The sequence below is a fragment of the Anabaena sp. TISTR 8404 genome (assembly GCF_056847745.1).
In genome coordinates this window covers 4,209,781-4,267,451 of sequence record NZ_CP180578.1, presented here as the reverse complement: position 1 = coordinate 4,267,451, position 57,671 = coordinate 4,209,781, and the positions used below count along the sequence as shown (strand labels likewise).

General features: G+C 41.4%; 49 protein-coding genes and 1 tRNA gene (2 of these 50 only partly in view). 20 read left to right on the top strand and 30 right to left on the bottom strand.

All coding sequences use genetic code 11. The annotated features are described in order from the left end of the window. From ACMX3D_RS18465 to ACMX3D_RS18445, 5 genes are all read right to left on the bottom strand, one after another. A protein-coding gene (locus ACMX3D_RS18465) for a hybrid sensor histidine kinase/response regulator (RefSeq protein ID WP_482747329.1) crosses the window boundary here: on the bottom strand, positions 1 to 4,379 show its 5' portion. Its footprint begins 889 nt before the window's first position; 4,379 of the gene's 5,268 nt are visible here — the first part of the coding sequence; it begins with the start codon at positions 4,377 to 4,379; its stop codon lies beyond the left edge, outside the window. Between the two features lie 117 nt (positions 4,380 to 4,496). Further along, the gene (locus ACMX3D_RS18460) at positions 4,497 to 7,376 is read right to left on the bottom strand and encodes a methyl-accepting chemotaxis protein (RefSeq protein ID WP_482747328.1); all 2,880 of its coding nucleotides are present in this window, start codon (positions 7,374 to 7,376) and stop codon (positions 4,497 to 4,499) included. A 16-nt stretch (positions 7,377 to 7,392) separates the two neighbouring features. Next, on the bottom strand, positions 7,393 to 7,923 hold the full coding sequence (locus tag ACMX3D_RS18455; protein WP_482747327.1) for a chemotaxis protein CheW: 531 nt from the start codon (positions 7,921 to 7,923) through the stop codon (positions 7,393 to 7,395). Between the two features lie 13 nt (positions 7,924 to 7,936). Further along, positions 7,937 to 8,302: a response regulator transcription factor gene (locus tag ACMX3D_RS18450; RefSeq protein ID WP_015112466.1), complete on the bottom strand. Its 366-nt coding sequence runs from the start codon at positions 8,300 to 8,302 to the stop codon at positions 7,937 to 7,939. Positions 8,303 to 8,487: 185 nt separating this feature from the next. Continuing rightward, entirely contained in the window at positions 8,488 to 9,696 is a 1,209-nt protein-coding gene (locus ACMX3D_RS18445; RefSeq protein ID WP_482747326.1) for a response regulator, read from the bottom strand. Positions 9,697 to 10,101: 405 nt separating this feature from the next. Between ACMX3D_RS18445 and hmpF the strand changes: the two genes are divergently transcribed. After that, the gene (gene hmpF, locus ACMX3D_RS18440; protein WP_482747325.1) at positions 10,102 to 11,859 is read left to right on the top strand and encodes a pilus motility taxis protein HmpF; all 1,758 of its coding nucleotides are present in this window, start codon (positions 10,102 to 10,104) and stop codon (positions 11,857 to 11,859) included. 38 nt (positions 11,860 to 11,897) lie between these two features. Here the strand turns inward: hmpF and tilS are convergent, their stop codons facing one another. From tilS to ACMX3D_RS18415, 5 genes are all read right to left on the bottom strand, one after another. Beyond that, positions 11,898 to 12,878 (bottom strand): tRNA lysidine(34) synthetase TilS, encoded by a 981-nt coding sequence (tilS, locus tag ACMX3D_RS18435; RefSeq protein ID WP_482747324.1) that lies wholly within the window; start codon positions 12,876 to 12,878, stop codon positions 11,898 to 11,900. A gap of 88 nt (positions 12,879 to 12,966) precedes the next feature. Further along, positions 12,967 to 14,022 (bottom strand): c-type cytochrome biogenesis protein CcsB, encoded by a 1,056-nt coding sequence (gene ccsB, locus ACMX3D_RS18430; protein WP_482747323.1) that lies wholly within the window; start codon positions 14,020 to 14,022, stop codon positions 12,967 to 12,969. A 193-nt stretch (positions 14,023 to 14,215) separates the two neighbouring features. Continuing rightward, complete coding sequence (locus ACMX3D_RS18425; RefSeq protein ID WP_482747322.1) at positions 14,216 to 15,967, bottom strand: DUF3352 domain-containing protein; 1,752 nt, start codon at positions 15,965 to 15,967, stop codon at positions 14,216 to 14,218. Between the two features lie 758 nt (positions 15,968 to 16,725). After that, on the bottom strand, positions 16,726 to 17,355 hold the full coding sequence (locus tag ACMX3D_RS18420; protein WP_482747321.1) for a chorismate lyase: 630 nt from the start codon (positions 17,353 to 17,355) through the stop codon (positions 16,726 to 16,728). 126 nt (positions 17,356 to 17,481) lie between these two features. Beyond that, a tRNA-Leu gene (locus tag ACMX3D_RS18415) sits at positions 17,482 to 17,562 on the bottom strand. A gap of 430 nt (positions 17,563 to 17,992) precedes the next feature. Here ACMX3D_RS18415 and accC point away from each other — a divergent pair. After that, positions 17,993 to 19,336, top strand: a complete 1,344-nt coding sequence (accC, locus tag ACMX3D_RS18410) for an acetyl-CoA carboxylase biotin carboxylase subunit (RefSeq protein WP_482747320.1) — start codon at positions 17,993 to 17,995, stop codon at positions 19,334 to 19,336. Between the two features lie 983 nt (positions 19,337 to 20,319). Here the strand turns inward: accC and ACMX3D_RS18405 are convergent. Continuing rightward, positions 20,320 to 20,613 carry a YggT family protein gene (locus ACMX3D_RS18405; protein WP_482747319.1) on the bottom strand — a complete coding sequence of 98 codons (294 nt, stop codon included), beginning with the start codon at positions 20,611 to 20,613 and terminating at the stop codon, positions 20,320 to 20,322. Between the two features lie 399 nt (positions 20,614 to 21,012). Between ACMX3D_RS18405 and psbX the strand changes: the two genes are divergently transcribed. The 4 genes from psbX to ACMX3D_RS18385 all read left to right on the top strand — a co-directional run bounded on the left by psbX (position 21,013) and on the right by ACMX3D_RS18385 (position 23,562). After that, the gene (gene psbX, locus ACMX3D_RS18400; RefSeq protein WP_482747318.1) at positions 21,013 to 21,132 is read left to right on the top strand and encodes a photosystem II reaction center protein PsbX; all 120 of its coding nucleotides are present in this window, start codon (positions 21,013 to 21,015) and stop codon (positions 21,130 to 21,132) included. A 255-nt stretch (positions 21,133 to 21,387) separates the two neighbouring features. After that, on the top strand, positions 21,388 to 22,305 hold the full coding sequence (locus ACMX3D_RS18395; RefSeq protein ID WP_482747317.1) for a Ycf66 family protein: 918 nt from the start codon (positions 21,388 to 21,390) through the stop codon (positions 22,303 to 22,305). Between the two features lie 51 nt (positions 22,306 to 22,356). Then, positions 22,357 to 22,917: a TolB family protein gene (locus ACMX3D_RS18390; protein WP_482747316.1), complete on the top strand. Its 561-nt coding sequence runs from the start codon at positions 22,357 to 22,359 to the stop codon at positions 22,915 to 22,917. A gap of 117 nt (positions 22,918 to 23,034) precedes the next feature. Further along, on the top strand, positions 23,035 to 23,562 hold the full coding sequence (locus ACMX3D_RS18385) for a TolB family protein (RefSeq protein ID WP_482747315.1): 528 nt from the start codon (positions 23,035 to 23,037) through the stop codon (positions 23,560 to 23,562). Between the two features lie 53 nt (positions 23,563 to 23,615). Here the strand turns inward: ACMX3D_RS18385 and ACMX3D_RS18380 are convergent, their stop codons facing one another. Beyond that, positions 23,616 to 24,617 (bottom strand): succinate dehydrogenase/fumarate reductase iron-sulfur subunit, encoded by a 1,002-nt coding sequence (locus tag ACMX3D_RS18380; protein WP_482752377.1) that lies wholly within the window; start codon positions 24,615 to 24,617, stop codon positions 23,616 to 23,618. A 1,423-nt stretch (positions 24,618 to 26,040) separates the two neighbouring features. On the opposite strand from ACMX3D_RS18380, the gene ACMX3D_RS18375 reads away from it, so the two are divergent. The 4 genes from ACMX3D_RS18375 (at position 26,041) to ACMX3D_RS18360 (ending at position 28,396) form a co-directional block, all read left to right on the top strand. After that, positions 26,041 to 26,475, top strand: a complete 435-nt coding sequence (locus tag ACMX3D_RS18375) for an AbrB family transcriptional regulator (protein WP_096583771.1) — start codon at positions 26,041 to 26,043, stop codon at positions 26,473 to 26,475. A gap of 185 nt (positions 26,476 to 26,660) precedes the next feature. Continuing rightward, positions 26,661 to 27,536, top strand: a complete 876-nt coding sequence (locus ACMX3D_RS18370) for a CPBP family intramembrane glutamic endopeptidase (protein ID WP_482747314.1) — start codon at positions 26,661 to 26,663, stop codon at positions 27,534 to 27,536. Positions 27,537 to 27,789: 253 nt separating this feature from the next. Next, complete coding sequence (locus ACMX3D_RS18365) at positions 27,790 to 28,077, top strand: type II toxin-antitoxin system Phd/YefM family antitoxin (RefSeq protein ID WP_482747313.1); 288 nt, start codon at positions 27,790 to 27,792, stop codon at positions 28,075 to 28,077. Further along, on the top strand, positions 28,061 to 28,396 hold the full coding sequence (locus ACMX3D_RS18360) for a type II toxin-antitoxin system RelE/ParE family toxin (RefSeq protein WP_482747312.1): 336 nt from the start codon (positions 28,061 to 28,063) through the stop codon (positions 28,394 to 28,396). The genes ACMX3D_RS18365 and ACMX3D_RS18360 overlap by 17 nt, the downstream gene beginning before the upstream one ends. Before the next feature lie 88 nt (positions 28,397 to 28,484). On the opposite strand, the gene ACMX3D_RS18355 is transcribed toward ACMX3D_RS18360, so the two are convergent. Together ACMX3D_RS18355 and ACMX3D_RS18350 are read right to left on the bottom strand one after the other, a co-directional pair. After that, positions 28,485 to 29,438, bottom strand: coding sequence for a heme o synthase (locus ACMX3D_RS18355; protein WP_482747311.1), 954 nt, complete (start codon positions 29,436 to 29,438; stop codon positions 28,485 to 28,487). Positions 29,439 to 29,729: 291 nt separating this feature from the next. Further along, a complete protein-coding gene (locus ACMX3D_RS18350) occupies positions 29,730 to 30,704 on the bottom strand; it encodes a COX15/CtaA family protein (protein WP_482747310.1) in 975 nt (324 codons plus the stop codon). Positions 30,705 to 31,110: 406 nt separating this feature from the next. On the opposite strand from ACMX3D_RS18350, the gene ACMX3D_RS18345 reads away from it, so the two are divergent. From ACMX3D_RS18345 to ACMX3D_RS18335, 3 genes are all read left to right on the top strand, one after another. After that, on the top strand, positions 31,111 to 32,193 hold the full coding sequence (locus tag ACMX3D_RS18345; RefSeq protein ID WP_482747309.1) for a cytochrome c oxidase subunit II: 1,083 nt from the start codon (positions 31,111 to 31,113) through the stop codon (positions 32,191 to 32,193). 122 nt (positions 32,194 to 32,315) lie between these two features. Next, positions 32,316 to 34,076: a cytochrome c oxidase subunit I gene (gene ctaD / locus ACMX3D_RS18340; protein ID WP_482747308.1), complete on the top strand. Its 1,761-nt coding sequence runs from the start codon at positions 32,316 to 32,318 to the stop codon at positions 34,074 to 34,076. Positions 34,077 to 34,147: 71 nt separating this feature from the next. Continuing rightward, the gene (locus ACMX3D_RS18335) at positions 34,148 to 34,771 is read left to right on the top strand and encodes a cytochrome c oxidase subunit 3 (protein WP_482747307.1); all 624 of its coding nucleotides are present in this window, start codon (positions 34,148 to 34,150) and stop codon (positions 34,769 to 34,771) included. Positions 34,772 to 35,114: 343 nt separating this feature from the next. Here ACMX3D_RS18335 and ACMX3D_RS18330 read toward each other — a convergent pair whose 3' ends face one another. From ACMX3D_RS18330 to ACMX3D_RS18320, 3 genes are all read right to left on the bottom strand, one after another. Beyond that, positions 35,115 to 35,354 (bottom strand): 2Fe-2S iron-sulfur cluster-binding protein, encoded by a 240-nt coding sequence (locus ACMX3D_RS18330; protein WP_482747306.1) that lies wholly within the window; start codon positions 35,352 to 35,354, stop codon positions 35,115 to 35,117. A 15-nt stretch (positions 35,355 to 35,369) separates the two neighbouring features. Next, positions 35,370 to 36,845 (bottom strand): cobyric acid synthase CobQ, encoded by a 1,476-nt coding sequence (gene cobQ / locus ACMX3D_RS18325; protein ID WP_482747305.1) that lies wholly within the window; start codon positions 36,843 to 36,845, stop codon positions 35,370 to 35,372. A gap of 274 nt (positions 36,846 to 37,119) precedes the next feature. Further along, entirely contained in the window at positions 37,120 to 37,524 is a 405-nt protein-coding gene (locus tag ACMX3D_RS18320) for an Npun_F0494 family protein (protein ID WP_482747304.1), read from the bottom strand. A 138-nt stretch (positions 37,525 to 37,662) separates the two neighbouring features. Between ACMX3D_RS18320 and ACMX3D_RS18315 the strand changes: the two genes are divergently transcribed. Further along, positions 37,663 to 38,100 carry a peroxiredoxin gene (locus tag ACMX3D_RS18315; protein WP_482747303.1) on the top strand — a complete coding sequence of 146 codons (438 nt, stop codon included), beginning with the start codon at positions 37,663 to 37,665 and terminating at the stop codon, positions 38,098 to 38,100. A 120-nt stretch (positions 38,101 to 38,220) separates the two neighbouring features. Here ACMX3D_RS18315 and ACMX3D_RS18310 read toward each other — a convergent pair whose 3' ends face one another. The 4 genes from ACMX3D_RS18310 to ACMX3D_RS18295 form a co-directional block, all read right to left on the bottom strand. After that, positions 38,221 to 38,628 (bottom strand): hypothetical protein, encoded by a 408-nt coding sequence (locus tag ACMX3D_RS18310; protein WP_482747302.1) that lies wholly within the window; start codon positions 38,626 to 38,628, stop codon positions 38,221 to 38,223. Positions 38,629 to 38,669: 41 nt separating this feature from the next. Continuing rightward, on the bottom strand, positions 38,670 to 39,548 hold the full coding sequence (locus ACMX3D_RS18305) for an ABC transporter permease (protein ID WP_482747301.1): 879 nt from the start codon (positions 39,546 to 39,548) through the stop codon (positions 38,670 to 38,672). 93 nt (positions 39,549 to 39,641) lie between these two features. Further along, entirely contained in the window at positions 39,642 to 40,661 is a 1,020-nt protein-coding gene (locus ACMX3D_RS18300; protein WP_482747300.1) for an ABC transporter ATP-binding protein, read from the bottom strand. 163 nt (positions 40,662 to 40,824) lie between these two features. Further along, the gene (locus tag ACMX3D_RS18295; protein ID WP_482747299.1) at positions 40,825 to 41,670 is read right to left on the bottom strand and encodes an Rpn family recombination-promoting nuclease/putative transposase; all 846 of its coding nucleotides are present in this window, start codon (positions 41,668 to 41,670) and stop codon (positions 40,825 to 40,827) included. Positions 41,671 to 41,777: 107 nt separating this feature from the next. Here ACMX3D_RS18295 and ACMX3D_RS18290 point away from each other — a divergent pair, with 107 nt between their 5' ends. Beyond that, the gene (locus tag ACMX3D_RS18290) at positions 41,778 to 41,987 is read left to right on the top strand and encodes a hypothetical protein (protein ID WP_482747298.1); all 210 of its coding nucleotides are present in this window, start codon (positions 41,778 to 41,780) and stop codon (positions 41,985 to 41,987) included. 13 nt (positions 41,988 to 42,000) lie between these two features. Here ACMX3D_RS18290 and cydB read toward each other — a convergent pair whose 3' ends face one another. From cydB to ACMX3D_RS18275, 3 genes are all read right to left on the bottom strand, one after another. Beyond that, entirely contained in the window at positions 42,001 to 43,014 is a 1,014-nt protein-coding gene (gene cydB, locus ACMX3D_RS18285; RefSeq protein ID WP_482747297.1) for a cytochrome d ubiquinol oxidase subunit II, read from the bottom strand. 100 nt (positions 43,015 to 43,114) lie between these two features. Next, a complete protein-coding gene (locus tag ACMX3D_RS18280; RefSeq protein ID WP_482747296.1) occupies positions 43,115 to 44,560 on the bottom strand; it encodes a cytochrome ubiquinol oxidase subunit I in 1,446 nt (481 codons plus the stop codon). 363 nt (positions 44,561 to 44,923) lie between these two features. After that, positions 44,924 to 45,991, bottom strand: coding sequence for a D-alanine--D-alanine ligase family protein (locus ACMX3D_RS18275; RefSeq protein ID WP_482747295.1), 1,068 nt, complete (start codon positions 45,989 to 45,991; stop codon positions 44,924 to 44,926). Positions 45,992 to 46,415: 424 nt separating this feature from the next. On the opposite strand from ACMX3D_RS18275, the gene ACMX3D_RS18270 reads away from it, so the two are divergent. Further along, complete coding sequence (locus tag ACMX3D_RS18270) at positions 46,416 to 47,219, top strand: phytanoyl-CoA dioxygenase family protein (protein ID WP_482747294.1); 804 nt, start codon at positions 46,416 to 46,418, stop codon at positions 47,217 to 47,219. A 115-nt stretch (positions 47,220 to 47,334) separates the two neighbouring features. Here ACMX3D_RS18270 and ACMX3D_RS18265 read toward each other — a convergent pair whose 3' ends face one another. From ACMX3D_RS18265 to ACMX3D_RS18255, 3 genes are read right to left on the bottom strand one after another with little or no spacing between them, the layout of a single operon-like run. Beyond that, the gene (locus tag ACMX3D_RS18265; protein WP_482747293.1) at positions 47,335 to 48,732 is read right to left on the bottom strand and encodes an ATP-grasp domain-containing protein; all 1,398 of its coding nucleotides are present in this window, start codon (positions 48,730 to 48,732) and stop codon (positions 47,335 to 47,337) included. A 55-nt stretch (positions 48,733 to 48,787) separates the two neighbouring features. After that, the gene (locus tag ACMX3D_RS18260; protein ID WP_482747292.1) at positions 48,788 to 49,621 is read right to left on the bottom strand and encodes an O-methyltransferase; all 834 of its coding nucleotides are present in this window, start codon (positions 49,619 to 49,621) and stop codon (positions 48,788 to 48,790) included. A gap of 4 nt (positions 49,622 to 49,625) precedes the next feature. Next, positions 49,626 to 50,855, bottom strand: coding sequence for a sedoheptulose 7-phosphate cyclase (locus ACMX3D_RS18255; RefSeq protein ID WP_482747291.1), 1,230 nt, complete (start codon positions 50,853 to 50,855; stop codon positions 49,626 to 49,628). Positions 50,856 to 52,268: 1,413 nt separating this feature from the next. Between ACMX3D_RS18255 and ACMX3D_RS18250 the strand changes: the two genes are divergently transcribed. Then, entirely contained in the window at positions 52,269 to 52,733 is a 465-nt protein-coding gene (locus ACMX3D_RS18250) for a cupin domain-containing protein (protein ID WP_482747290.1), read from the top strand. 128 nt (positions 52,734 to 52,861) lie between these two features. Here the strand turns inward: ACMX3D_RS18250 and ACMX3D_RS18245 are convergent, their stop codons facing one another. Both ACMX3D_RS18245 and ald read right to left on the bottom strand, forming a co-directional pair. Continuing rightward, a complete protein-coding gene (locus ACMX3D_RS18245) occupies positions 52,862 to 53,419 on the bottom strand; it encodes a hypothetical protein (RefSeq protein WP_482747289.1) in 558 nt (185 codons plus the stop codon). Between the two features lie 510 nt (positions 53,420 to 53,929). Next, positions 53,930 to 55,021, bottom strand: coding sequence for an alanine dehydrogenase (ald, locus tag ACMX3D_RS18240; protein WP_482747288.1), 1,092 nt, complete (start codon positions 55,019 to 55,021; stop codon positions 53,930 to 53,932). 337 nt (positions 55,022 to 55,358) lie between these two features. Between ald and ACMX3D_RS18235 the strand changes: the two genes are divergently transcribed. From ACMX3D_RS18235 to ACMX3D_RS18225, 3 genes are all read left to right on the top strand, one after another. After that, the gene (locus ACMX3D_RS18235; RefSeq protein ID WP_482747287.1) at positions 55,359 to 55,529 is read left to right on the top strand and encodes a hypothetical protein; all 171 of its coding nucleotides are present in this window, start codon (positions 55,359 to 55,361) and stop codon (positions 55,527 to 55,529) included. A gap of 283 nt (positions 55,530 to 55,812) precedes the next feature. Then, positions 55,813 to 56,106: a hypothetical protein gene (locus ACMX3D_RS18230; protein ID WP_482747286.1), complete on the top strand. Its 294-nt coding sequence runs from the start codon at positions 55,813 to 55,815 to the stop codon at positions 56,104 to 56,106. A 232-nt stretch (positions 56,107 to 56,338) separates the two neighbouring features. Further along, the gene (locus ACMX3D_RS18225; protein WP_482747285.1) at positions 56,339 to 57,409 is read left to right on the top strand and encodes a WD40 repeat domain-containing protein; all 1,071 of its coding nucleotides are present in this window, start codon (positions 56,339 to 56,341) and stop codon (positions 57,407 to 57,409) included. Between the two features lie 234 nt (positions 57,410 to 57,643). On the opposite strand, the gene ACMX3D_RS18220 is transcribed toward ACMX3D_RS18225, so the two are convergent. Then, on the bottom strand, positions 57,644 to 57,671 hold the 3' end of the coding sequence (locus ACMX3D_RS18220; protein ID WP_482747284.1) for an SRPBCC family protein. 416 nt of this gene lie beyond the right edge of the window; the window shows 28 of its 444 coding nt (coding positions 417-444); its start codon lies off the right edge, out of view; it ends in the stop codon at positions 57,644 to 57,646.

The window sequence follows — 57,671 nt, the reverse complement described above, 5'->3', positions numbered from 1 at the left end:
CAACAGAGTGCTTTACAAATACTTAAAGTCAGTGGTAAACGAATAGTGAATGTTGTTCCCTTACCAATTGCCGAATCTGTGTTCACCGTACCGCGAATTTCACTAATCTCGGAACGAACAACATCCATCCCCACACCACGACCAGAAATTTCATCGGCTTTATCTTTAATACTAAAACCAGGCTGGAACAGCAAATCATAAACTTCCATCCGCGAGATGCTTCTTGCCTGTTCTGGGGTAATCATCCCGACCTTCACAGCCTTAGCTTTGACTTTTTCTGGGTCGATACCTGCACCATCATCACCCACAGAAATTACTGTTTGGTTTCCTTGGTGGAAGGCACGAATTGTAATTTCTCCTACAGGTGGTTTACCCGCAGTTTGGCGTTCTTCTGGGGTTTCGATCCCATGAGCGATCGCATTATTTAGCATGTGCGTCAGCGGATCGGTGAGATGATCTAAAATCATCTTGTCAATTAAGGTATCGCCACCTTCAATTACCAACTCTACTTGTTTGCCGCATTTAATAGCGTTATCTCGGACACCACGCCGCAAACGGTCAATTGCTTGCGAAAACGGCACCATGCGAGCGCGTGTCAGTCCTTCTTGGAGTTGAGTTGTTACCTGACGGAATTGCCTGGCGACGCGTTCAGTTTCTTCTGTTACAAAGTCGATGTCACTCGCTGATTCCCGCACTCGGACAATCAATTCAATCATTTCTTGAGACAATGTGTGGAACGGTGTAAACCGATCCATTTCCAGTTCGCTAAAACCTCTATCTGTATCATATTCTGGAGATGGAACATGGGTTTCTTTTTTGTTGCGACTGGCAAGCAGAGAAGCTTCCAAAAGCGATCGCTCATATAATTCTTGCATTCTCGCGCCCACATCCGACAGCTGTTGCACCTGAATTAACAAGTTATCTAATGACTGTCGTAGCCGTTCATGATCTTGCTCTAAGGTATTGCGATTAACAACCAATTCCCCAACTAAATTGCTCATATCGTCCAGTTGCTTGACTGGCACTTTCATCGTTTCTTCAAATCTGGCGTTACGACGAGCTGTTGGACGAGGAGTTTTACTGGTGTTTGGTTTGATTGGCGATGCGTGAGATATTGTGTTATCTGCTTCTGCCAGCAATTTTTCTAAATCACTAAATTCATCTTCTAGTTTTGGTGATGAAGGTGCTTCGCTAACAGAATGATTACTCGCTGTTGCTGGAAATTCTTGAATATAAGTGTTGTGAATTGCTGGAGCAGGCGGGTTATTATTACCGCCTAATAATGCTTCTAACGCCGCAAAATCTTCAGATGCGATCGCACCAGTATTATTTGGTATTTCCTCACCTAGTAATGCTTCTAAATCAGCAAATTCATCATGATTTTCTTGCTCATCTTCTGTTTGATTTACCTCTAATTTGGGAATATCAATACTAATATTTTCTTCTGCAATTATTGGTACATCTGATGAGATTTCACTGCTTTCTAATAATAATTCCGCAGAATCGGCTGTTTCTCTTAATACATCAACCGCAATAGTTTCATTGATATTTTCATAAACCTCTAATCTTAATGCTTCTTCATTACCAGTATCTGCCATTAATGCTTCTAAGCTGGCATCTGTTGATAAAGGAAATTCTGTTAGAAATAAATCAAAATTATCAGTAACTGTCGGTTCTATATTTTCAGCAATATCACCGTTTTCTATATTTAATAAATCATCAAATAAACCTGGTACATTATCTTCAGGAATTGGCAGTTGCGAAAAGTCAATAATTTCTGTTTCTGCGATTAACTGGTCTAAGTCCGCATCTGGTTGGCTAATATCTGTAGCTAATAACTCATCCAATAAACCTAAGTCTGCATCTTCCTGAACTGTGGATTCACTAACAGATTCATGATTTTCATGATTTTGCGGAAAATTGATATTTGCAAATAAATCCAAGGATGGATTATCTGAACTGTCTAGCTGAATATATGTGCCATGAATTTTTGGCTCTAAATCGGCCAAGGAAAGTAATTCATTTTCTTCAGTTTCTGTATTTAGATCATCAAAAAGATTTAAATCTAATTCGCCAAAAGCTGGTGCAGCATCAACTGCCGAGGCTTCTGGCGACTGTTCAGTAAATTCTGGAGTAAAATCTAAAGTTTCTGGCGCTTGGGCAAAATTGTGGATTTCTGGTAAAGACTCATGGCGATCGCTAAAAACGGGAGCTGTTAATTCCCCAAACAAATCGTCTTGATTATCGTCGGCTTGTAGGAAAGTTAGCTCAAAATCGTCTCGATAATCTTCTATAACAGAGGAATTAGACTCTGGGATATCACCAAAAATTTCGCCAGAAGCCGCCGCCGCAAATAAACTTTCTTCTAAAGCTTTGGCGACATCTTCTTCCAAAATAGCATCAAATTCTGGCTGTGCTTCTGCTTCTACTGGTGAATTCCAGAAGCTACTTAGATCGTCATCAGTCTGAGACAAATTTGTTGCTATTATCGGCGGGGTATCAAATAAATCACCAATTTCTGACTCGTCTGTAAGTATGAATGTATCTTCATCATCAGCAAATAATCCATCTAAAGCTAAAGAGGTTTCTGGGGAAACTGTCTGCTGAAGTTCTGTGTTGTCAAAATTATTTACTTCTGAAAGATTTGTTTCAGTTTCTTCCTGGAATAACTCATCTAAAATGCTTTGTTGAGTAGCAGATACTCCAGTGCTAGGAATAGTCTCAGTAGCAGGTTGATTTACTTCGCTTTCAGTTGATAGTTTTTGATCATCCAGTGTTAGTGCTAATAAATCAGCTGCATCTTGGCTGTTTATTTTGCTAGAGGAAGGTTGAGTAACCCTTGCAATTTCTGACAATTCTTGCAAGATTTCTGGCTCTAAATGCTCTTTTTCTAGGAAATTATCACCAAATAACAGTCCAAGGTCTTCTGTTGTACTGGAATTAACAGCTTGTTCATTAGAGCTTGTAGCGTCATCTAGTGACAGAAAATCTGCCAATTCACTATCATTATCTTCTGTAGTAACGTCAGTAACATCTATACCTAAGTCGCTGACAGCATTAATATCGAGAATTTCTTCTTGTTGCCAAGTTTCATCTAACTCCGGTGTTTCGCCTTCAAATAAATCGGCCAAAGTATTTAATTCTGCTAATCCTACTTCTGGGCCGTGATGGTCAATACTATTAACAGTTAGTGATGTATCTTCTGCATCACTAAACAGAGAGTCAGCAGTATTTTCAATAGCAATATTATTAATTGCGATCGCATTATCTTGATTTAACTGCTCAGTCAAATCAGTCAGACTCGTCACGCTATCTGCTGGCTGTACACTAGCAATTAAAGAGAATTCCTCACCAGTTGCAGTAGCGCTGTCAGTCTCAGTTTCTACCTCAACAGTCCGTTCAGTGTCAAATAAATCAAGACTAAATTCTAATGTCTCCAATTCAGGAAAACTCAGGAGTGCTTCTAATTGCTGACTAATTGTAATCTCAGCATCTCTACCTTGAAGCACTAATTCCTGAGCTTGTTTAATTTCAGTAATGACAATTTTAGCTAGAGTAAGATAAGTATTTTCGCTATTACAAATTGCATTTGCGGCTGCTTGGCATAAACTAGACCAATTGGGAAGATTCCATCTTGTTCCCAGATTCTCCAACTGGCGACAACACTGCTGAAGATTTTGCCGAGATTCGGATGTTGCTTGTTGCTTAAAAAGTTGCAACATTTGCCGCAAAGATTGCAGTACCTGGTTTTGAAACTCGCTCCAATTATTTTCTGGGGCGGTAACTGGTGCTGATACTGACTGAGATGAAGCAGATAAGCCTACTGTTGCTGGTTTTTGAGTGGCTTCTGCCGAAGAAGTATCCGTTCGCCAGAAAATCTCTGTTAGTGAACTTACACTTTCTGTTGGGGGTGGTTGTAGTACTGTAGCGTTATCTTCTACTACGCCATTGTTACCTTTTTGTACCAGCAATTCTAAATGATCATTCAGCCATTTAAATACTGGTTCAGCTTCGGACATCAAAGTGTTTGCAGCTTCCTCTGAAAGTCCGTAGGGGCCGCTCAAATGTTCTAATAAAGCTTTAAGGGTATCAGCTACACCTAAAAACAAAGACTCTAACTTTTCATCAACCCGCACCGGATGCTCTTTGAGTATTTTAAAGCAATCTTCTAGACGATGCGCCGTGTGCTGGATACTACTTAGACCCAGCATAGCCGCTCCGCCTTTGATGGAGTGGGCTGCCCGGAAAACTTCATTGACCATTTCCGGGTCGTTCAAGGTACTTTGAAGATTCAGTAACCCCTGCTCAATGGTGTTCAGGTGGTCTCGTGCTTCTTCGATAAAGTAACCCAAAATCCGCTGTTGTTGTTCCGGCAGCATAATTGTTTAGTCAAGAGTCAAGGGTCAAAAGTCAAGGGTCAAAAGTCAAGGGTCAATAGTATCAGTCATCAGTCAATAATTTGAACTATGGACTATTGACTATGAACTATTGACTAATTACTTTGATTCGAGGGTATCCACGCGGAAACGCTCAACGGAAGCGATTAAGTCACGGGACACACCCACTAAGTTTTGGAGTGCGCCAGAAACTCGCTGTGCTTCTTGGGAGGTTTCTTGGGCTGTAAGTTCTACTGATTGCATAACTTGGGCGACAGCACGGGAAGTTTCTGTCTGTTCTACGGTGTCGCTGGTAATTGAGCGCACAAGAATGTCAATGCGATTTGCAACTTGAATAATATTTTCGAGCGATCGCTTGGCTTCTTCTGCTAGTTTTGTGCCTTTAATTACCTGTTGTGTGCCTTCTTCCATTGCGGTCATTACTGAGCCAGTTTCACTTTGGATTTGCATCACAATCTGCTCAATTTCTTTCAAGGATTTCGCCGATTTATCTGCTAACTGGCGCACTTCATCTGCCACAATTGCAAATCCCCGTCCGGCTTCCCCTGCCCTTGCCGCCTCAATACTGGCGTTGAGGGCGAGTAAGTTGGTACGAGAAGCAATTTGGGAAATTAACGCCACAATCTTAGAAATTTCTTGGGAAGATTCCGCTAACCGTTTTACCTTGCGGGTAGTTTCGGCAACAGTTTCGCGAATTTCTAAAATCCCGGCGACGGTGTTTTCTACTGCTTCTCCACCTTTAAGTGCGATCGCACTAGCATCACGGGCAACAGTTTCAGCTTCTCGTGCGGCTTCGGCTACCCGTTGAATCGAGTCGGTCATCACCTGCACAGAATTTAAGGTGACAGCCAATTCTTCTGCTTGGCGCAAAGCATCACTCGATAAGGCTCTGGCAAAGGTTTCAGAATTTGTCGCGCCTTTAGTTACTTCTCGTGCTGCTACTTTTACCTGTTGCACAATATCCCGCAAGTTTTGAATTGTCAGGTTAAAAGCATCGGCAACGGCTCCGAGTACGTCGGCTGTTACCTCCGCTTGCACTGTCAAGTCCCCTCTGGCCGCCCCTTCTACGTCGTCTAGCAAACGAATTACTTGCCGTTGGAGATTTTCTTTGGCTTCTTCTTGTTCGTCGGCTTTGCGTTGAGCTTCATTGGTAGTTGTAAAAATTACCCGCGCCATTTCGTTAAAGCCGGTGGCTAACAGCCCTAATTCATCCTCGGAATAGACTGTTGCTTGGACATTGAGATTGCCTTGGCGGACAGCATCAAATTGATTTTGCAAATCCTTAGTTGTGCGGCGAATTTGCTTGAGGGTGAGATTACCCATAAAAGCGGCAGTGGCAAACCCCGAAATCCCGGCTGCGAGGGACATTGCCCAGCCTGTGTTGCGGATGGATTCTCGCTGTTGTGGTGGCGAAAATGAGGTAGCAGCAAAGCTAACGGTAGCTACAACCAGTGCCGAGAAAATACCGACAGTGCCAGCAACTAGTAAAGGCTTCATATCCAAAGAAGCATTTTCTAGTGGTGCTAACCAGCCTTGCTCAACACTAGCTACTGGTTCTAGTTTAGAGACATCGGTTTGCGTGAATATCGGGACTGCTTCTTGAGAACCTGTGATAGTAAACAGTTCTTCATCGCGATCGCTACTAACATTATTAGCTGTTGTTTCGGTAAATTTGCGGGGACTGCTATGAGCTTCCAATGGCCCAGACAGTACCACATCCCCAAAGCTGACATCTGCGTCTGCTATGTCAAACCCAGGAATATTACCCAGGTCGTCAAATTCATCAAAATCATCTAAAAACTCGATATTGCTCTTAGAATTTTCACTACTGAGCATACTGTTAGTATCTTCATCTGTTCTGAATTCATCTGAGCCAAAGGCAGATTCAAAGGCTTCAAAATCGAAGTTATCATCACCATCAAAAGAGTTGGTGTCTAAAGTTGTGCCAGCTTTTAAAGGAGAGTTCGGCACAGCAAAATCGTCGTTAGCAGATAAGTTTCCTGTTGTAGAATTATCGGGAAATTCTATTTGTTCTAACCAATTACTTGATTTGGCAGCAAATAAATTATCTTGATTGGTTTTTACGTTCACATTCTGGATGTCTTCTTGTGACTTTGGTAAAGTTTCATCCAGAATACCCATATTCAAGTCCAAACTTGCCATGCTTGGCTCTGGATATTTTTCTGCTAATAAAACTTCGGATGAAGTATCTAAAATGTTACTTGTTGGTGAATTAGCTGGGGCAAAAGGAGAATCAACACTATTGCTATCAAAAGGAGAGCTTGATTGACTCGAAGTTGTACCACTATCAAAGGAATTACTGGTGATTTCTGACTCGTCTAAATTAAGTGCTGATAAGTCTTCTTGCCAGAAAGCTGGTAAATCTAATGCGATTTCTGCCTCTGAGTTGCTATTCAGTTCTGAACTATTGTCATTTTGATTCAGGGCAAAAGGATCATCAATCAAAGATGGTGCTTCTTCAACCGTTTTCTTAACTACAATACTGTCTGTGGGAATATCAAATGGGTTGAGGGATGACTGAGATTCTTCAAAACTATTTAAATCAAAACTTTGGCTATCTAAGTTAGCGAATGCGCCTAAGTCTTGTAAGTCAGATGTATCAAGATCTGAGGAATCAGAAATACTGGAAAAATTTATGGACTCATCAAGGTCTACAGGAATAACTTGTTCTTCTAATGGCTGTAGATATTGATTGATATTCTCCAGACCATTTTTCGCAAAACTGATGATTTCTGGTTCATCAGTTAACTGTAAGACTTTTTGGTATTCTGCTTTGGCAACATCATACTGTTGCAAAACGTAGTAGACGTGACCCCGCAACAAATGGCAGTTTGGGTCATCTGGTACATGCTGCACTACCTGGTCGACTAAGGTAGCGGCGAATTCATAATCTTGTTCTGCGTAGGCTGTACAAGCCTGCTGATATGTTTCTAGATAATCATCTATTGTTGCTGCCATTTGCTCCCTCCCAATATCATCCTGCCCACCTTGCACTCCGCACAATCGCCGTTTGATCAAGCAATCTTAGACACTGATTGTTTTTAGCACCTAATAACCACTCGCCACGCAAAAAGGGAGCCATCGTATCTGGTAGATTTGTTGGTGGCATCAGATGTTGTACATCTAGCCAATCCATACCGCCGACTTCATCTACGGCTAAACCGACTATGGTTTCTTGCTCCTCGATCGCAATTACTGGAATTTCAGATCTATCCGTATTTAACGCAGTTCCTTCGCCAAGAAATTGACCCAAATCAGCTACCCAAATTACTCGACCTCGTAAATTTAGAGTACCCAAAAGTAAAGGAGAAGCATTAGGGATCGGGGTAATTCTGTCAGGACTTAATTCCAAGACTTCTCGGATACCAGTAGCTGGTAGGGCAAATTCCTGATGCGAGGGAATATAAAATCGCAAATGTAACTCACCTTCAGGACTTTCTACTTGTAATTCAGGCCGAAAGTGGTCTTGGCCACTACCACTCAAAAAGTCCGGTTTGCTAACCATGTTATTTTCATCCTTATCCTCGCAGGAGTTGTTTGACTGTTCCTACCAACTCTGTTGGCTGAAACGGTTTGGCTATATAGGCATCTGCACCCTGTTTCATCCCCCAGTAGCGGTCAAATTCTTCACCTTTAGAAGAACACATCACGACAGGGACGTTTTGGGTTTTTGGGTCAGATTTTAACCGACGACACACTTCGTAGCCGTTCATCCGTGGCATGACAATATCCAATACCACCAAGTCTGGTGGAGCGCTTTGAATGGCCTCCAACGCTTCTACTCCGTCACTGGCATAGGTGACTGTTAAACCAGTGGCTTTCAGGAGGTCAATAATCATCTCCCTCTGTGCGAGACTGTCTTCCACAATCAGAACTGTACTCATAAATGCCTATCTACCTCCTGATGTAGACGTTCCTCTTTGGAACATTCCCTGACTCCCCGTAAAAATTACTTGTATAAATTTATGCTATTATTTCACTAATTGACTAGATAATAATTTGGCACTGGGGTTGGTTGATTTCTGTGATAACATTTTTTACCCCATCTTTTATAGAATCAACAAGTCTTCTATTTCATTGGTGTTCCCATAAAAGACTTGTAATTAACATATTTCTCAACCAGCATGAGTAATTCTGAATCATCAAACGGTTTTGTCAAATAATCTGTTGCACCGACCATCCTGGCTCTGACTCTATCAATAAAGCCATCTTTACCAGTCAGCATGATAATCGGCACTAGTCGAAATGCTGTGGAATGACGCAACATATTACAAATCTCGTAACCGTCTAGTTCGGGCATGGCGATGTCGCACAAAATTAAATCTGGCCGCAGTTGAAACACCAGACCAAGGGCTTCTAGAGGGTTAGTTAGGGCGATCGCTTCATAACCATGTAACTTTAAAATTGACTCTACAGCCTCACAAATCGTTGTCGTATCATCAATACAAACTATCCGAGGACGATGATGTTCTTCTCCTCCCAATGGTATTAATGTTCGGGAATTAGTTGTCGCTGAATCTACTAGTTGCAACCAACCTTGTAGTACATAAGGATATATCGCCTTAGCAACTGTCAACAAATCTCGGTTCAGATAACGCGCCAGTTGCCGTAGGGATGTTTTGCCATCAGCCCAATGCTGTAGCTTAGTAACTGTTGCTGCTGGTAGTGAGGAACGCAGTTCTACTGTGTCAGCTAAAACTGGCAATTGTTCAGGAGACTGAATTTGCGGATATAGCCGCTTCCATTCTTGGACTTGTTGTGTGATTCTTGCCACTAAAGGCGCAATCTCTAAACTAGTCAGTTGTGGTGCTAGGGCTGCTCCTTGACGAAAAATAAAACTACCTTGGTGTAAACTCAACAAATCAAACAAAGTTTCTTGCACTAAGCGGTGAATAATACTATGAGCTATCTTCGGGCTGATGATATTTTGCTCTAAAAGAGTCCACAAATAGCCATACTCTGGGACATTGTGTGTTGCTAAAGCTGCATGTTGCTTTTGCTCAAGTCGTGACTCGACGCGGTAATGACGTAAATAATCATCAATCCGCGATAAATTACTATCACCTGCTTGGCAATAAACAATTTGACCATTGAGGAAAAAAACAAACCAAGATTGTTTGCGGCTATTTTTGCTATGGCGATGTCTGGGTGTCTCATCTTGAGTGAGATTATCTTGATTGTGAAAGCCCGCTTCCACTAAAATTTGCCCAGTTCGCTGTCCTAACTCAATCAATTGCAAAATACTGCGAATATCAATTTCATTTAAATTTCCCTGCATTTAGCTCAACGTTACTCCTGGTTGTATTCTTGACTTAAGTTTGCCCATGAATTTTTGACAGATTTCTCATAAGTAAAGTAATTTTTTACCTCTAAACGTTTGCCATCTTATTTCTCCAACAATTAATGTCTATCAGGAGATACATTTAGCTATAAACCGTAAATTTTCGTAATACACCTTGATAAAGTTAGTGATAACACGGAAGTCATCATCAGTCTTACAAGTACAAAATATAATGGCGTGAGCAAATCGCTTCTACAAAATATTACGGCGTGAAATCTCACGTCTATAAATAGTTTTGTCTGTCTTTTTTCCTACAGTAAAGTGAAATAAAGACAAACTAACAGAATTATCTCAGGTATATCTTAAAAACACGGACATTAAGTACGCAAAAGGACGAACGGTGTGCTGTATTTAGCAGAAGTACAAAAGCAGAAAGGCGGCTTACTTAGTGGTGGTTCTAAAACCGAACTGAAACTGCTAGCTTGTCAGCGAACCGACCAGAATTGGAGTACTGTGTCGGAAGAAGTAATCACAGCTGAGGAAGCAAGCAAATTAAATGATGGCGCATTAGTGCTAGTAGAACTGAATCCCAATCGTCAAGTACAGCGGATTCAAGAAGCAGGGCGGCCATTAGTCAATATATTGCAAAATTTTTCACGGCAGCTAGAAAAATTTAAATTGAAGGAAGATGAGATTGATCAGTGGAAGCAGTCGCTAACATTTCAGGCGCAAGAAATGAATCGCCGAGAAATGGAAATGGAAGCACGCTTAGAACAGTTGCAACAACTGGAAGATGATTGTCAACGGCTAGAAGAGCAAAAACAGGAATTTGACACATCCCGTGAGGAAATTGAAAAGCTACAAGCGGAAATTGAGCGTAACCGCCAAGAGTTAGAAGGCGCTTGGGAACATTTACGTGGTGAACAGCGGCGCTTAGAAGAACGACAAGCAGAAATACAACAAGGGAATGTTTTAGATGAAGAGCAAAGTCGGGTGATGAGCGATTTATTGAATCGCTTATCTAGCCGTGTTGCGCCGACGGAAACAGTGAGAGAACATCTACGCCTTGCTTTTGAATTAATCGAACAGCAGCAAGAGACTTTAAAACCTCACTGGGAAAAACTGGAACAACAAAAAACTTTAGCAACGCAACAGCAAGAAGAAGTTGAGTATCTTGCCCAAACTTTAAGCGATCGCCAAAACGAATGGCAACAAGCACATAATTCTTTAGAGCAGCAAACTGCTCAATTAAAAATAAATATGGCAAATATTACTAGTAAGCAAGATTATGCTCGACTAGTCAAAGAACAGTTGCAATATCAAGAAGATTTATATCAAAAAATTCATGCTTTATCTGGCGGAAATAGTGATATTTCTAGCCAGAAAGTTGATGTAGAAGCGTTAGAAAAAATGCCTTTAGATCAACTGCAAAAAATAGTTCAAGACTTGGCAAATAAATTAGAAATAGACTCTAATTTTGTCCATGAGCAAGAACAAGAACTGCAATATAAGCAAGAAGCTATAGAAGAATTACAAAAAAAACTTAGCCAAGCTTCTGACCAGGATCACATCAATTTAGAAATGGAACTGGCAGATGAAAAAGACCATTATCAAATGCTTGAAAAAACTTTGGAAGGTCAACGCCGGAGTTTGTTACAGCGCGATAAATTTCTAAAGCAGCACCAAAATGTATTGCTCCGCAGACAAGGACAACCTGTTCTTAATATAGAAGAAGAAAACCAAATTGATGTTGCTCCGATTTTGCTACAAATCGATAGCCAGCGACAACAACAATCTCAAGAACTGCAAAAACTGGAACAGGAACTTGAGCAGATGCGTTCTGCAATTGATTTAGATCAAGGGATGATTGATAATCAAAAGCATGATTTGTCACAAAAGCAACAAGAAATCAAAACTTTAGAAGCTAATTTACAATCTTTACGCACAACAACTGCTGAATGTTGGGTGCGGGTGAATTTATATCAAGAGACACTACAGCCAATTCAAGATTATTTAGACAACTTACGACAAAAACTCCAAGGAGTTAATGAATCGTTGGCTCAAGTGCAAGAAACTGGTGATTATCAACTACAAACTATTAGCGAGATGCGTCAGACTCTGCAAAGTTTGATATCTCAACCAGAATTAGTAGCGTCTTGAGAAGTATGAAGTGTGAAGTATGAAAAATATTTTGGACTTCATACTTGATATTTGATGAAAATCCAGTCGCCTTGTACTTGAGCGATCGCACCACCAGGAAACGGATCAGTTTGTGAACGGTTCGGCGCTATAATTAAAGCCGTTAATTTTTCAATATGCTCAAAATTAGGTGCGTCCGACAAAATTTCTAGCAATACTTGGCGCATCACACGCCTTTGTAAAGCTATTGGTGCTTTCTGTAATACCCGACGGTTGAGTTTGAAAAAATCCCCACTCCCCATCATCGCTTCTTCTCGCAACTGCTGGGCTGATTGTTCCAAATACTCTACATCTGCTTGCAGGAGTTCTGCTGTTTGGGCTAAAGCTGATTCTACTTTGGGGTTAAAGTTTGTTTGCAAATAGGGAATTAATTCTTGGCGGATGCGGTTACGAGCATACTTTACATCTTGATTGGTAGAATCTTCCCAAATAGGTAATTGAAAATCTTGGCAAAATTGCCCTGTTTCTTGACGAGTAATTTCTAAAAGTGGACGCACTAGGGTAATTTTTTCAGATAAAGAACGTTGCCAAGTTAAAGCTTGTAAACCATCAGCACCAGTACCACGCATTAAATTGTAAAGCAGAGTTTCGGCGCGATCGCTTGCTGTGTGTCCGGTAACTATGTATTGATAGTTATGTTGTTGTGCGATCTCATTTAAAGCCTGATACCGCCAATTCCGCGCCGCAGCTTCACTATTTACAGCTTCTTTGGCTATTTCTAAATAAAAATCTAAACCCCAATTTTTAGCTAAATCTCCTACATGATCAGCATTAGCTTGCGAATCATCACGCCAACGATGATCACAGTGAGCAATACTTAAATGCCATGACCATTTTGGTTGTAAATCTAACAATAATTTAATTAAGCACAGAGAATCTTGTCCCCCAGAAACAGCAACTAATAGCCGTTCGTTATGTTTAAATAAGTGACGCGATTTGATAGTTTGATGAATTTTTGCATGTAAAGGAGTCCATACCATTAATAATTAGTAATTTGTAATTCTTATTTAAAAAATAAAAGGCAATATAATTTAGCCCCTCTTTATTGGTTTAGAGGGGCTAAAGCTATTAAAAAAACCAACCGTAAGAATGTAAACCTTTACCTAAAAGATTCACGCCGAGATAACAAATCCAAACTACAACAAAGCCACTTGCAGCTAAAATGGCAGGGCGACGACCTTGCCAACCGCGCGTAATTCTGGCGTGGAGATAAGCTGCAAAAACTAACCAAGTAATTAATGCCCAGGTTTCTTTGGGATCCCAACTCCAATAAGAACCCCAAGCTTCATTTGCCCAAACTCCGCCAGCAATAATGCCAATTGTTAGCAGAGGAAATCCTAAGCCGATGATGCGATAGCTGATATTGTCTAGGGTATCGGCAAGACTTAGACGCTGGGGTGAGAGAGTTTCGGCGGTGGCTGTGGTTCCTGATTGACTTGCAGTGACTAAATTCAAAACGGCAGTGCTACCGTTGTTAGTATTGGTTTCAAAACGACGCGCAGAACCGTTATTTTCACCAACAGGTGCTGCTGGTTGATTAACTAGTTCACCTGCTTTGTGTAAACGGTAGCCATTGCTGCGGTAGCCACCAGTCCCAACAGAACTACCTTGTAGTTGGATATTTTGACCGCGCGTAACAATCAAAAAAGCGATCGCTAATACTGAACCTACCATTAAAGCTGAGTAGCTCAACATCATGACGCTGACGTGCATCATCAGCCAGTTAGACTTCAATGCTGGTACTAAAGGTTCTGCGGCTTGCATTTCTGATGGTAAAGTCAGGGCAGCAAAAGCAGTGATTCCCATTGCCACAGGCGCAGTGAAAACTCCCACTAAGCGGCTACGGGTACTATTTTCCGCAATTAAATGAACTGCTGTAATTCCCCAAGTCAAAAAAAACAGTGATTCGTACAAGTTACTTAAAGGGAAATAACCTGCTTCTATCCATCTTGCGCCTAAAAGGGTAGCAATGCACAAATTTGCGATCGCCATTCCGGCTGTCCCCAAAGCACCAATTGCTGGCAGATTTGGAAAAGCCGCTCCTCCCCAGTAAACCAACATGGTGAGGAATAACACAGCAAAGGAGGCGTTGTCTAGCCAGTTCTGGAGTAAAACCAGATTCATACAGTATTCTCCACCGTTATTGTTTAAAATATCGATTCTAACTATTTTGATCCTAACTTGAGTTTAATTAGAGACTCAGGGTAGATAGAATAAATTAATGTGTGTGATATCGCTAAACTGGCGTAGCAAGTAACACGGAGATAGGCAAAATAAAAATCTCCGTGTGATGATATCTAAATAATCTTCTGCAACTTCAGGGTTTTGAACTACTAATCTTGGGACTGTTCGCCGGATTAGGTGAAGTTGCTGAGTTGGTAGATTTTTTCAGAGAGAGAAATATATCGTAGCGGGTACTGCGACTGTCACTTACAGCCGTTGTCGCCCCAATTGAACGAGTTGCTTCTAGAAAAGTTCTTTGTTTGGGAAATAGCGTATTGAGGGTAAAGTTATTTACCATCCGTTCTACATCTATAAAAAATTGTCCATTTGTAGGATTGGGTTCTGTAGGTACAGTGTTTTGAAATGAAACATTGCTGGCCAGTGTGCTGTTAGGTTTAGGGACAATTTTATCGGTGACGGGAGCGCCCAATACTAAGAAAGCTACATCTTTATCTAACCAACCGTGACTAGCCGTTAAAGTACCAAAAGGCCCAATCCAGTTAACAACAGGTTGACCTGCAACTGTTCCTGGTTGAATTTGGAATTGATATTGATTTTTAATCACGTCATCCAGCTTTTGTAGGGATGCTTCAGCTAATTTGCGATCGCTCGCTTTAATCATGAATACCAATCCGGCTCTAAAATCTCCTGGTGTGCCATTTTTTGGTGTGTTAGGAATCAGTGAGACTGCAAACTCACCTTTCATCCAACTGAGTAAATCCCTTTCTAAATCAAGATTGGTCAGAGATTTTACCCCACTACGCAGCTGTTCTGGAGATACCGGTGAGAGTGGATTTCCTTGCGATGTGAGGATGTAGTCTCCCCATAACCTTTGTAAGTTGCTACCAGATAACATCATCAAGGTTTCTGCTGGCATTCGTTGCTGCATACTGCCAGCTGTGTTGTCAACTGATAGTAGGCGCTGACTTTGAGGATTAAGCCATGAAACTCCCTTCAAGCGGATACCTTCTGACTCCAAAGTAATGCTGCCTGCCAAACCTTGGTTATTTTGGAGTTGAGCTAAAACTTGTGCCGGTAATCGGCGATTAGGAGCCGTAGTCGCAATTTTGGCAGCCGTTGGGACGTTGACGTAAAACTGGGCAAAGGAGTGAGACTCGGCAATTTTCGGAAAATTATCGGCGAAACTCCCAACTGTTGCTAAGGATGTTTTATTTTTGTAGGCATCAATTGCCCGTTCTGTGGCTTTGGGATTATCCGTAATTACTAGGAAGCGTTGATCTAATAATGTAGCTGAAAAGTTTGTGCCGAATTGTCCCTCGCTTTGTTTAATTGGAATTCCTTGATAGGTGCGGTCAATCCATTTACCTGTTTTCAGAGCTTTGGGTTGTGCCAAGATTTTTTGCGCTAACTCTGGGTTTTTTACAGGCAAAACCATAACTATTGACTGCTGACTGTTAGCAGCAACGCCATCAGTAGCTACAGGCTTGGGGGCAGGCGGACTATCTTCGGGAGCTAAAATTGCGATGGTAACTTCTTCATCTACCCAAGGCTGAATATCTTGCTCAAAGTTAAAACCATTATTTGTCAGAAAGCGATCGCGCAACTGAGTTAAATTTTGATTCAGTTCTGCTTGCGACTCTTTCGTGCCAAACTCCTGTAATTTCTGCCATTGTTTGGGATCTGTGGTCAGAGAAGCTGCAAACAGAGCATCGCTCGGAATAATATTTGCACCTACTAGTAAATTTCCAGAATATAGATGCCCCTGGCTAAACAACCGATAGGCAACTCCGCCACCAATAATTAATAAGCCAGTAGCCGAGAGCGTCAGTGCCAGAGACGGTTTCTGTTTTTTCTTCATGGGAACAGACACAATAGGCAGCGCCATTGAAACCAATACCTCATACTTGCGAACTTTTTACTTGCTTGGCCAAGTAAACTTAAGCTTTTCCCATTCTTTTGGGCAGTTTTTCAACAATTTTCTCTACCCTGAACTTTTGCTGATACTTCGGTAATTAACCTTAGCTATTTTTGCTGTAAAAGTAGTGATTTTGTTGTTAGTTAATCTTTTTAACATGCTTTGCTCTATTTCGCAGGCAACTTTTCCATAAAAGTTTGATTTCTCGGTCATTCTTAGTTAGAGAAACCATTTGACAATTGACGCATTGATACTTTGAATCAATGGTTGATCAGCAGGGTGTAGAGAAGTAAAACCCTTACGCCCATAGGTTTTTAAACCTTTATGGTTACTCTTAACAGACGACCTTTCTGCATAAGTTCTGAACTTTACACCAAGCATTATGAGGATATAACTAACTCAAAAAAGCTGCAAGTCGCCAGTATTTTGTAATTTTTACTACTTACACAACTTAGTTATTCTGTATTTAATGCTCAAAAATCTTGCTTGAATGCGTCAATTTTGAAATTATGATTACTCATGACTATTTGTACCAAAATTATTAAAACTCAAATTTTGGAGATTTATCGATGTTTTTGGGCTTAAATCAGGCCTATAGTGGCTAGATAGCGGTAAATGAACTATCGAGCCAGAATTGAATTTTTATATAAATTTAATTTTTTTCCAACTGAGGTAAATTCGATTACCTCATGAGTGTTGGATTTTACTGTAGCGATCGCCACTTGATTCTACACTTTGCTATTAGTAGAACTTAGCTGCATCGGCCCCAAATACTTGGTTAAATAAGGTGAGAAAACCTCATAAATCAAAGTTAGCGGTTGTCCATGATGCCAAAATAGGTAGTGACGACCCCAAAACGGCCCTGCCACATTAAAGCCAGACTCTAAGGCTGTCGAGTTGCCATAATAAATACCTCGCACATCCCGATACAACTCTGTGCGGAGACGCGCTAAACTCGCCCAAATTGGCAATGAACGATTTTGCAAATACTCATCTACATGGCTGGCTTCCCACCAAGATGTCGCATAAGCTAATCTCTGCCCCGAAGCAGTACGCAACCACACCTGTCGTCGTAGTCTTGGCCCTGGTACGGCTTGAATTAAATCGGGCGCATGATCTAAATCCGTGCCAATCAATGACATGTCAATGACATCTACTTCGGTTGGCTCACCTGTCAGCAATTCTAAATGCCTAGTTGGAGAACCATCGCCCAATAACAGCAGTTGCCAAGCTGGAGCCAGCTGTGTGTGCGGCAAACTCTTTTTGATAACTTCCTCGCCTCCTTGCCAAATCGGAGTCAGACGATGCCAAGCTGCTGGCAGTGTGGAGTTGTTTGTCAGAGTAAAAATCGCAGTCAATTTTATTTACAAAAGTTCATCTATCTCTATAAAAGCACAAAAAAAACTCAAAAGTTAATAGTCAACAGTCTCAGGCTTTTTACCTTTGACCATTGACTATTGACAAATGACTATCCACTAAAAAAATGCGGATGGCGAGACTCGAACTCGCAAGGCAAAGCCACACGCACCTCAAGCGTGCGCGTATACCAATTCCGCCACATCCGCGAGAGTTCACTGAAGAACTAATATAGCACAATAAAGTGACTATAGTAAGGTAATATCTAATTTTGCAAAATTTACCAAAAATTTAAGTGAACATGTTCACAACTTTCCCGAAGGCGGATATCAGACTAACAGAAATGTAATAGCGCCACAAGTGATATTAGGGTATAGCTACTTTAAGATGCTCTGCACTAACCACAGCCTAGTTCGGGAAACTAACAAAAGACAAGCAGATGTGATGCTGTTAGTCTGGTTAAAACCCGTAGAGGCTCCCTGGCAGTCCTTACCTTCGTGGAACTCCGAAGGGCGTATATAGACTGCTCAGGATGATGTTGAGAAAGCTCTGATCGTCATTTGCAACCAAGTAAAAGCTCTGTTGCAAATTAGATAAGAGAAAATGTCGATCTACTGGTACTAATATCGAAGCTAGAAAATGAAGTTTGACAAAATATTAATTGCTAACCGAGGAGAAATCGCGCTTCGCATTCTCCGCGCCTGTGAAGAAATGGGAATTGCGACTGTTGCGGTTCACTCCACCGTTGATCGTAACGCTCTCCATGTTCAACTTGCTGATGAAGCAGTTTGTATTGGTGAGCCTGCCAGTGGTAAAAGTTATTTAAATATTCCCAATATCATTGCTGCCGCTTTAACGCGTAATGCCACTGCCATTCATCCAGGTTATGGCTTTTTGGCAGAAAACGCCAAATTTGCGGAAATCTGTGCTGATCATCATATTGCTTTTATTGGCCCGACTCCTGAAGCTATTCGGTTGATGGGGGATAAATCTACAGCCAAAGAAACCATGCAAAAAGCTGGAGTACCAACAGTACCTGGTAGTGATGGTTTAGTAGAGTCTGAGCAAGAAGGATTAGCACTGGCTAAGGAAATTGGTTATCCAGTAATGATTAAAGCCACGGCTGGCGGTGGTGGACGTGGGATGCGTTTAGTCCGTTCTGAAGATGAATTTGTCAAACTTTTCTTAGCTGCTCAAGGAGAAGCTGGCGCAGCCTTTGGTAATTCTGGCGTTTATATAGAAAAATTTATTGAACGTCCACGCCACATTGAATTTCAAATTTTGGCAGATAACTACGGCAATGTGATTCACTTAGGTGAACGAGATTGTTCTATTCAACGCCGCAACCAAAAATTACTAGAAGAAGCGCCAAGTCCGGCTCTTGATTCTGATCTACGCGAGAAAATGGGACAAGCTGCTGTTAAAGCTGCTCAGTTTATCAACTTTACAGGGGCAGGGACTATTGAGTTTCTCTTAGATAAATCTGGTAAATTCTACTTCATGGAAATGAACACCCGCATTCAAGTAGAGCATCCTGTAACAGAAATGATTACTGGAGTGGATTTAGTAGCTGAACAAATTCGGGTGGCTCAAGGCGAAAGACTGAAAATAACTCAAGACCAAGTAGTCTTGCGTGGTCATGCCATAGAATGCCGCATCAACGCTGAAGACCCAGATCATGATTTCCGTCCAGCCCCAGGTCGGATCAGCGGTTATCTTCCTCCTGGTGGCCCTGGTGTGCGAATTGATTCTCACGTTTACACTGATTACCAAATTCCGCCTTACTACGATTCTCTTATCGGTAAGCTAATAGTTTGGGGGCCAGACCGCGCCACTGCCATTACCAGGATGAAACGCGCCTTACGGGAATGTGCAATTACCGGACTGCCGACTACAATTGGGTTTCATCAAAGAATTATGGAAAACCCACAGTTTTTACAAGGCAACGTTTACACCAATTTCATTCAAGAGATGAAACTTTAAGGAATTAGGAAGTAGAAAGGTAAAGGGTAAGGCGTAAAAGGCTGAGAAATATCTTATTTTCAGCTTACTACCTGTCCCTTTCCTGTTACCGCACTCAGGTTGGTTGAGATTAATCGTAAATCCCGTTAAATACAAAATCCTGGTTAATGAAGGGGACTACTGACAGTTTTACGACCACGGTTAAGTACATGGGCCAATGAGAAATAGCTGAAAATCTATGCTAAACGCTGTCAAAACGCCCATTTACAAAAAGTGTGTTGACATGAGGGTCTGCACCTTATTTTAATCAGTGAGTGACAGGAATTATTTTCTCAACTGTAGATAGTGAGGTGGCAATTGGCAAGAATCGAGATCAAAAGAGGAAAAGGATACAAAGACTCCCTTCGTGCCTACCAAATTGAGCTTGATGAAAAGACAATCGGAACAATTAAATCTGGAGAAACTTTGAGCTTTGACATTGGGCTAGGAAAACATCACTTGAGGATGAAAATAGATTGGTGCAGTAGTTGTTATTTGGAGTTTGAAATTAACGATCAACAAACTTTGCATTTTGAGTGTGGGAACAATGTGCCAACTTTCGGGGAACTGATATACATTGTGTTCTTTCGGAATAAGTATCTGTGGCTCAGACAAACTTGATTTGTAATACGAGCTTGCATATTGAAGCGAGGTAGCAATTTGCCGAAAAATACGGAAAATCCTTGGTTGATAGCTGGCTTCCCCCTCTCAGGACAAACTGCTGGCTGGTGTAAGTTATGGCAAAGAACGAAGGAACTATACGGTAGCCGCGCCTAAGAAACCGTTGCAGCGGAGCGCGGGCAGCGCGTCTCACGTGCTTAAACGGATTGTCGTCGCCCTCGCCCACTGAACGGGAGCATTATCTGGCTGCGCCAAAAGTCTTTCCACTCATGGTTTGTGGGTGATCGCCCTTCCTACCGTTCCTCTAAGATTGATGATTAGGCGATCGCATCATACCTTATTCCCTAACTGACATGAGACATCATAGTCAGCAGCCCTTGCTGACCTAAGAGAATTTCCCGCAACAAGCTGAAAATCCCTACCCAAATAATCGGGGTAATATCAACCCCGCCTATGGGTGGTACTAGCTTACGTAAAGGCACTAAAAATGGTTCGGTAGGCCAAGCTATGAGATTAAAGGGCAAACGATTTAAATCCACTTGCGGATACCAAGTGAGAATAATGCGGAAAATAAATAGAAATGTCATCAGTCCCAACAGTGGGCCGAGAATCCAAACGGTCAAGTTAACACCAGTCATCGGTTTGAGCTACTATTTTTGAGCAAAGAAAATTCTGAGAAGCAAGTTTGAAGCTTTGTAAAGTGATCTATACATATTTTATTTCAAATGCCAGTCAACCAATTTTATATTTTGGATTTTGGATTTTAGATTGACTCCACAGATAAATCTGACAACTTTTACCATTGCGGTAATATTGCTCACGAGAAACACAAAAGCACCACTTTCCCTAAATATTAAGATTTTTAGAGATTTTTGTAAAAAAATTTGTGTCTAGTTGCAGGAAATACTGAGCTATAAATATTCATCCCTAGCCCCTAGCCTCTAGTCTCTAGTTTTAAAGCTCATACCAAGAGGCTTCTCAAGTAAGTACTACACTATTAGAATTATGATGAAGTGTGTAAAAAAAGGTTGAGAACAATGACACCATCTTTAGCAAATTTTCTTTGGAGTCTGGTTTGGGGTACAGCGATTGTCGTTATCCCTGCTACAGTTGCACTAATTTTCATTAGCCAAAAAGATAAAATCCAACGTTTTTAATCCTTTAGTGAGTCAGTGCGACTCTGATACCAATTGTCTGTCAGCTATTTACCCAATTGCATTCACAGCAGCCATCTTCCTTGTGAGGACAGGGTATACTTAGCTGACAGATATCAATTTTTTGGATTGCGATAAATAAACAGCTTCAGACCTTCTGAGCCAGAAGCTTTGAAGCTTAATTATATTGTGATTAATTAAAGTAGTGATTTTAATTGTGACTCGCTAACATAGATTGTGATATTGGGATAAAGAACAATGCTAAATTTTGGGCTGAACTCAGCCAGTGTTCTGGCTCAGGTCAATGTAGGGACGAACTCAGCCAGTATTCTAGGAATTTTCCTGGCTGTGGCTGGGGCAGCGCTGTATTTTATGCGGACTGTACGCCCAGAACTTTCACGAGATCAAGATATCTTTTTTGCTGCTGTCGGTTTACTCTGCGGCTTTATTCTTATTTTCCAAGGATGGCGGTTAGACCCGATTCTGCAATTTGGTCAGTTACTTTTGGTTGGTACAACGGTGTTTTTTGCGGTGGAAAGTATTCGCCTACGCAGTATCGCTACTCAGCAAGCCAAGCGTAATACTCCCATTGTGGATAGAGAACGAGAAGTCAGCGATAACTATTCATATAATAGGAGATCGCGCAGAGACTATGAGGCTGAGGTAGAAGACGAATACGAGCCACTACCTTATGAGGAAGAAGAACCTCCTGCACGTCCCAGAATTCGGGGTAGCAGAGATGAACGCTCATCTCGTGATGACTACAATGAGGAGCAACCACCTCGTCGCTCAAGTCGCCGCGCTAGTAATGAACGGACAGAAACAACTGATAAAAATCGTCGCCGGACTTCTGCACGTTCCACAAGCCGTCAGACTGAAAGATATGACGACGAAGAAAGTTGGGGTTCTCCTTCGACTAGGCAGGTTGATGATTGGGAAAGTTCCAGTGATGAAGTGAGAAAACCTTCTCGTCGTGGTAGCAACGGTACTCAGCGTCCAGAAAGCCGCGAAGATGATGTTCCTGCTAGACCGAGAAAACGCCGTCCGCCTGCTGAGACAACTTCTCGCAGAGAGAGTGTTGATGATGATGTCATCCGGGCAGATTACGTCCCATACAAGCCGATTGACCAGTCTGATGACGAATCAGATAATTCAACTAACTTTGATGATGTCTAAAACTGTTGGGATAGATGTAAGCTAGAGGCGATGTAAAAAATAACAGTTGAGGTGAACAAATTTACGCCTACCTTGTGGCTCCAAAGACCGATTCATTGGAGCCTGATTTTTGGATTAACAAGCTTACTTGTATCTTGTGGTTCCAGTGAGATTCCACTTGGGCCTACTTCTCTTAATAGTCGCTACACAGAAGAACAACCGACGTTAAGTGGCAACGGTCGGTTTTTGGCATTTGTTTCAAATCGTAATGGCAGTCACCAATTACTGGTGTACGATTTGCAACAGCAAATATTTGTGAGAACGCCAGGTTTAAACCGACCAGAGACAATCAGTGAGAGTCCTAGTTTAAGTTACACAGGGCGTTATATTGTTTATTTAACTAGTGACCAAGGTAGACCAGTGGTAGCTATTTACGATCGCGCTACGCAACAATCACAAATTCTGACTCCTGTCTATCGTGGCTGGGTGCGAAATCCTGGTATTAGTCCTGATGGACGTTATGTTGTGTTTGAAACAGCCAGTCGTGGTCAATGGGATATTGAAGTTTTAGACCGTGGCCCCAATATTGAATTAGATATTCCTAATGGTGCAACTGTAGAAGCGCCTAATTAAAGTATGAAGTGTGAAGTATGAAGTATGAAGTGTGAAGTGTGAAGTATGAAATTTTGTTCTTTAGTATCTTACTTTTTGACAAAGGACAAATGACCAATGACTATTGACCATTGACTAATGACAAACCGCACTATTTTTATCCCTATATTTGCTTGTTGTAGTTTACTAACTGGTTGTTTTGGTTATCCTCGGTTGGTGAGTTATCCCTTTGATCCGGGGGGGCGGAGTCTCAACAGCTTGGCTTCGGAATTAAATCCGCAAACTTCTGGCAGATATATTGTTTTTACTAGCGATCGCCGGGGTAGCCAAGATGTTTATATGTTTGATACCCTGACGCGTAATTTAATTGATTTACCAGGTTTAAATGCCTTAGATACGATCGCCTCTCACCCTAGCGTTTCTCAAGATGGGCGTTATGTTGTATTTGCCGCTAGTCGTCAGGGGCGATCGGCTATTTTTTTATATGACCGGGAAACTCGCCAATCCCGCAATTTAACTAATAATCTGCAAGCGGAAGTTCGTAACCCGACCATTAGCGCTGATGGTAGTCGCATTGCATTTGAATCGAGTAATAACGGACAGTGGGATATTTTAGTTTATGACCGTTTTGGGCGACCATTGGATATTCCACAAGACCCTAGATAAAGTATGAAGTCTAAAGTGTGAAGTATGAAATTTCAGCCTTCAGACTTCATACTTCACACTTGCTTAGTTTGTTGTACAGATTCAATGAGCGATCGCACTTGTTGTGTACCTTCTGAAGGTTCAAAAGATAAGGGGAATTTACCTTTGGCAAGCATTCTTAATCCCAGAGGTGCGAGACTAAGTAATCCTCTAAGGTCACGGAAATAATTACCAACTACTTGTAAACCAAATTGGCGTTCGTCAATCCAACCGCCTTCTTTGACTAACTCGACTAAAACTTTGCGGTGACGAATTGAACGGGTATCAGTTTTTTGTTTGTGTGTGAGAATTTCTTGTTTAATTTTGGTGATTTGTTCTAGAGGTGCGACTTCCATTGGACAAACTGAATCACAATATAAACAACGAGTGCAACCCCACACTCCTTTAGTACCTTCGTTGTAATTTTCTAAGCGATTTGCTGTGTCACTATCACGAGAATCTGTAACCATGCGATAGGCCTTGGCTAAAGCATGAGGGCCAACAAAATCAGGATTCACTTCACGGGCATTGCATTCAGAGTAACAAGCACCGCACATAATACAGTTACCAGTTTGATCCAGAAGCGATCGCTCTTGCGGTGTTTGTAAAAATTCTCGTTCTGGGATTTGACGTGCTGCTGTACTCACATAAGGCGCGACTGCCTCTAAGTTATCCCAAAAACTATTCATATCTACTACTAAATCTTTAATTACAGGCATATTACCCAAAGGGGCAACCGTAATTTCTAGATTTGAATTTGCTGTATTTGTCAAAGATTGTATTTGTTGTAATCTAGCAATTTCGCTGCCAACATTTTCTTTACAAGCTAAAGCCGAACGTCCATTGATGCGCATTGCACAGCTGCCACAAATGGTATTGCGACAATTTTTGCGAAATGCTAATGTGCCATCTTGCTCCCATTTAATTCGATTTAAACAATCGAGGATTGTATTACCAGGGTCTACCTCTAGAGAGTAAGTTTGGACAACAGGCGCAGAATTTTGTTGCTGCCGAATAATCTTAAAAATAACTTCCATTGCTACTAACCAAAGTCTTAAAATTGCTTTACCAGCCTCAGAAATCATGAGTAAAGGCTAGTAGGTGCGAAAATTGAGCTATACTCTTGTTGCTCTTAATTCAACCGCCGAGTGTTAAAAGGCTGATGAGGAAAGAGCCAGTGATTCTAGTTACAGGATAACCATTAAAATTTTAGTTGTATTAGCACCGTGTCCGAGATTTATGTTAAGCTCTAAGCCCTAGTACTAAACAGGCGATCATAGCTTATGGTCTACCTTACCTGTTTATGAGTTAAAAACAAAAGAGTTTTTCTTGGAGATCAACTCAAGTTAATTACCTAAATTACAACAATATTCCCTGAAATACACTTCATCTGCTTAATACATCTTTATATCAACAAGACTCATAGCTAAAATCTACTTATTGGAAAAATTAGAGAAATAATTGCTAAACGTTAATTTTTGCTGATATGGAAGTGTTAAAGCTGATAATAAACATCTGATCACGGTAATCAAGCACTTGACAGATGAGAAATATATTTATTCTTCCCAAAGACAGACACTCAAAATACCTGAGAGTTGTTTGTCTTGTGAGAATAAACCAGGAGGTTAAACCTTGGTGCATTTTTGTCCCTTCCCAATTTCCCACATCAAAGAATGCCACTCACTCAAAACTGCTGATCTAAATTTAGATGAATTTTTATAAAAGTGATGCAGCAATACGCACGTTAGCTAATAAACCAGAATGAAAATCCTGACTGCTTATTGCCTCGTTAAGCTAAATGATTTAGATAAAAGTTTGTCTGTAAATTAAATTCAAAGTTAAACAATTATTTTGCTATTATTAGTCCATGCTAGTATTTAATATAAAATTACGAAGTAACAAAACCAGTCTCAATCGTCGTATAAGCGCGATTACCACTGCTTTGTTTTTTCGTAACGTAGAGACAAAAAATTTGATGTCTCTATATCTGGGACAAAAGGTGTATGTTCAAGAGAGCATATTCAAATACTATGCCGTCTTAAGCTTAAGAGGAAGAATGGTTAAAACCCTACAACTCAAGAGCAATAAAGGCAAGCTCTGAAAGTGGAAAACCTGCAATTTCTTAGGTCTACTACTTATTTAGAGTAGAAACAACCTCATTTGTAAAGGTGGCTTAAAGTTACACCGCTACAGTAGCGCCAAAAGAGAAAATCATTTTGTTTTCAATGGCGAATCATGGTTAAAAGTGCCGTAAAATCACCAAGATAAATGCTTGTGACAACCCTGACTTTAATCTGTTGCAGGCAAGCATAATATAGGCGCTTGTGGCTCCTCTATCAGTAGCAATTTAACCCTTCCCCTAAAATTTTGAGCATCTTTTTATGGATACTCAAAATTTAAATACTGGCATCAGACTACATAGTTTATCAGTTTGGAGAGAGTAAGGATAATTTGAGCGTAATGACAGAAACTGCAACTGCACCATTAACTGGAAAAGCACTGCTTGCTAAGGTAAAAGAACTTTCTAATTTACCTAGAAGAGAAAGAGCAAAGCAGTGTGGCTATTACACTGTTACTAAAAATAACCAGGTGCGCGTCAATTTAACTGATTTTTATGACGCTTTATTATCGGCTAGAGGAATTCCCTTAAGTCCAGAAGCACCTAAAGATGGCCGTGGCCGCGAACCGACATATCGGGTTAGCGTTCATCAAAATGGTCAAATTGTCATTGGTGCAACTTACACCAAGGCAATGGGTTTAAAGCCTGGAGATGAATTTGAAATTAGATTAGGATACAAGCATATTCACCTGATTCAACTAGGTGAAAGTGATAAAAAAGGCATCTCCCCAGAAGACATGGATGAGGTAGATGAAGACTTAGACGAGGAAGAATAAATTTGGCGATGGTAGGGAGAAGTTGCAGGTAAATGCTGGAAAACTTATCCCTACTATTACAGCCAATCACTCTGTTTAAGAATTCTGTTCTAATAAAACGATACGATTAGACATATTGCTCAAGCCACAAATTTTAGTAGAGTCTTGAAGAGAAACCAAGAAATCTATTGTGTAAGCAGTCTATCGTGTTTTTTTTATTTGTTTTAGCAAATTTTGTTCAGCCATCAGTCAACACCCTACTGTCATTTCTCGAAAATGCATCAGTACCAGTTGTTTTGATGGCATTTTTTATTAGCTGGGTAGTTTGCTGGTTACCATTGGCAGTAATATCTGCTATTTTTATGCGTTGGCAACCAACAAAGCCTTTGCAGCCAGAACAAAAGTTACCGCTCATCGTGACACTTTATCTATTAGCTCCCTTAGCGCTTTGGGAAGTTATTTTGTTATGTAAAAAGTCTTTTGCTGATTATGGCTTAATAGTCAATATTTCCTTGCTAGGCGGTTTAGGGCTGGGTTTTGGTTTGGGATTACTCAGCCTAGCTATGATGTTTACTGTGCAATTAGGGCTGGGTTGGTGTGAATTTGAAAAGTCTAAAATTAATTTATTACCATCTATCTTGCTACCGATTTTATTAGTAGCGTTGTTGGTAGGTGGTATAGAAGAGTTAGTTTTTCGCGGTTTTTTGTTAACTGAATTAGAAAGAGATTATCCAGTGTGGATAGCAGCAGCAATTTCTAGCTGCATTTTTGCGGTGCTGCATTTAGTTTGGGAGCAGAAGGAAACTCTACCACAATTACCAGGGCTGTGGCTGATGGGAATGATGTTAGTCATGGCCAGGATTGCAGACAAAGGTAGTTTGGGTATAGCTTGGGGATTACACGCTGCTTTAGTGTGGGCGATCGCTACTATAGATACAGCCCAACTCATAACTTACACAGGCAAAGTACCCGAATGGTGGACTGGTAAGTACAAAAAACCCCTAGCTGGGTTGGCTGGGGTTTTTTGCGTTCTGGGAACTAGCTTGATTCTTTGGTTGATATCTAGGAATTTAGGAAATTGAGCAGGTAAAAGGAGTCATAGCAAAAGAAACTTATTAACTCTTTTAAACGCAAAGTGACGCTGAGATTAGTGCAAAGTAACGCAGAGTGTTTGCAACGCTAATTTGCTACGAATTAATGAAATGGTATGCTCAGTAGTTTTTTAATATCGAAAAATGCGATCGCACCACTCATTCTACTAGTGCGATCGCTTCTTTATTTATGTTAAGCTGATTTTTAGATCATAAAATTAACTGTTAATTTCATGCTGAATCTATGATTGACCTCAATAACATTCACTCACTCTCGGAATTTCAGCGAAACACCAAACAGTACATCCAGCAGATGGGAGAAAGCGAGAAACCCATTGTACTTACAGTCAATGGTGCAGCTCAACTTGTTGTGCAGGATGCTAAAGCTTATCAGAAACTCTTGGAACGCTTAGAATATGCCGAAACCGTGGCTGCACTCAGGCAAGGAATTCAGGAAATCGAGCAAGGAAAAGGGGTTCCAGCAAAAGAAGCGTTGGAAAGTTTAAGAAGAAAGCATGAAATTTCGCGTTAGCATCTCTCCGTCGGCGCTGGCTGATGCGGAAAGGTCATACCTTTGGATTCGAGAGCGAGATCTAGAGATGGCAGAAAAGTGGTTCGATGGACTAATAGAGGCAATTGATTCGCTTGAAAGCTTTCCGGCTCGTTGTCCTTTTGCTCCCGAAAGCGAGGAGGTAGGAATAGAGATTCGCCAACTGTTCTACGGAAAATCGAAGCGATTCAGCTACCGAATTCTGTTTAGTATTTCGGAAACAGAAGTTAATATTTATCGAATCAGACATACCGCACAAAAATATCTGACAGAAGATGATATTGAGTCAGAAAAAGAATAAAGCGGATTATTTAGTAATGTTGTTTAATCATAGCGAAATGCGATCGCACCCTTCATTCTCCTAGTGCGATCGCTTTCATTTTGCTGCCTTAATTAAATAAATGTAGCTGGGCAATAACAGTACTCACCAAATGATGGGTAATTGGCAGACTATCGATTACCATAGCTAAACATAACAGCATCATGTAGGAGATGGAGTAGAGAAAGACTTCTCTGGCTACAGTGCGTTCTTCTGGCTGTTGCAATAAACACCAAGATTTACGGATAAATAATCCGCCTAAACCAGCAGCGATCGCAGCATAAATAATACCGCTGGCGTGTAAGGGATAAAACAATAACAGGGTGGCGATGACTGTAATCAGTGTGTAATACCAAATTTGTTTGACTGTGGCTTCTGCACCAGCAATTACGGGAAGCATCGGTATGCCTACCTTGGCGTAGTCATCACGAATCATCAACGCCAAAGCCCAGAAATGAGGAGGTGTCCACAAAAAGACAATGGCAAAAATTAACCATGCAGGCCAGCTTAAGGTATTTGTGACAGCTGCCCAACCTACCAACGCTGGAATTGCCCCAGCAGCCCCACCAATCACAATATTCTGAGTGCTGTGACGCTTCAGCCAATGGGTGTAAATCAGTATATAAAAAACGATGCCAGAGAATGCTAGACAAGCTGCCAATAAATTAGCAAACACTGCCAGTAGGGTAAAAGAAAGCACAGCCAAAACAGCTGCAAAAATCAGTGCATCCCGTGGCTGCACTCTCCCAGAAGGCATCGGACGATGGCGCGTCCGTTCCATTTCGTAATCAATATCTCTGTCATAGATACAGTTAATTGTTTGAGCGCTGGCCGCAGCCAAAGTACCACCAGTCAGGGTGACAAATAACAGTAATGGGTCTACTTGTCCCTTAGCTGCAACCCACATACTCCCAGCGGTGGTAATCAATAGCAAAGGAATAATGCGAGGTTTAGTTAGCTGGTAATAGCTTTGAATTACCTGAAGGAAGGTTTCGTGGTGGCGAGAGACATTAGTCTCAATCATCTTGGTTTGATTTCCTTAATTGTCAACAATTGATGTCTGGTTGTGTAGAGTATTTTGCCCAGACTGCTTTTACTTGGGTGAGCATCCTGAAGCTTGCTGTTTCTCGGTTTGAAGCGTCAGTGAGTGGCTAGTTGTTGAGAAACTTCGGCACAGGTGAGGATAGGTAGACTTTTACCAGTTCTATTGACTGGAGATGCGGTTTAATTACTCAATGACTAATGGCTAATGTTCGATCACCATTAGTCATGAATAATCGTAGCGATCGCATCAGTTTATCCCCAAAAAGGTAATTTAGGGATTTGAGCTATTGGCTGGTGTATTTGTGGCGAAGCCCACAGACAAACTGTTGATTTCACGACTAGCAGCCCAGTCACGCAATGCTAGAACAGTAAAACCCACCAAAGTCCCCAGCAACGCTGCACCTACTGCTTGGTGGGAGACAGTCAGCGGCTCGACTTGCAGATGCAAACGAAAAGTAGCAATTCCCAACACAATTTGTAAAACCAACAAACCACCAGCCATATTTGCCAGTCGCCGCAAAGCTGGATGGAGGGCTGGTGTGCGCCAGGAAATTAAAACTACTGCTAAAGTTGCTACTGTTGGCGGTACTAAACCAAAAATATGGCTGTACATCACAGTGCAAAGTTCAGACGTACCAAAGCATTGGTGCAGCGCCCAGCGAGAGCCAACTACAGCGCCAAGTAAACTTTGCAAATACACGAATACAGCCGCCGCTAAACCCACCCAAGGCAACTTACCCACATTGCCAGTGCCTTGATAGGGAGCTAAAGCCGTACCGACAACTAGTAGGGTGGTGAAAAACAAAAGTGCTGTTCCCAAGTGAGCGGTAACGATATCAAACCGCAGCAGTTCGGTAACGGTGAGTCCGCCCAAGATGCCTTGAAACACAATTAAAAACAAGGCAAAGGTAGCAGCCCAAGGCAACCAGACAGGCAAAGAACGACGGTGCCACCAAGATAAACCAGAAAGTGCGATCGCGCTCACACCAATCAAGCCTGCATCTAATCGGTGAAACCACTCCAAAAATACTTGGAGATTCATTTGTTTGGCTGGTACTAGTTCCCCGTAGCATAACGGCCAGTCTGGGCAAGCAAGTCCGGCATTCATTACACGGGTGGCAGAGCCTATAGCCATTAAAATTAACGTGGCTATACACATTCTCCACACCAAGCGACGAATCATTTCTTTAGGCTTTTGTTGCTCAACTGCCGTATCATTTTGTTGTTTTAGGACAAATTCGTTCATGAACGATTCCTTCTGCCGATCTTGGTAGTAGCTCTCTTAAAATTTTTAATTTTTTCGTACCAACCCATCTCCACCCTAGCGTATACAGCTTGGTTTAGAGATGGGGTTTCACTTATTACTTTTAAACACTTCAGATGGTTTTTGTCTGAAGCTTTAAGTATTTTTCAAGATGTGCAAAGTTGATAATTGCGAAATAATTTCCTAACCTAAATTTTTTCTTAAATTTTACCTGTCACTAGCATCTATCCTTGGCAGTATCTAATAAGTCTCTTGTACTCAGAAATAGTAAAGTGGTTGAAAAAATTAATAAAAATTTCAGACCATTGGGCTTTATGTTTAATAGCCTAGACTACCTTAGTAAGTGAGCAGCGTTTAAAAAACGTAGTCAATTAATTCTAAGTAAGCCGTGAAAATTCCAAGTTCTATCTGGACATTACTGATTGGCATCGTACTAACGTTAGTCAGTCTTTGGTACGGTCAAAATCACGGTCTGTTGCCGACAGCAGCCTCAGATGAAGCCGTCTTAGTTGATGGTTTATTTAACTCGATGATGACCGTTTCTGTAGGTATATTTTTGATTGTTGAAGGTGTTTTAATCTACTCTGTATTTAAATACCGTCGGCGTGCTGGTGATAATGGAGACGGGCCACCAGTTGAAGGTAATGTACCTCTAGAAATCCTCTGGACGGCGATCCCAGCCATTATTGTGATCGGTATTTCTGTCTATAGCTTTGAAGTTTATAACGACATCGGTGGTTTCGATCCCCATGCTGTTCACGAAGCGCCGATAAATCAAAGTTCAATGAATATGCCAGGAGCGGCGATTGCCGCAACCTTGAGTGATACTCCTGGCAGCACTGCACCTAACCTCAATCAAGAAAAATCTGATGAGGCGATGCAAGACCCAGCCACCGCCGCAGTCCGCAATGCAGATCAGATTCCCCAAAAGCAAAATGCTCCTGGGGTTGGCAGTGTTGCTCCAACTATTGGCGCTAGTCCTGACAAGGCAGGTAAACCGCCCAGCTTAGTGGTCAATGTCACAGGTCTGCAATATGCTTGGCTATTTACTTATCCTGAAATAGGCGTAACCACAGGTGAACTGCACGTTCCCATCGGTCGGGAAGTGCAAATCAGTATGACCGCTAACGATGTCATCCATGCCTTTTGGGTTCCAGAGTTCCGCTTGAAACAAGATGCGATCCCCGGTAGACAAAGCGAAATTCGCTTCACACCCAAGAAAGTTGGTGATTATGCTCTTATTTGCGCTGAACTTTGCGGCCCTTACCACGGTGCGATGAGAAGCCAAGTAGTTGTGGAAACTCAAGAAAATTTTGACAAGTGGATGCAGGAACAGCTGGTTGCAAGTCATGAAACCTTGAATAAAGCCGTTGCTGTGAACCCAGCAAACCTAACCCCAGATGAATTTCTCGCTCCTTATACTAAGGACATGGGAATTCAGCCAGAAATCTTACATCAGATTCACAAGTAGTCAAGAGTCAAGAGTCAAAAGTCCATTGACCCTTGACCCTTCGGGTTCGCCAGTTGCTACAAGTCGGGAAACCCGCCCAACGCACTGACTCACCATTGACAATTGACCATTGACTAACTCCTATGACACAAGCGCAAATACAAGAAACTGCCAATATCTCGGTTCGGATTGATGAGCCAGGAGCGAGAAAATGGCGAGATTACTTTAGCTTCAACACAGACCATAAGGTGATCGGGATTCAATATATCGTCACCTCATTCATTTTTTACTGCATCGGCGGTGTTTTAGCTGACTTAGTACGCACAGAATTACGCACTCCTGAAGTAGATTTTGTTAGCCCAGAAGTCTATAACAGCCTGTTTACACTACACGCCACAATCATGATTTTCTTGTGGATTGTGCCAATGGGTGCGGGGTTTGCTAACTATTTGATTCCCTTGATGATTGGGGCTAAGGATATGGCATTCCCCAGATTGAATGCCGTTGCTTTTTGGATGGTTCCGCCTGGTGGTTTATTGCTGGTCGCCAGTTTAGCCGTAGGCGATGCACCAGATGCAGGTTGGACTTCCTATCCTCCTTTGAGCTTGGTGACAGGCCAAGTCGGTCAAGGGATTTGGATTATGAGTGTGCTGTTGCTGGGTACGTCGTCGATTTTGGGGGCGATAAACTTCCTTGTCACCTTATTGAAGATGCGGACTCCAGGGATGGGAGTGCATCAAATGCCTTTGTTTTGTTGGGCGATGTTTGCAACTTCTGCACTGGTGTTGGTATCAACCCCAGTTTTAGCCGCAGGTTTGATTTTGCTGGCTTTTGACTTAATCGCAGGCACAACATTTTTTAACCCGACTGGTGGCGGCGATCCCGTCGTTTACCAGCACATGTTTTGGTTTTACTCGCATCCAGCGGTGTACATCATGATTTTGCCTTTCTTTGGGGCAATTTCAGAGATTATTCCAGTACATTCTCGTAAACCAATTTTCGGCTATAAAGCGATCGCTTATTCTTCCCTAGCAATTAGCTTTTTGGGATTGATAGTTTGGGCGCACCACATGTTTACCAGTGGTATTCCCGGTTGGTTGCGGATGTTCTTTATGATCACAACGATGATCATTGCCGTACCAACGGGGATCAAAATTTTCAGCTGGTTGGCAACTATGTGGGGTGGCAAAATCCAACTCAACACTGCCATGCTGTTTGCCATTGGTTTTGTCGGTACATTCGTAATTGGCGGTATCAGTGGTGTAATGTTGGCAGCCGTACCCTTTGATATCCACGTTCACGATACTTATTTTGTCGTGGCACACCTCCACTACGTTTTGTTTGGTGGTAGCGTGTTGGGAATTTTTGCCGGACTATACCACTGGTTCCCGAAAATGACGGGACGAATGATCAACGAAACTTGGGGTAAGGTTCACTTTGCCTTAACAATTGTTGGTCTGAATATGGCCTTCTTACCCATGCACAAGCTGGGCATGATGGGCATGAACCGCCGCGTCGCGCAGTACGATCCGAAATTTACGTTGCTGAATGAAATCTGCACCTATGGCGCTTATCTACTTGCTATTTCCACATTTCCATTCATCATTAATGTGATTTGGAGTTGGATGTACGGCGAGAAGGCAGGTAATAATCCTTGGCGGGCGCTCACCTTAGAGTGGATGACAACCTCGCCACCAGCAATTGAAAATTTTAATGGCTTCCCAGTATTAGCTACAGGCCCTTACGACTACGGCTTAGAAAGAGCTGAGGAAGGTGTACCGTTATCCGATGCTAATCCTGTATTATCTGCTGGCCCCAACTCAGTGCTACGTGCCGATCCTGATGAGCCATATCCGACAATCGAGTCTGACCTCGAACAGCGCGTCTCAGGAACTAAAGATTAAGAATGAAGTTTTCCTACTTCAGACTTAATCTTTCATACTTCACACTTCATCCTTCATACTTCAAAAGATTCATGCAAAGTCAAACCATTGACCCAGCTAAAACCGAACAAAATCATCATCACAGTGCAGCCACAGTTGATCATCACGAAGAACATCCAGACCATCGTTTGTTTGGCTTGTTTGTCTTCTTGGTGGCTGAAGGGATGATTTTTATGGGCTTGTTTGGAGCCTATCTGGCTTTCCGTTCGACTTTACCTGTGTGGCCTCCCGCAGGTACGCCAGAGTTGGAATTATTGCTTCCAGGTGTCAACACTGTCAATCTGATTGCCAGCAGTTTCGTAATGCACAATGCCGATACTGCCATTAAAAAGAATGATGCGCGGGGTGCGCGGATTTGGTTAGCAATCACCGCTGCAATGGGGATAATTTTCTTGGTAGGTCAGGTATATGAATATACCCATTTAGAGTTTGGTTTAACTACCAATTTATTTGCTAGTGCGTTTTATGTTTTAACTGGTTTCCACGGATTGCACGTTACTATCGGCGTTTTAGCGATTTTGGCAGTATTGTGGCGATCGCGCGTTAAAGGTCACTACAGTAGTGAACATCACTTCGGTATTGAAGCTGCGGAAATCTACTGGCACTTTGTAGACGTAATTTGGATAATTTTGTTCGGATTACTTTATCTACTGTAGGTATTAATTATTAATGAGTTGTTCACTCCACGCGAATAACTTAAAATTAAACCCCCTAAGGGGGTTTTTTTATATGGTATTGTCCGGTGAAAGACTAGACCTGCCTTAAAAATAGGGAACAGGGAACAGGAAGAGGTATTTTCATTGTTCCTTGTGATTACAACTCATCGAGTCTCTTGCATAAATCTTTTTTTGTCTCGCGCAAAGACGCAAAGAAAAGCTCGCACATAAATACTTTTACAAGAACCTACTGATCATTAAGACCACAAGGGAATAAGGGTGCAGAGAAGTAGGGGAAGTATTTAATACTCCATACTCAGCACTCAGCACTCAGCACTTTGTCCTACCAAGTTGGGTCGCTAAACAAATGTATTGTCAACTCTTCATCAGTTGGCGGTACTGCGGAAATACACGCACGGATGACATCACCATCTTCAAGTTCCACGGTACAGGCGTGACATGAACCCATGAGACAGCCAGTGGGAATAAATACTCCAGCACGTTCTGCTACATCTAGGAGTGCTTCTCCCACTTCGGCATTGATGGTGATATCATCTGGCAAAAATCGAACGCTAACACTCATGAAATTTTCGGCTAACTACGACAAAAAGGGTGTTAAGTCTAAATGGCGTTCTACTTCAGTAGCCAGCGAGTCTAAGATTTGCTCTCGCTGTTCTCGGTAGTTGGCTACACCTGTGGGCAAGGATTTTAAACCTCGCTGTTGACGCAGGCGATTTAACCAAGCACGTCGCCAAGGGCCGTTATCAAATAGTCCGTGCAAATAACTACCCCAAACTGATTGACAACTATCCACTAATCCTAAGTTAACATCATCAAACAAGGGTTGAAACGCTTGACTATCTGGTGGTTGTTCAATACGCGATCGCCCTTGATGAATTTCAAATCCATTGACTGGCAAGCCCATCTGGGGATAATTTGAGCTAACTTGGCGCTGACGGGCGACTTTTTGTCCGGTAATTACTGTTCTAATAGGTAATAAATTTAAACCTTGGAATCTGCCAGCTTGACCTTCTATACCTTCAGGGTCGGCAATAATTTGTCCTAACATTTGGTAGCCGCCGCAAATCCCTAAAACTGTACCACCAGAAGCGGCATAATTTTGGATTGCTTCTGCCATACCGCTTTTCTGCAATAAAATTAAGTCGGCAATGGTTGTCTTTGTACCAGGAATAATTACCGCATCTGGGTGTCCCAAATCTTGTTTTGGGCTGAGATACCTGACTGAAACTGTCGGTTCTGATTCTAAGGGGTCAAAGTCGGTAAAGTTAGCAATTCTCGGTAAGCGGATAACAACGATATTCAGGTCAGCTTGATGTTTGTGTGATTTCCGATCTAGTAAGTCGAGAGAGTCTTCGGCGGGAAATATTTCTTGAAAGTAAGGCAGAACGCCAATCACAGGTTTTTGGGTACGTTCTTCTAGCCATTTTATGCCCGAATCTAAGAGCGATCGCTGCCCTCGGAATTTGTTAATAACGATACCTTTAATCAAATCCCGTTCATCTGGGTCAAGTAACTCTAAAGTACCTACTACATGAGCAAAAGCACCACCACGGTCAATGTCAACAACCAAGATGGTGGGTGCATTTAAATGCTTCGCTATCCGCATATTTGTCAAGTCGCGGTGCTTGAGATTAATTTCTGCTGGACTTCCTGCACCTTCGCATACCAGCATGTCAAATTCTGTAGATAGGTGTTGTAGAGATTCTTCTATCGCCCGCCAACCAAGGTCGAAAAATTGCTCGTAATAATCAGCAGCTTTAACTTTGCCTACAGGTCTACCTTTAAGAATTACCTGCGAGGTCATATCACCTTGGGGTTTAAGTAAAATTGGATTCATTTCTACCCAAGGAACCACCCCGGAAGCCCAAGCTTGCACCGCCTGTGCATAACCAATTTCTCCTCCATTGGCGGTGACATAAGCATTCAAAGCCATATTTTGACCTTTAAAGGGAGCCACTCGCCAACCACGCCGCGACAACAAACGACATATAGCAGTAGTTAACAGTGATTTCCCTGCGTGGGATGTCGTTCCCACTACCATAATTGCTTTCATACTTAATGTCGGTTTTTTAATAGGAGGGTGAAATATTTAATTATGAACGGGTTGATCACAATCCGCTCATCAACAGTTATAAGCTAAGAAGCTAAAAGAGCTATAGGTATGACAAATATTCATACCTAAGCTTTCCCCATGTTACTTAGATAAATTTCAGCAAAACCTGGCAAAATTCGTCAGATGTTGATGAAGAATTTACATTGGGGTTGATGCTTCCGTAAATATATTGTTCCCTTATGTAACCTAATATTAACTCTCTCGATTTGTGATTCTAAAAAGGTAGCCTTAACCAACGGATGCTTGCATTGTATAGGTAATCGCGCCATGAAGGCGTAGCCCAGTTTTTCCCTTGATATTTTTCTATAAGTTGATGACCTAAAGGAGTGAGGCGAAAACTATCGGTAATTCCCTGTCCATCAACTTCTCGCCGCAATACACCAACTTGAATTAACCAGTCCAAATCGTTATAACAAGCCAATTCTGATAAAGGACGCTGGGTATAGCCGTGCTTGACACCATTTTCTTGGGCGATCGCATTTAGTGGTACACTCTGGTTACGCATGGCTATGAATAAACCCACGGTGAACGGAGAACAAATTAGCGATCGCTCTGCTCTTTCTACTGTGCTACGAGGATAAGAAAAAATTTTCGAGGTTTGGGAATCAAGGGTAGCCATGTGAATATCCAATTACTTTTTTGTTGACCGTTGACCGTTGACCGTCAACGAACCTCTGATCAACTAATTTATTTAATTATTGTAAATTATTGTAAAATTTCAAAGTCATCAACAAACACCAAACAGGAAAGGTTCATTATGCCTCTAGCAGTTGGTACGGATGCACCTGCATTTACCGTCAAAGATACTAATGGCAACACTGTCTCACTGTCTGATTTTGCTGGTAAGACAGTTGTTTTGTATTTTTATCCCAAAGATGACACTCCAGGCTGCACCAAACAAGCGTGTAGCTTCCGCGACGCTCAAGAGCAATATCAAGGCAAAGATATAGTTGTTTTGGGTGTTAGTGCTGATGATGAAGTGTCTCATCAAGCTTTTACTCAAAAATTCAATCTGAACTTTCCTCTCTTGGCAGACACCGATAAAAAGCTAATTCAAGCTTACGATGTTGATGGTGGTGGTTATGCCAAGCGTGTCACTTATGTCATCGACCCTAATGGCAAAATCGTTCATGTCGATGCCAACGTGAATACATCTAACCACGCCAGCGATATTTTAGCTGCACTGGGTCTGTAATTGATCAATCCAAAATCTAAAATCAATTAACCTCACCTTTTGTCTTTATTTCCTTTACTTGACCGCAAAACCAAGCTTCAGTCAAGGATTTACAGACAAGGTGAGGTTTTTGAATTTGATTCAGTTTTGTGGTGGGACAATTTGCACTGGAGATATCACACTTGGAGATGTGATAGCTGGTAAACCAGGAACCGCTTGTCCAGAAGTATTATTTGCAGGCTGATTTTTCTGTTGAAGTGCAGCACGCTTTCTGTTTAAATCAGCTACAGCAGAATTTAATTCTTCATCTTTTTGTTGCTGATTCCAGTTTAAACTGCCAAATTGGGCCTGATGAATCAACTGAAGGGGGTTTAAGCCACCAGAATTAGTCGAAAATGGATTGGTATTATCTTGGGAATTATCCCCAGGATAAGTATCAACTGTATTCAGTTGAGCCAAACTCGGCTGTGCTATGAGGAAGGAGGCAAAGCCAATTCCTGCGAAGGTAGCCACACAGAAGCTTTTAACTGATAAAAATGATTTTGGCATGATTTTTTTCTCATACACTCCAACGACACCATGCTTTTATCTTAAGCAAGAGTCCGCCGTAATTGGGGTTGAATGCTTAATAAAGCAACAATGGCAAAGCCAAACAAAACTAATAAAGCACCACCAAAGGTGATATCTCCCCAAGGTGCTTGCATGACTACACTACCCAGTCCCCAACTATTGTGAAGATAAAGGTAGCGAATAGGTTCAATGGCGTAGCTGAGAGGGTTCAAGGTGGCAACAACTTGTAACCACTTGGGCATAAAGGATAAAGGCGCTAAAGCAGTGCTGGCAAATAATAAAGGCAGGTTAGTAACAAAAATTACGGCGATTAATTCAATGTGTCCGGGTAAAGCAAAAGCTAAACCCAGAGAAATAGCAGTTACACCCAAAGCTAGGAGAAAGACTATTAAAGCGATCGCACCTAACCCCGCCGCATCTGGTAGCCCTGCGCCGAGAAATGCTGCTGCACCTACAATTACGGCTGCTTGCAACAAGCTTTGACTAATAATAAAGATAGCCGAAGCAAACACAATCGAAAATCGTGATGCTAGGGGCGCTACTAATAAACGATTCAAAAAGCCGAACTCGCGGTCAAACATCACAGGTAATCCGGCATTCAAAGCTCCAGCAAATGCTGTAAAAACAATTACGCCAGCAGCTAAAAATTGACCGTAATTTGTCGTACTACCAAATAAACCTTTGGGTGCGTTTTGGAATAAAGCACCGAATAACACCAGCCACATCACAGGCTGAACAATTCCCGCCAATAATGTTGAAGGACGACGTTGTAATTGAATAAACAAGCGACGCGTTAAAGCCAGCGTCTCTTGGACTAATTCACCGAAAAAATTAGGCGCAGCATCGGCAGGCGATGCTAGTTGCTGCCAATTGACATCAGATTTAGGAGTAACACTCATAGGAAGTATGAAGTATAAAGTGTGAAGTATGAAGTATGAAGTGTGAAGTATGAATTTTATCTTTCAGACTTCAGCTTTCATACTTCAGAATTTCTATCTCATATTTTGCTTCTTTTCTGCTTTTGGATCACGGGTAGCAATTGCGGCTAGTTCTGCGTCCATTAATGTGCGTCCAGTTGCGGCGAGATAGACATCATCAAGACTAGGACGAGATTGAGCAATGCCGAATATTGGTAAGCTGGCATTGTTGAGCGCTTGTTGGATGGTAATTAAAGCATCATTTTGGGGTGTGACTACCAAGTTGAGGGAATTACCTTGAGCGCTGTTGATGATGATTTCTTGGACAAAAGGCAAAGCTTGTAAGAGGTTTTTAGCTTTTTCGGCTTCTTCAATAGGTGAAAATTCGCGGATGCGTAAGGTAATGCGATCGCCTCCTACCCTATCTTTTAATTGTGAGGGTGTACCTGTGGCAATGACAATTCCACGGTCAATAATAGCAACGCGATCGGCTAGTGCATCAATCTCTTCTAAATAATGGCTGGTAATTAATACTGTAGTTCCTGATGCTCTTAACTTCCGCAGGAACTCCCAAACGATAAAACGACTTTCAATGTCAAGTCCGACTGTGGGTTCGTCTAATACTAAAACATCCGGTGCATGGAGTAGTCCAGCCGCTAAGTCGAGACGTTTGCGTAAACCACCAGAATAAGTTCCTGTCTTTTTATCGGCGTATTCTTGCAAACCCAGTAAATCTAAAACTGTGCCAATTCGCTGTTTTGCTGCTGCGCCAGGGATGTGATAAAGTGCAGCTTGCAATTGCAACAATTCTTTTCCAGTTAGCACTTTATCTATAGCCACTTCCTGCGCTACATAACCGAGTTTTTGCCTTGCTACCTTGGGGTTATCCAACACAGAAATTCCAGATACTTCTATTTTGCCTGCATCTGGAGTGGTGAGAGTACACAAAGCACGCAGAGTAGTTGTTTTACCTGCACCGTTGGGGCCAAGTAAGCCAAAGATTTCTCCTGGTTGTACCTCAAAAGAAACGTCTTTGACAGCTTCAACAGTACCGTAGCGCTTTTGCAGATTTTGAATTAAAACGGCGGGAGCCATGACAGCCAATCCCTAACTATACAATTCGCAACAAAGTCTATATATATTGTAGTTGAGTAGTGTGAGGTGATGCGATCGCCTTGATACGACTCCTCTATATTTATGCATTAAGTTGAGGTAAAGCGATCGCACCACAATTAAGGATGATAAGAACTGAATTTCCTCAACTAGCTGAAGATGGCAAGATATTTGCTAAGTAATTTACTAAATCACTTTGACTAGTAAAATCTAACAAAACTTCAGCTAATTCCTCAAGTTGAGCGATGGATAAGCTGCGAATTTGCTGTTCTATCTGTGGCTCTATTGCACCAAATCGACGTGTTAAAAGACGCAATATTACAGCCACCTCTCCTTTTTGCAAACCTCGTTGCTCTCCTTTTTGCAAAATGTCTTGGTAAATTACAGACTCTTGCATAATGTCCTCTCTAAAAAGTTGTGTGATTAAGTTTTTCTCAAACCGCAAACCAGCCAAAACCTGTACGCAAGCTGATATATTTTGTCGTTCGTCCGTTTCCTCAATCATATCGACAGCCGCAGCGACTTGCTCTAATAAGTCTGCGGGTGAGTTTGTTCTGGCTAATCTCGCCAGGGGTAACAGTGCAGGGTTAGCCAATAGCGGTGTGGGATCTTCCTCCCATAGACGAATGACTCGATACTCGTGTCTGGTTTTCTTGTCTACATACTGAGTTTGAAAAACAATGTCTGAAGATGTAGCTTGCAAGAAAATTAACACTTGCTCAATCTCACACCAGTACTGACGTTTGAGCCTGGTGTAGTAATCAAGCATCCGAAAATCAAGTGGCGGTGTTGATTGAGGTGAAGTTTGGAACTCTAAATGTAGAATTTTGTTAGCGATTTGTAAGAATGTTACCGAATCAGCGCGAATTGGTTCTAAGTTCAGTTCGGTTTTGAGAACTTGAATATCTGAGGTGTTAACTGAGAGTAACCAATTAGCGAATTCACTAGGGTAGCGTTCGGCTAAGTATTTGCAGGTGTTATCGTAACTCAAGGTAATGCTTTATTGTAAGTAGAAAATTATCAGCAGACATAGTGGCGAAAACCCCGATTTTTTAGAAAAGTCGGGGATCTAATGTCTTAAAACCGTGTCGTTATGAAATGAAACCCTGTCGTGACGACACAGAACCTTGTCGTTATGACACAGAACCTTGTCGTTATGACACAGAACCTTGTCGTGACGACACAGAACCTTGTCGTTATGAAACGAAACTCTGTTGTTATGACACAGAACCCTGTCATCACGACACAGAACCTTGTCCTTCCACCAGAAGTAGAGACGTGAAATTTCACGTCTCTACTTTTTATTGACCAAATGTTCTATCTATTCTCCATAACCATTACCTGTCACCTTACCCCGAAACACAATATATTGATAAAGGTTATAAAACAGCATCACTGGGATGAGAAATCCGATAAAAATAATCATAATTACCAATGAACTAGGGTCAGCTGATGCTTCGTAAATAGTGATTTTTGTTGGGATGATGTAGGGAAAGACAATTAAACCTAACCCAATAAAAGACAACACAAATAACAGAATTGTCCAGACAAAAGGCGCTCGTTCTTCTTTGCGGTTGAGACTTTGCCAAAGTTGCCAAATTAACCAAATTCCCAACACAGGAATGGCAGCGAAAATATAAACTAAAGGCTGCTGAAATAAGCGAGACCTAGCACTTTCGTAAATTATTGGTGTGCTAATTGTAATAGCGATCGCGCCAACTAAGGTTGTCAACGCCGCAATTTTGGCAGTTTTATAATGTGTTTCTTGTAACTCTCCTGTAGTTTTCCACACAAGATAAGTAGAACCAATCAACACATATCCTTGAATTAAAGTTAATGCTACTAGCACAGATGGCAAACTAAACCAGTCCCAAGTTGTGCCGATAAAATGTCCCGTTTCATCAACATTAATCCCTTTGAGTACAGCACCAAGAGCGAAACCTTGACCAAGTGCAGCCGTAAAACTCCCTGCACCAAAAGCAAAATTCCAAAATAACTTGCGTCTGGATAATTCACGAAACTCAAACGCCACACCACGAAAAATAAACCCAAACACCATCACCAAAATCGGAATGTACAAAGCATTTAAAATCGTGCCGTAAGCCAAAGGAAATGCACCAAATAATCCGCCTCCCATCAACACTAACCAAGTTTCATTCGCATCCCAAATGTTGCTTAAGCTAGTCATCAAAATTCCCCGACGTTCTTCATCAGAAGAAGTCAGAGACAAAATACCCACTCCCAAGTCAAAGCCATCCAGCATCACATACAGGAATAAAAACAAAGCTAAAATGACAAACCATACTTGCGGCAAAAAGTACTTGAGCGTCTCCATAAAATCTCTTATTTAAAGTTAGTAAACTTGACTTCATATCCCCGACTTCTTTGAGAAATCGGGGATATTGTTATTCCACCTACTCCCCATTTCAGACTTCTTATTGTTGTGCTTCTACAGGACGTTCATCTGGCATAAACTCCCCTGGAGTAGTATCTACAGCAGGTTTTGTAATTTCTGCACCGGGAATTGGCAAGTCGAGATTTGGCCCTCGACGAATGATGCGACTGCCAAAATACATAGCAGCGACAAATAACAAGCTGTAAACTACTGCAAAAGCAGTGAGTGAAGTTAAAACGTTACTTGCAGGTAAACGTGAAGCTGCATCAACTGTGCGAATTTGTCCGTAAAGCGTCCAAGGCTGTCTTCCCACGCAACGCACAATCCAGCCTGACTCCACAGCGATGTATCCTAAAGGTGCGGCAAATAGCCACGCCCGCATTAGCCAACGTTGCTGAGTAATATTGTTGGCAGATAACTTACCTCGCCACCACTGTACCGTACTCAACAGCATTAACCCAGCAAAGAAAAAGCCAATGGCAATCATCACCCGGAAGGCATAGTAAATTAAACCAACCATGTGCGGCCGATCCTCTGGTTTCCATTCCCTCAACCCACGCACTGGTTCGGAGAGATTTTGTTTAAATTCCAGGATGTAACCCAAGGCGTTGGGAATGGTGATTTCCCAATCATTTTTTTCTGCCTTTTCGTTAGGTAAGGCAATTAAACTCCAGTCAGCAGGCTGTCCAGCGGGTGTGCTTTCCCACTGTGCTTCCATTGCTGCGAGTTTTGTCGGTTGATAATGATAAACTTGTTCGCCGCTTAAGTGACCAATATATATTTGTAATGGGGCAACTGCGATCGCAGCTGCTAAAACTATTTTCAAAGACTTGGCAAAAAACTCTGCATGGCGTTTTTGCAAAATGTACCAAGCACTAATTCCACCAATAACAAACAGCGAAGTCTCCAGTGTGGCAAAAAACATGTGCAGCACACTGTTAGCCATGAAAGGATTGAACATCGCCTGAAAGTAATCGTTGACAACAAACTTGCCATTCACCATTTCCCCACCGGCTGGCGTTTGCATCCAGGAATTCGCTGTCAAAATCCATAAAGTTGAAAGGTTCGCACCCACAGCCACTAATATTGTCGAGAGATAGTGAACAGCAGGATTAACTCGTTCCCAACCAAATAACATAATTCCTAAAAAAGCAGCTTCTAGCATGAACGCCCAAGAAGCTTCAAAGCCGATAACACTGCCAAAAAAGTTACCCACAGCTTCCGAGAAAGGGGCCCAGTTAGTCCCGAACTGAAACTCCATTGGAATACCCGTTGCTACCCCAATACCAAAGTTCAGCACGTAAAACTTAGACCAAAACCGCGCATGAAGATAGTAGTCGGGATTGCGAGTTTTCAGCCATAGTCCCTCCACAATTACCAAATAAATCCCCATCCCGGTAGTGAGGACAGGCCAAAGTATGTGGAATATCGCTGTCAGTGCAAATTGCATCCGTGATAGCACAACTGAATCGGATAAAAATTCCATGAATTTTCTCCACTAGCCAACCATTTTTTTAGGATAAACGTTTTAGTAACAGCGCAAATATACCAAAATATTGCTTCTAGATTAACGTTCATTATCAGTAATTAATGTGGAAAATTAATGGAAGAATTCAGCTATCCTGAATTCAAGAGTGATGCACTGCGATGACCTGAGCGTAGCCGTACCCCTTCGGGGAAGCTGCGCGTAGCTTGCTTCCCCGACAGGAGAAGGACTTGCCGAAGTGTCGCACATAATTCACGTGGAGAATTATGGCGACTGACGTATGTATTCTGTTTGATAATTTATCTTGAGAAAATGCAATTGAGTAATTACAAAAAACTCAATATATTTATTGGTTCCAATGGTTTAAGAAAAAGCAACTTTATCACTTGATAATAATGCATTTTTTTGATTGCCCAACGTTTCATTGATAGCCGTCATTAATAATTCATCTAAAGAAATTCCTGCTGCTTTCGCCATACAAGAAATTACACTTTTGGAGGCAAAAGAACAATACAATCCGGCTTCTAAAAACCAAGGTTCTCCGTTTGGGTCGATTCTAAAATCAAATAAACTGTAGTGGCGACAACCCAAAGCTTGATGACACTTCTTAGCCACTTGCTGAACCTTTTGAGTAATCGGGTCGTTAGTATCTACAATCCAAGCCTTGATATTATCTTTAGCAGTCAAGTGTAAGTTGCCATCATCTGTTTGTTGGAGTTTATCAGCATAGTTGCGAATGGGTTTTTCGTGGGAATCTACTAGATATTCTTCCAAGGGTAAAGCCACTAATTCCCCATCTTTAACGATGATGCCGCATCTGACTTCTCGACCGAGTTCGATAAATGCTTCTACAATGACCTCATCTGCATATTCAAATGCTTTTTGCAAGGCAATATTATATTCAGTAATATCCTTAACTAAAACAACCCCTAAAGAGTTATCGGAATTTGCGGGTTTGACAACTGCTGGAGGTGCAATTGTCGCAACGTCTCCTCGGCGGAGTAGTTCTCCACGAGGGACTTTCACTCCTGCTGCTTCGACAATTGCTTTAGCTTTGGCTTTGTGGGCTGCGATCGCCATCACATCTGAAGAATTGCCGATGTAAGGAATCTTCAACAGGTCGAATAAAGCCCGGTAGTGTGTCATTCCCGGAATACAAAACATTTGTGGTAACACAAGGTCTATGTTTTGCCCTGTTATCAACTTTATGGCATCAGACAACGGCATCGGTTTGGCAGCAGCAATATCTTCTGGACTGAGGGAAGCAGGAAATCGCCAAAGACGATCAGGTGTAATATATGCAATCAGAAAGTCATAGCGCGATCGCTCTGCTGTTGCTGCTAGACAGTCCTGAGCATAAAGACGTGACAAATTACAGTAAAAATCATCCTGTGCCGAGCCAACTAAATGAAGGATACGAAGTACTGACATAATTTACCTTCCTATTTACCGTTGTGGTGAAAGCCTAGTGATTTATGAACTTTTATTGCATTACCACAGATAAAAATGGCAAAAAGCAATTTACAAATAATTCCAATACTGTTTGTTTTTTTACTCAAAATACTTATATTTTCAACCTATTAGCAGAGTCCGTAATTTTATTATTAATTAACATAATCACCATCGTCATAATACATATTAAAATTTACTACTTTTACAATTCCTTCAGGCAGATTAAATATTTTCTAAAGATAGATAATCTAGTTCTATCAAATGATAGTTAGATAGGTATTTGACAAAACATAAAATTTATTTATTGCATTTTTCATTGACAGCGATTGTTTTACTAGTTGGCAGTAGCTAGTTATCGCTTCTATCTGAATGAAAAATTTTATTACTACCGGAAAAATATCAAATGCTAAAGTTAAACTTGCCCAAAATTACCATCCAAGAAATAGAAGCTTTTGAGCAAGATGGCGTTATTTGCATCAAAAATGTTTTGGATAATATCTGGGTGGAACAGATGCGAAAAGCCGTGAATAAGAATCTATCAATTGCTGGGCCTTTGGAGGTAAAAGGTATTTCAAAACCAGAAGGTAATGTAGAACATACTAATAGCTTATGGTTGGTTGATGCTGATTTTCGTGCTTTAGTTTTTGAATCTCCACTAGCGACCCTTGCTGCTCAACTTTTGAAATCAAAAAAACTCAACTTCTTAGCTGATGGCTTTTTTGTGAAACAACCTAAAGCCACTAGCCGTATTGGATGGCATAATGACCTCCCTTACTGGCCTATACAAGGTTGGCAGTGTTGTAAAATTTGGCTTGCTTTAGATAAAGTTAATCAACAAAATGGTCGATTAGAGTACATCAAAGGCTCTCATCGCTGGGGTAAAGAGTTACGTGAAGACTCAAATCCCTCGTGGTTTTCAGAACCAGCATCTCACGAACTTTTATCTTGGGATATGGAGCCTGGAGATTGTTTAGTTCATCATTTGCTGACAATTCATCATTCAGTAACTAATATATCTTCTACACAACGACGTGCAGTAGTGACGAATTGGACTGGTGATGATGTTACTTATTATCCTCGTTTAAAGGCGTGGCCTTTTAGACCTTTGGATGAGATTGACATTCCAGAGTTTAATTCATTAAAAGCCAAAAAACCTGGTGAGCCGATAGACTGTGATATGTTTCCTAGAATTAAATTGCATCGTTAGTTAGTAACTCTTACATTTAAATATGACTAATAGTCGCGGACAGGAGGCAAAAGGAAGAATTATCTTTTACCTCCTGCGTGTTTTAGTAACTCTAAAACACGATAAGATTACTCTTTTAATCGCCACCTAACTCCACTAATTTACCAATATTGAAATCTATTTTCACCCATCCTTTAAGTTGCTGTAGATTCTTCAACAACAGTAAAGGAATCTGCCAATGATGCAAAGTCAAAAATGGTATAGGATCGTCAAGGCAATAAATAGCGTCAGTACCTCGCAATAAAGTATTAACTCGTGTTTGCAATTGTTTCCCAGAACGAACCCCAGTCAGCCGCCAGATTTCGTGATATATCCAGTAAGTAGGCTTGCTACTAGCAAGAGGTTCTAGAGGTGCAGCTAGGGGAGTTTTACCCAAATAAGCATCTGCGACACCTGGATGATTGTAGAACATTGTGATTGCCGAATGAGTCCGGGGATTACATTCAATGGCGTAAACTGTACCGTCTTCGGCTTGAATAAAATCGAAAGAAACTTGTCCAGTTAGTCTTAAACTCTTAACAAAGTGTTGCACCCATTCCCGAATTTGGGGATTTTCGACGTTTTCATAGTTGATTTGAAATGCCGAAGAGTGGCAACAGCAATGTAATCTTAATTCTCCATCCCGGACTGTACTATGAGTACAGAACTCCTTACCAGGGATAAACTCTTGCATAATCCAAGGTGTTTCGGGACTGATGGGTAAACTTTTGACAAAGGCTGCTGTCTGTTCTGGTGTATCACAGGGAAGTTTAGTTAAATTTAAGCGGCGAACTGAGTCATAATTAATACTTTTAAGAATGTATTTGCGGGTTTCTTGGCTAAAATCAAAATTGATAACTTGTTGAGGGTCTGTGATTTTAAAAGACTTAGGGACAGATAAACCAAGCGATCGCGCTTTATCAGTAAAGGCAAATTTATCATCTAGCATCTTGGTAATATCTGCATCAAAGTGGAAAACTTCGCAATATTCTGATAATGCAGGCTTTGCTAAAGAGTCGTAGTAACTAGCAACAGGACTGCATACAGGGACATAAACGTCAACCTTTTCTTTCTTGACGATTTCCACTAACGCCTGGATATAGCCTTCTGGGTCTTTCTGCGGAGCCGGAACTGTATAAAAACGACTCACAGCTTTGGAAAATCTGTGTCCAGACAACCAGTATTTGTGGCTTTCAATCAAAATAACTCTGTGTCCGGCTGCATGGAAGCAACGAGCCAGTTGCAATGCTTTGGTCATCTTGGCTCCACTTACCAAGATAGTCTGAGGATGAGCAGTTACGACAGCTTTTTTCGTAAACGGCGATCGCACAATACTCCACAGTAAAGATATCAACACTACCAAAGCATTGAACGGCAAAGCTATAAGTAATAATGTCAGAGTACCGAGAGTCTTGAATAAAGCTGCTATCTTTACCTTCACACCTGATGCAGGCGTTCTAGATTCAGATAGAGATAAAGATATTGATTGTGTCATCAGTCGTTCCTTTGTGTTCGTTGTAGAGACGTTGCAATGCAACGTCTCTACTTCGTTAAGCTACGCGTCTAATCAAAGTCACACCATCACGTATGGGTAACAGAACTTGCTCTACACGCGGATCGGCAGCAACAACAGAGTTGAAATGAGCGATCGCTTCACCGTTAATAGTGCGTTGTTCTGGTGGTAGGTAAACTTGTCCTTGCAACAATGTGTTATCCACACATATCAACCCATCGGGAGTTAGCAAGCTACTATCCAAAATGGTTTGGAAGTACTCTACATACTCCTTTTTATCGGCATCTATGAAGATTAAATCAAACGATTCTTTTCTGGCTGCGAGCTTGTTGAGTGTTGCTAGAGCTGGCGCTACTTCGACGACAATTTTATGACCGTGAGGAGATTCATCAAAGCAAGCTTGAGCAAATTGGGCTACATAGGGGTCTACTTCACAAGCTATCAGTTGTCCATCGCTTGGTAGCGCTTCTGCCATTGCCAAAGCTGAATATCCTGTGAACATTCCTACTTCTAGAATGCGCTTGGCCTTAGTCATGTGGACGAACATTTTCAATGTCTGTCCTTCAAGATGTCCTGAGAGCATCTCCTGTTCTAGCTGACGCACTGTTTCACCATCACTAAAGCGTTTGCTCCAGTCTTCTTGGCTGGTTTTTTGCGCCAATGCCTTTAATGCACTTGATTCTGGGGTGGTGTAATCATCTAAGTAAGGATCTAAACCTGCTGCTAATTGCACAGCTTGCCCTAGAGAATCTAATATCTGAGCGGGAATGTTGTTCTGTTGGGCTAATTTGAGGGTTTGTTGTAGCTGGGCTAGTAAGATACTGTGTGGCGTGATTGGTCTAGCTGTTTGAAGTTCTACAATACTTGTCATTTTTTCACACCCCCAATAACTGAGCTTCTTGAGTTTCAATGTATGCGTCAACGCCTTCTCCGCCACGAGGGTATTTAGCACAAAGACGTTTATGTTCAGCTAGGGCAGCATCAAGTTCTTCACGAGTCAAATCGTTGGCAAAGAAGCACTCACCAATCGGACGAGGCATAGCTGCGCGTTGTTTGCCATCTCGTGTCAGGGTAATAGATTGGGTAGCATACCAGAGTAAATCTCCATCTAGAAGAGGATGATCTAGTGAGAGACCGATACGACTCATCAAGTCTAGAATGCGATCGCGTTCCTGTGTGGGAATATAGCCTCGTTGTGCGGCAATGGTTGCAGACAAAGCCATATCTATATTCACAGCATGACCATGATATAGGGGTACATGAGGCGCTAATTCTAAGGTAGGACTCCAAGTATGACCATAGGCAATGACGCGGTCGAGGTCTATTTCATGCAGGTTTGGAGTCTCTAACTCCAACATTGTTTTGATGGCTTCGTAGTTGACTTTATGGGCAATCTCTTGGATTTCTGGTGTTCCATTCACGTATCCAAAGTGAGTAGAAAGCAGTTCCTGTCCATATTTGTATAGCAGTTCAAAGACTTCTGAGTTAGCAACTACAGCAATTTTCACTAACTCTGCCATACCATTACGAACTTGAGCTGTTGGTAAGGTTTTCAAAAATGAGAAATCGAGGATAACTTTCAAAGGTGCATGATATGCTCCCAAACGATTTTTCAACTTGCGATGATTAACTGCTACCTTAATTGCTACACCTGCATCGATTAAACCAATCAAAGTAGTAGGAATGCGAATATAGTTACTCTTGCGACGGTAAGCAGCGCAAGCAAACCCAGCTACATCAGTAATTAAACCACCACCAACGACTAAGACTGGTTCCTTACGAACTAAGCCGAAGTCTGAAAAAGCATCAACAATTTTTTCAAAAGTTGCAAGGGTTTTAGCTGGCTCAGTAATGATGATAGGAAATACTGTCAGTTTAATGTCATAGTGCTTAAAATATGACCTGATTTGTTCGCCGTAAAGTTCATAGACATTGGCATCAATTACAGTTAAACAGCGACCAAATTTAGCATAGCTATCTGCAATTTCTCTGTTTTTAATATCAAATGCACCATTTACATAAACTAGACTAAAATCGATTTTTTCGTAACCTTGGACGTGAAACGCAGTTTCTGTTGCTTCAAACGATGCTTGAACTTTATTCATGTCTGTAGACCTTTATTCAAAGTAACTAAAAGATTGCGGAATTTTTGGTAAAAATTCCGATTTACCCTCATGCACGCCAGCCAGAAATAATGCTCTTTTTCGTTTGATGAAAAAAGGCATCACAAAATCAGCTTTCAAGAAAAAAGCTTACTTTTATTACTGTTTGGCAATGTTATTAAACAACACCATTCATTTGAGTAAATTCTGTAGGTAGGTTAACCTTTTATTCAGGAAAACCTCTAAAATAGTCAACCAGTTCCACTAGCAGTATCTCACCATCAAATTTGCTTTCTTTGCTTGGGAATTGTTGACTTTAATGAGAGGAAAACTCATCTAAATTAAGACTTATACCACTGTGTTTAACTTTAATGGCTTTCCAATTGTTCGATTTTGTAAGACTTCTATCCTAGACCAATACTCGTATTGTTGATCTCCAAGCTTTAATTTGAGATTAGAACCCTGATTTACCCTAAGTTCGGTATTTTTTTGCATTACTATTAAACCTTCTATGGCTACTCGCTACATTCTATTCAGGATGACAGTAGAATTACTCTCTACATTCTGTGAAATTAATGCTCAAAATGCAACATACTGATCTCAGTAACTTCCGAAAATTCCAAATTTAAATAAATCTGAGTTGCTAGTTAACAAAAAGTTAACTTTATGAAATATACAGTTCCGCACTCAAAAATTTAAATTGCTGAAATTGGCTTTTTAGCTCTAAAATTAGCTATTTTAGCTGAAGTCAGCAAACAATCTTCCGACTATCAACTTAGAGCTTTGTTACAAATCATAACATTTGAACGATATAAATCATAACATATGTAAATAAATTTAAGTCAATCCATCAAGGGAAATGTACTGAGTAACAAGAAATTTTAATCAAGTATGTCTAAAGATAGATATTTGATACAGCCGCACTTCTCTTGACCTGTATGATGCCGAACGCAAAAAACTGCATTCCTGAGCGTGCGAAAACTCTGTCCCAACGGGATCAGCAATGCTCTACAATGCTGAGGTTGTCCCATTTTGCCAAGGAGATTCACACTCCTCTGGCCGAATAAATAAATTTATTCGCAAAGCCATATGTTTCTTGAAGTTCGACGGATTTCAAAAACCCCTCTCCAAACCTCTCCCTGCTTCGGTGAGAAGCTTTGAAAGCTTTATTTTTTGTGAATAATCAATTATCTTCAAGCCCCTCTCCGCACCGGAGAGGGGTTGGGGAGAGGTTCATCGAACTCACATTAAACATATTTGTTTTGATGATCAGCGATCGCCTGAGCGAAATTCTGTAGAGAGTTTTAACCTAGTTAAACTTTATTAACATAGTTTGTTTTTTTCTCTCTGGCTTACTTAAATAAAAAGACAACACTAAATTAATTTAGCTGCTAAATTCTGGAAATAGGAGTAGCGATGACTTTACCTATCAAAGAAATCATATTAGCACCAGGACAAGGGCAAACTTTAATTACTGGCAATAGCGAAATTATATTTAAGGCGGTGGGTGCTGATACTCATGGTCATTTAGGACTATTTGAAAACTTAATACAACCAGGCGGGACAGCACCAATATTGCATTTTCACAGACATATGGAAGAAATGTTCTATGTTCTGGAGGGAGAAGTAGAAATTCAAGTAGGTACTCAGATTGTGCAAGGTCAACCAGGCGCATTTGTATTAGTACCACGAGGTACACCGCATACCTTTGCCAATCGTGGTACAAAACCTGCAAAGTTATTAATCATGTTTTGCCCAGGCGGAGAACGAGAAAAGTATTTTGCAGGTTTAGCAGAACTACTCAAAGACGGACAAACACCAAACCAAGAAGCACTGTTAGAGTTGATGCGACAATTTGACCAGGAACCAGTAGAAACTTAATAGGCAACTCTGACAATTGCACTTGGCACTGATTGCGAGTAGAGTGCCTAATCCTCTAAAGGAGTGCAGTTGCTTGATTATCCCTCGTGCTTTTGCCCCTTCGACATTATCTGACTTGTTGATCTTTCTTAATTCTCTTGAGAAATTTTCGCTGAGTAGATATGCCATCTACGCTGCTTTTGAGTTGAGCCAGGAACGTCATTCACTCGTCGCAGCACATAACTACCATGAAATCGCTGCGGAGTTCCATTGGTAGTGACAGCAGTAACTGTAACTGGAATTTCAATATATAGTGAGCCTGCCGCCCCTTCTAAATTGCCTGGTTTCCCAACTTCTTCGGCAACGGATGCAGTATTAGCAAAACCTTGCTTGAACTCCTCAAATGATTGCTTGCTGGCAGATCCATCTCCATCCCAAGCCAAGTAAGCTTGTTTATAGTCTTGACGGGCGATCGCATCATAATAATTATGAATGACTTGAACTGCTTGTTGTTCAAGCGAGTTGGTAGCCGCAGCATTTTGTGCGGGAGAAATTGATGGTGAAGTGGAGTTGGATGTATCCGAAAGATTTGTAACTGTTGGGCTATTGGTGGATGGTAGTTGTGATTTAGCAGAATTATTGCAAGCTGTGATGGACATGGCAAGCAATATGGCTCCGATAAATTTACAGTTTGATTCAAGTTTCATTGATGAGTTTGATAGTAGTTAAACGTACTTTTATTAAGGATTACATACACCTGAATTATTAGGCTATAGGACTCATATTTGATTAGTGAAAAAAATCAATACACATCTAACTTTCCTCTTATCTGTTCTCCGTTCCCTGTTAAGAGTTCCCTAACTACACAAGGATTTTTAGTAATCAATTCGGATTCCTATATATCAGCCCCAATGAAGTTCAACAATGATGCCCTTTATTTTGTAAACTTTATTATTATTTAAATAATTCTTGTTGCTCTGAATCAAGCTGCAATTAAAACTTTTTGGTGGTAGATTACACCGTAGAATCCCTCCTCATAATTGAGGAGGGATTAGGGTAAGTGTTTAGAAAAATCAAGCCTGAAATTCCCACTGTGCTGTCAGTTTCAATTTTGGGAAAATGTTAGAAAATATCCAGTCAATGCACCGCAAAATCACTTTTTTATCCAACTAAAATCAATCCATTCAAGCCAGGTGGGTAGTTTGAGTGATTTAATATTAACTTACTAAGTCAGGAAACACCTCTTGCACCGCAGGATGTACAATGCGATGATTCTGAACGTTTACACCCTTAGCTAAGGATGGGTTCACATCTAGTGCTTTGATTCCCAAATTTGCTAACTGCACAACATAAGGTAATGTGCTGTTGTTGAGTGCTTGGGCTGATGTCCAAGGTACTGCCCCTGGCATATTAGGAACGCCATAATGCACTACTCCTTCTTCTATGTATACAGGATGGGTGTGAGAGGTGGCGTGTAAGGTTTCGACACAACCGCCTTGGTCAACAGCTACATCAACAATTACCGAACCAGGCTGCATTTGTTGCACCAATTCACGGGATACTAAAATTGGCGCTCTGCGTCCCAGAACTAAAACTGCACCGATAAGTAAGTCGGCTGCTTTGACGGCGGTTTCGATGTGGGCAGAGTTACTGTAAAGTAATTCAACTCTAGAGCCAAACAAAGTTTCTAAATAAGATAAGCGTTCGACATTTACATCTAAAATTTGCACAGCCGCACCCATACCAACAGCGATTTTCGCTGCTTCTGTACCGACTACACCACCACCTAAAATCACAACTTTGCCTGGCCTAACTCCAGGAACACCACCTAACAGCACTCCTCTACCACCTTGCTGACGTTCTAGGAATCTCGCGCCAAATTGCACAGACAACCGACCAGCTATGACACTCATGGGTGTAAGTAGAGGTAGTCTGTTAGCACCAGGTTGTTCTACAGTTTCGTAAGCGATCGCACAAGTGCCACAATCAATTAGATGTTCTGTCAATTTGCGATCGGCAGCTAAATGCAAATATGTAAACAATATTTGCCCTTTTTGCAAAAATTTATATTCGCTCGATAACGGTTCTTTTACTTTTACTACTAATTCTCGATTCCAAGCGGCTTCTGCTGAGGGTACAATCTCTGCTCCCGCACTGATGTAATCTTCATCTGTGAAACCAGCACCATTACCTGCTTGTGTCTGCACAAAAATGCTATTACCGTTTTCGTGCAGCACTCGCACACTAGAAGGACTCAAACCAACTCGAAATTCTTGATCTTTCGTTTCTTTAGGAACGCCGATTTCCATATAACGCCTCTGATGAATTTTTGGTTTAATTTAGCCTGCCAGTCTCAGACTGACAGTTCCGTATTAGATATAGCTATCTACAACCTTAGTTTTCCCTTTCACGGTAACAAAGCTCAAAACTCTGACTCTTGACTATTGCCATAGTTGCATACAATATATAAAGAATAATTACAAATTGTTAAAAGAGCATTTGCACAGGTACATTTGAGAAGCTACTGCTGGAGTTCTCAAGTTCCCTGAGTCTTCCAGCAATGCAATTAGCTCAAAGCTTACAAAAGTCCTGATTTAACGTTTTACTACTGCCAAATCCCGTTTGCCGCAAAGAGGTTTTTTGAACATGACACAACCACAACCAACAGTTACCCCCAAGCTAGAAGAACCCAAATTTGGCTTTAATGAATATGCAGAACGCCTGAATGGTCGAGCTGCGATGATTGGCTTTGGCTTAATGGTGATCATTGAATATGTCACCAATCAAGGTGTGCTATCTTGGCTTGGTCTAAAGTAGCGCTACCCAAAATTAAAAGCTTTCAAGTTGTAAGCTAGTAAGTAGAACAGTTTTAACCAGCTGAAGATTCCAGCTGGTTAAAACTTTATAAAGAGAACTATCTTGTAAGATTTGCGGTCTATGACTTTGTAGGCTTGCAAATTTGCAAGAAATCTAATTTTTACACTGCCTCACCTACTTATCATAATTATATTATTTAGTTGTCTTTTTTATAAAGGATAACAAGTAAGTGAGGTATTCTCGGTAAACTTACACAAAGGTGATTTGGATAAACCACGCTGTGATGAATGCTGCATTACCTCGTTTTTTGAAATCAGCCTACAGAAAAGAGCCAATTATCAGTATCTTGATAACAATGGGCGTAGTAGATGCTGTGATTGGTGGATTAGATGATAGTTGGTCGTTGTTAGCTGTTGGGTTGGGAACAGCAGGTGTAAGTCTCGTCTTTAAGTTGTGGCGGATGCAGCAGCATCGCCCCATACCAGAGGAACCTGTGGTACAACATTATTTACCTTCCCGCTCATCGAGTCCTACGCTACCGATACTGACTGTTGCTAAGAAAAAACCACCCCGTTGATAGTGCTGAGTTAAAAGTGCTGAATGCTGAGTTAAAAATAGGAGATTGACGCAAGGACACATTTTTCCCGCATTACCTGTCTCAAAAAATATGGATCATCATACATAAATAAATTTAGTTTGCTTTCAGACCTGACTGTGCTGAGTACTATTCACGATAAATTTTACTCAGCACTCAGTACTTTTGTGGTGAAGTGAATTGACTTAACTATTTAAACAGTGAGGAAAAATTTGTGAGGAGTGAGGGTAAATTAGGGAGTCGCTCTCAGCTGCGCCCGTATCTTGGCTTGGCATTTATGGCAGCATTAACTCTGCCAGTAACTATTTGGCAAAGTGTTGATTATCATACTGCTCATGCTGCGATCGCACAAGTCCCAGATTCCCCAACTCGCACTAGCTTTGCCAATCCTCAGTTAATTTATAGCTGGGTGGGACATCCAGGAACTGTTAAATCTCTAGCTTTTAGTCCAGATGGCAAAATTCTCGCCAGTGGTGGTGCGGAAAATGATGGTGTAATTCGCTTGTGGAACCCCTTAACTGGCAAAAAGTTGGCGAATAGTAAAGCACACAAAACATCTGTAGAATCTTTAGTAATTGCGCCTGATGGCCAAACTTTAGTTAGCTGTAGTACTGATAATACAATTAATATTTGGAATCTCAAAAATAATAAATTTCATCGTTCTTTTGTGGGACACACCAGCAATGTTTTATCTTTAGCTGTGTCTTCTGATAGTAAAGTTCTCGTCAGTGGTGCTTTAGACGGAATTAGGGTATGGGATTTGCTACAGCAACGTCCATTGGCAATACTGACTAAGTTTGGTAACTCGATTTATACAGTAGCAATTAGTCCTGATGGCCAGATTGTCGCTAGTGGTGACAATAAAGGCGAAATCAAGCTATGGGACTTGCAGACTGGAAAATTAATTCGGTCTTTTCCGGCACATTCTCAAGCAGTGAGTACCGTAGCTTTTACCCCAGATGGTACAACCTTAATTAGTGCAAGTCACGATCGCACTATTAAACTTTGGAATCTCCAATCTAAAAGCTTAGTCCGCATCCTCAAAGGACATAATAACTGGGTCAATGCGATCGCAATTCACCCTAGTGGCCAAATTCTTGCTAGTGCTGGCAGAGATGGCATCAAGCTGTGGGATTTAACTACAGGCGAGTTATTAAATACACTTTACGGCCATAGTGATTGGGTCAGTGCGATCGCTTTTAGTCCAGATGGAAAAGTTTTGGCTAGTGGCGGTTTTGACGGCAGAGTGAATATTTGGGGAACTCCACGACCAAAACGTAACTAGCAATATAGCAAAGTGCTGAGTGCTGAGTGCTGAGTGCTGAGTGCTGAGTGCTGAGTGCTGAGTGCTGAGTGCTGAGTGCTGAGTGCTGAGTGCTGAGTGCTGAGTGCTGAGTATAAAGCCTGTTAATTCAAGGTTTTCAGAAATTAACAATGTCATTACTATGTGACTACGGCTATATCTAACATGGCTCAAGATTGTTCCATCTATCAGTTAAAGCAGCATTTTTGCTTTCATTCAAGTAGATTTGTTATTGATGGCATAT

Coding starts and splice junctions, on each gene's coding strand:
- ACMX3D_RS18405 (WP_482747319.1), bottom strand. CDS start 20,613: ATGACTGGTGTTAACTTGACCGTTTGGATTCTCGGCCCACTGTTGGGA.
- ACMX3D_RS18455 (WP_482747327.1), bottom strand. CDS start 7,923: ATGGTTAGCAAACCGGACTTTTTGAGTGGTAGTGGCCAAGACCACTTT.
- ACMX3D_RS18445 (WP_482747326.1), bottom strand. CDS start 9,696: ATGCAGGGAAATTTAAATGAAATTGATATTCGCAGTATTTTGCAATTG.
- ald (WP_482747288.1), bottom strand. CDS start 55,021: ATGGAAATCGGCGTTCCTAAAGAAACGAAAGATCAAGAATTTCGAGTT.
- ACMX3D_RS18245 (WP_482747289.1), bottom strand. CDS start 53,419: ATGAAACTTGAATCAAACTGTAAATTTATCGGAGCCATATTGCTTGCC.
- ACMX3D_RS18335 (WP_482747307.1), top strand. CDS start 34,148: ATGCAAAGTCAAACCATTGACCCAGCTAAAACCGAACAAAATCATCAT.
- ACMX3D_RS18290 (WP_482747298.1), top strand. CDS start 41,778: ATGAAACCCTGTCGTGACGACACAGAACCTTGTCGTTATGACACAGAA.
- ACMX3D_RS18330 (WP_482747306.1), bottom strand. CDS start 35,354: ATGAGTGTTAGCGTTCGATTTTTGCCAGATGATATCACCATCAATGCC.
- ACMX3D_RS18315 (WP_482747303.1), top strand. CDS start 37,663: ATGCCTCTAGCAGTTGGTACGGATGCACCTGCATTTACCGTCAAAGAT.
- psbX (WP_482747318.1), top strand. CDS start 21,013: ATGACACCATCTTTAGCAAATTTTCTTTGGAGTCTGGTTTGGGGTACA.
- ACMX3D_RS18320 (WP_482747304.1), bottom strand. CDS start 37,524: ATGGCTACCCTTGATTCCCAAACCTCGAAAATTTTTTCTTATCCTCGT.
- ACMX3D_RS18305 (WP_482747301.1), bottom strand. CDS start 39,548: ATGAGTGTTACTCCTAAATCTGATGTCAATTGGCAGCAACTAGCATCG.
- ctaD (WP_482747308.1), top strand. CDS start 32,316: ATGACACAAGCGCAAATACAAGAAACTGCCAATATCTCGGTTCGGATT.
- ACMX3D_RS18265 (WP_482747293.1), bottom strand. CDS start 48,732: ATGACACAATCAATATCTTTATCTCTATCTGAATCTAGAACGCCTGCA.
- ACMX3D_RS18425 (WP_482747322.1), bottom strand. CDS start 15,967: ATGGCGCTGCCTATTGTGTCTGTTCCCATGAAGAAAAAACAGAAACCG.
- ACMX3D_RS18375 (WP_096583771.1), top strand. CDS start 26,041: ATGACAGAAACTGCAACTGCACCATTAACTGGAAAAGCACTGCTTGCT.
- ACMX3D_RS18460 (WP_482747328.1), bottom strand. CDS start 7,376: ATGGCAGCAACAATAGATGATTATCTAGAAACATATCAGCAGGCTTGT.
- ACMX3D_RS18310 (WP_482747302.1), bottom strand. CDS start 38,628: ATGCCAAAATCATTTTTATCAGTTAAAAGCTTCTGTGTGGCTACCTTC.
- ACMX3D_RS18355 (WP_482747311.1), bottom strand. CDS start 29,438: ATGATTGAGACTAATGTCTCTCGCCACCACGAAACCTTCCTTCAGGTA.
- ACMX3D_RS18350 (WP_482747310.1), bottom strand. CDS start 30,704: ATGAACGAATTTGTCCTAAAACAACAAAATGATACGGCAGTTGAGCAA.
- ACMX3D_RS18450 (WP_015112466.1), bottom strand. CDS start 8,302: ATGAGTACAGTTCTGATTGTGGAAGACAGTCTCGCACAGAGGGAGATG.
- accC (WP_482747320.1), top strand. CDS start 17,993: ATGAAGTTTGACAAAATATTAATTGCTAACCGAGGAGAAATCGCGCTT.
- ACMX3D_RS18360 (WP_482747312.1), top strand. CDS start 28,061: ATGAAATTTCGCGTTAGCATCTCTCCGTCGGCGCTGGCTGATGCGGAA.
- tilS (WP_482747324.1), bottom strand. CDS start 12,878: ATGGTATGGACTCCTTTACATGCAAAAATTCATCAAACTATCAAATCG.
- cydB (WP_482747297.1), bottom strand. CDS start 43,014: ATGGAGACGCTCAAGTACTTTTTGCCGCAAGTATGGTTTGTCATTTTA.
- ACMX3D_RS18280 (WP_482747296.1), bottom strand. CDS start 44,560: ATGGAATTTTTATCCGATTCAGTTGTGCTATCACGGATGCAATTTGCA.
- ACMX3D_RS18385 (WP_482747315.1), top strand. CDS start 23,035: ATGACAAACCGCACTATTTTTATCCCTATATTTGCTTGTTGTAGTTTA.
- ACMX3D_RS18260 (WP_482747292.1), bottom strand. CDS start 49,621: ATGACAAGTATTGTAGAACTTCAAACAGCTAGACCAATCACGCCACAC.
- ACMX3D_RS18380 (WP_482752377.1), bottom strand. CDS start 24,617: ATGGAAGTTATTTTTAAGATTATTCGGCAGCAACAAAATTCTGCGCCT.
- ACMX3D_RS18395 (WP_482747317.1), top strand. CDS start 21,388: ATGCTAAATTTTGGGCTGAACTCAGCCAGTGTTCTGGCTCAGGTCAAT.
- ACMX3D_RS18230 (WP_482747286.1), top strand. CDS start 55,813: ATGAATGCTGCATTACCTCGTTTTTTGAAATCAGCCTACAGAAAAGAG.
- ACMX3D_RS18275 (WP_482747295.1), bottom strand. CDS start 45,991: ATGTCAGTACTTCGTATCCTTCATTTAGTTGGCTCGGCACAGGATGAT.
- ccsB (WP_482747323.1), bottom strand. CDS start 14,022: ATGAATCTGGTTTTACTCCAGAACTGGCTAGACAACGCCTCCTTTGCT.
- ACMX3D_RS18235 (WP_482747287.1), top strand. CDS start 55,359: ATGACACAACCACAACCAACAGTTACCCCCAAGCTAGAAGAACCCAAA.
- ACMX3D_RS18270 (WP_482747294.1), top strand. CDS start 46,416: ATGCTAAAGTTAAACTTGCCCAAAATTACCATCCAAGAAATAGAAGCT.
- ACMX3D_RS18300 (WP_482747300.1), bottom strand. CDS start 40,661: ATGGCTCCCGCCGTTTTAATTCAAAATCTGCAAAAGCGCTACGGTACT.
- ACMX3D_RS18365 (WP_482747313.1), top strand. CDS start 27,790: ATGATTGACCTCAATAACATTCACTCACTCTCGGAATTTCAGCGAAAC.
- ACMX3D_RS18255 (WP_482747291.1), bottom strand. CDS start 50,855: ATGAATAAAGTTCAAGCATCGTTTGAAGCAACAGAAACTGCGTTTCAC.
- cobQ (WP_482747305.1), bottom strand. CDS start 36,845: ATGAAAGCAATTATGGTAGTGGGAACGACATCCCACGCAGGGAAATCA.
- ACMX3D_RS18250 (WP_482747290.1), top strand. CDS start 52,269: ATGACTTTACCTATCAAAGAAATCATATTAGCACCAGGACAAGGGCAA.